Here is a 57671-nt window from a genome sequence, read left to right on the forward strand (position 1 = left end):
TTACTTGCAGCGTCTCGTGCCATTGGTGAAACCATGATTGTGGTACTGGCTGCGGGAAACAGTCCAATCTTGCATGCCAACCCGCTTGAAGCGGTCTCTACCGTCACCATGACTATTGTTAATCAGCTAACAGGGGATACAGATTTCGCCAGTCCACAGGCATTGGTAGCCTTTGCACTCGGTCTAACCCTATTTGTGATTACTTTAGGTTTAAACATCATTGCACTGATCATTGTGCGCAAATATCGTGAGCAATACGACTGATGAGTACTTCAAATACCACGCCGTTGGATCAGGATCTGGATCCTGTAAGCGCAGCAGCACAACGGGAAAAGCGCAAGCAGATCATTCAGGATTCCTTGGCCAAGCGTCATCGCAGGGAAAAATCATTTCGCAGGTTTGGTCAGTCTGCAGTACTGGCGGGTCTGTTCTTTGTGGTGTTGCTATTTGGCAGCATCCTGGCCAAAGGATTACCTGCATTCTGGCAGAGCAGCATGAGCCTACCGATTTACTTTGACCCAGCTATTGTTAATGTAGAGCCGAAGCCAGTGCAGTCTGACAAAGAATCGCCAGCACAATATCAGGAACGTTTGTTAGCTTGGCAAATGGAAATGGGTATGGTGGATTGGGATGCACTGATTATCAATGGCATGTTGGCACGGGATCCAAAGCTGGAAGCTCAGCAAGACGAACTGGGCGCTTTATACGCCAGTTCTGAAGCCTACCGTTTGCGGGATATGGTGATGAATGACCCATCACTGATCGGTCAGACAGAGCAGGTAAAAATTCTGGCAGATGCTAATGTTGATGTCTGGCTAAAAGGCAATATTGACCGTGATCTGTCAGATGAACAACAACAGCTGAGTCCAGAAATACGCAAACTGGCGGACAGTATGAAAACTTCAGGGCTCATCAAAAGCAGTTTTAATACCCAGATCTTTACTAGTCCAGATTCACGTAGTTCACCCGCGGCTTCTGGTTTGGCAGGTGCCTTTATGGGGTCGCTATTCATGATGCTGATTGTAATTCTGATCTCGATTCCCATTGGTGTAGCATCTGCAATCTATCTGGAAGAGTTTGCACCAAAGAACTGGATCACGGATGTGATTGAGGTGAATATCAACAATCTCGCAGCAGTACCTTCCATTGTCTTTGGTCTACTGGGTGCAGCGATCTTTATTGGCTGGATGCATTTACCGTTATCTGCGCCATTAGTAGGTGGTTTAGTTTTAAGCCTGATGACATTACCTACTGTAATTATTACTACTCGAGTTTCATTAAAAGCAGTTCCTCCATCAATTCGGCAAGCTGCCTTAGGCTTGGGTGCCTCACGCTTACAAACAACTTTCCATCACGTGTTGCCACTGGCACTGCCGGGTATTTTAACCGGTGCAATCATTGGTGTAGCACAAGCATTAGGTGAAACCGCACCACTTTTATTAATTGGGATGAGTGCCTTCGTTGCCAGTGTGCCAGCCACTCCACTAGATCAATCAACCGCTTTACCCGTACAAATTTTCCTGTGGCAGGGCAATGAACTGCGTAACTTCTTCGAAGGACGTACTGCCGCAGCCATTATTGTTCTTCTTGCGCTCATGATTGGATTAAACAGTTTAGCCATCTGGTTGCGCAAGAAATTTGAAGTCCGTTGGTAATAAGGAAAAAGAATGATGAACACGACAGAAATTTTAAAATCTATCATGCAGGATCCAGAATTGAATTCACAAGCATTATTATTTAATTCAGCAGATGCAGCAGCTAAATCCATCCCTACATTGACTCCACAATCAGCCGCTAAAATTGAAAGTAAGCAAGCTGACAAAAGTCATCAGATCAAAATCAGTACCCAGGATGCGCATGTTTACTATGGCGAATCTGAAGCCATTAAAGGAATTGATCTGGACATTTATGAAAATGAAGTCATTGCCTTTATTGGTCCATCTGGATGTGGGAAATCAACTTTCTTGCGTATGCTCAACCGTATGAATGACAGTATTGATGGTTGTCGTATGACAGGAAAAGTGTTGCTGGATAATCAGAATATTTATGATCCAACTCTGGATGTGGTAATGTTACGCGCCCAAGTCGGCATGGTGTTCCAAAAACCGAATCCGTTTCCAAAATCAATTTTTGAAAATGTGGCTTATGGCCCAAAATTGCATGGACTGGCCCGAGATCGATATGATCTTGAAGAAATTGTTGAGAACAGTTTACGTAAGGCGGGGTTATGGGCTGAGGTAAAAGATCGACTGAATCAACCAGGAACAAGCCTGTCAGGTGGACAGCAGCAGCGTTTATGTATTGCACGTACCATTGCAGTTTCGCCTGAGGTGATTTTAATGGATGAACCCTGTTCAGCACTTGATCCGATAGCAACCGCCAAAGTTGAAGAACTGATGAGTGAATTAGCGCAGCAGTACACGATTGCAATCGTCACACACTCGATGCAACAGGCAGCACGTGTATCCAACCGCACAGCATATTTCCACTTGGGCCATTTAATTGAAGTCAATGCAACAGAGAAAGTCTTTTCTCAACCTGATCATGAGTTGACTGAGGCTTATATTACTGGACGTTTTGGGTAATACGACCAGTAGAAGGCTTAAAAGTTAAAAAATTTAACTAAAAAATAGAGCAATTGAAGTGTTTAATGCTGGTTTTGACATGGACTGCATAATATAGATTAAATCATATAATAGCTTTTATGTCTAATATTATACATATAAAGTATTTTATTGTTTAAGAAGTGATCTGTATGATTCTCGCCCAGATACTAAGGCTGTAGTTTCTGATTTATTTCTTATTTTTGTTTTTCTAAGCTCATCCGTCCCGCGGATGAGCTTTTTTTTGTCTAGTCTTTAGATTAAATATAAGCTTTTTTCTCCAGATAAGCTTCGCAAACCAGTAGCTCTTCTTGCTGCAATTCCTCAGTAATAATGTCATCGTTTTTGATCATTATAGGATTTATATTATCTTTCACAGGGATTATTTTTGGCCTTATGTTGCATAATAAAGTCAAAGATCATATGGATGCAAAAGCTGCTGGGTTCTTGTGTATGCTGCCTAGGGTATCACTACTTGGTATAGGGAGTTATCTGAAGTAAAAACTTACCGTTGGGGTGGGCTGTTTGGGGCGAAAAGAATTATGATGAGGGAATGCTACTTGTGGGCATGATGCTTGCCATATTTACCAATATTTTGGCTTCACGCTTAAAATAATCTCTATTAACGCTATCCTCGAGAATAATCTGAAACTTCGCATATAGCGGCGCTTTCTATTAATTATTAATAGTAGATTTGATTAAGACTTTATCGTGATACATCTTTTCATCAGCTTCTACGATAGCCGCGGACAACCCATATGCTGGATTTCGCATTGCAAGGCCCATTGCAGCACTAAGATTAGCTTCTGCAAACCCAGTCTGAATTCTTAAAACAAGTTTTTTAGCATTCTCTAAGTTAGTTTCTATACTCATTACAGCAAACTCATCGCCACCCAAGCGAGCGACAATATCATTGCTACGTACAATGTCTTTTAAAGTTAGGGCTGCTTTCTGAATTAGCTCATCACCTGCCGCATGTCCTAAGGTATCATTTGTGATTTTTAAGTCATTAAGATCAATCATGATTAAAGCAGTGGGGTGACCATAACGTTTGCACCGCTCTTCTTCTAAGTTAATTAATCGATCCCATGCACGACGGTTAAAGAGACCAGTCATTGAGTCTGACAAGGCTTCCATTTCAAAACGTTCAGCTTTACGTACATGTTCAGCTGCTCTTAATTCAGCTTGGATAGTATAACTAAGGACCTTTGCTATAAGATCAAATAATGGAGCATCTTCAATAAGAACTTTAGTTTGAGGTTCAGGGTCAATTGCACAGAGAGTACCGAAAAGAGATCCATCTTCTCTTAAAAGAGGTTGTCCAATATAGGCTTTAATAGTGACAAGTTTATTTATTGGTGCATCTGTATAAATTTGAACATCAGGGGAGTGGGGAGCAATACGAGGCGCGTTATTTTGTACCATGTGCGAACAGAAGGAGTCTGCCCAACGAAACACTTGCCCAGGCTTGACATCATAGCCATTATCTTCACTTAGTAGCACGATCCAGTCATCACCCTCCGTACGGGTAATCATCCATAACTTAAACCCGAAACGTTGAGATAAGAATTTTAAAATAGCTTGGCCTGCTTCTTCAAAATTCTTAAAGTTAAGATTATCCATTCAGTTAATCCACGCTGATATAAAGAGAGATGTGACAGAATTACAACTTTCAAATCACTGTTATGTGTATCGTAATTTAAGGGGTCATCTGTTCTAGACAATTAGGCTGAAATAGATAGTTAGCTTCCTCAAGTCATCACAATACATATTATTTATTGTTGAACTTTCCAACAACTATATATTGGCATATCAATGTAAATATTGTCTAAGAGTTCATTGAATCATAGACTTGCCGGTGGAGCGCATTTTGTCTATCTAAATAGATGGCAAAATCTTTAAGCCTAACCATCAACGGCACTTTTGCAGATTGCTCAATTTTGAGTGCTGGAAATGGGAGATGATTAAAGGTTTTTTTGAATGGATACACATTAATTTACTTTTTATATAGAAATGTATTACAAATGACTTTAGAAGGCTACAGATATAGGTGGTAATTATATAGGCTGTCATCCTGATTGGTGGAGGTGAAATATGAAATTATTAACTTTGATTGGTGCAGGGATGTTAGCTGGATATTGTTATAAGAAAGTTAAAGGCAAAAACACTTTGAAAAATAACGGTTCTTATGATGCACAGCAAGATCTTAATGCCCCACAAGATCCTAAGGTGCAACCCCCGGCAGATTAATTTACTAAAAAACCTCACGCATTAGTGGGGTTTTTACTTTTCAAAGAAAACTTAACAGATTGTCTAGCTCGAATTTAAAAAATTAACTTAAAGAATACGGATTAAAATTAGTTCTCAATATTTTCTATACTTTCTTAAGCTCCTTAAAGTGCTATTTTGAAATCACTCCACAAAGTGATGATCCAACTAAAAAATATAATGAAGTATTAAATCCTACCCGCTTAATTATCCCCGGTTAAGTGGGCTTTTTTTTATTTACATGCAAATTAAATTAAAAATCACCTTCTTATATCTATTATGTGCTATTACAAGAGTTCGATATCTATTCTAAGTAATTCATAAAATGACGAAAAATGATATTGAAGCTGGAATGGAGTGGAGTGAGTCTATATATGAGGCGGCACTGAAGCTACATAAGCCTAAAAAATATAGAACCATTAATAAAGTAGAATTCTTCGCGCTTATATTGGAATTGTTTTCTGAAATACGACACGAAGAGGCGATTATTCAAATAGAAGCAGTAGCGGTAAGATTTAAATTTAGAACTAAGGGTAGGACCTACTGGATATTTGATATGCCTGAAATAAGCGATAAGCGGCTGTATATTGAATACATATTAGATCAGCTGGACGAATTTAACTAATATGTAACCCTTTATTAACTCAGGATTTTTCCCCTAAATAGCAGGTGATCTTTGTCTAACAATAACTTAAACAAGCATAAAACCAACAAGTAAGAACGATTTAACCGTATTTACCATACTTACATCAAACTATTTAAAGGGTATCTTTAAATGGTTCTAAGAGAAAATATTTAGCTAAAAACCATAAAAGTTAATCACTGGCCCGCTTAATTTCCAATAGTTAAGTGGGCCTTTTGTTTTCTAATGATAATCCCCTCATATCCCGAAGCAGGGGCAACAAAGTGAGGAGATGTATATGCTCCAGTTCCTGCCTTGCTTATTTGGCCTACATGGTGCGACTGAGTTCGAATACACGGCTGATGGTGAAGAAATCAAGTTATGTCGTAATTGTTTAAAAGAGGTTAAATAGCTGGTAGCCGGACGTATTACGGGCCATAGCTCCACCGGACTGAAGTGCTGGTGGGGCTTTTTTTTTAAACTTAAACCTACGTCTCATGGTAAGGCGTTTCGTTGTATGGCATGACAGCAAGAATCGCATACATTGGATGCTGTATGCTGTCTTTCTTTTTATAACGCCGTAGGGGAGCTGACAATGTACAAGCTAAACAAGATCTACAGTTCTGCTGTGCTGAGCTATCCTAAATATCAAAATCTCAGCAGATCAGGCCTAAACCGTCATCAAATGATTGCAATTGATGAAATTATGATTGAGCTTATAGATCGAATCTGAAATCTTAGAAATATGCTGTAATAAAAAGATTGTTCAAGATATTTAAAATGATTACTTTTGATATTGTTCTATTTGTGCTTTAGCTTTACACCTATTAAGGGTAAACATGAAGCCAAGGCATTCTCTAATGACCAGGATTGAAATCTTGATAACCCTATTGGCTATCATAATTATTAGTTCAACTATTTACTTATTAGCGCATATATAAAAATAAAACCTCCTTAGAGAGGTTTTTTAATGGTTGAAAAATATATAATTTCAGCTATAAATTAAATATTTTAAACAAAAATAGAGACATAACGAAAAAATTTATAATACTGGCATTAATCACCTAGTTTGCTACAACCGTATATTCTCATGGTGGGCGCACTGAAAAAATGGTTGTCATAATGAGACAAAGACAGGGACTAGACACTGTCACTAGGGGGGAATATGGGCTTCAATTTTCTTGATTACGTATAATTTAAATATAGGCTTTTTTCTCCAGATAAGCTTCGCAAACCAGTAGCGCTTCTTGCTGCAATTCCTCAGTAATATAGCCATAACGATAAAAACTATGCTTCATCAACGAGAAAATTAATTCAATCATGATGGTTATATCATCGGTTTTTTTTAGCGTTAAAGGATTTTCCTTTTGGGTAAAAATTTTGACGAACTCTTTGGATATCTCTTCGATCACAGCTTCTTGAAGGCTAAATCCTTCGATGTTTACCGGACCACCCAGAATCAGTATGCTGGCTGGCTTATTCTGGTTATAAAAAGCAGAGGCGTTACTCAAGGCATCTTGAATGATGTCCAGCACTGACCATGTCTTGTAGATCTGAGCATTATGGGTCAAGTAACTTTGCAGTTTTTGGAAATATCGATTTACGATTAAGCTAAACAGATGATCTATCGTAGGAAAATACTGATAGATATGATTTCGTGGCACACCTGAAATTTGTGAAATTTCCTGGATGTTGCATTCAGCTAAGGTCTTGGTTTCTAAAAGATCTATGGTGGTTTGAATCACTTTTTCCAGACGCTCGATACTTCTTTTCTGAACTGGCATCTTCACTTCATTCATCAGCATCTTACATCCCCTCATTGATTTCCTAAAAAAACTACCATATATTCTAAAAACCGACACGTGACGGATTTTAGATTAAAATATTTTCATGGAGCTGAAAATGAATAAAACTGTCTGCATTATTGGCGCAGGCCCTTCAGGCATTGCCGCAGCAAAAAACTGTAAAGAATATAATATAGCGTTTGATCTATTTGAAAAGAATGACAAAGTTGGCGGAAACTGGGTATTTAACTCAAAAACAGGTCATTCATCTGTTTATGAGAACACGCATATCATCAGTTCCAAAAAACTTTCAGAGTATGAAGATTACCCGATGCCGGATCATTATCCAGATTACCCACGGCATGATCAGCTACAACAATATTTCGAGAACTATAGTAAACACTTCCAGGTGTATGACCAGATCAAGTTTAACCATACCGTAGATCATGTTGAACGTATGGCTGACGGTCAGTGGCAAGTGGATTACACCGATGCAGAAGAGCAGAAGCACCAAAAAATTTATCAGTATCTGATGGTGTGTAATGGCCATCACTGGGCACCAAAGTATCCAAAATATGAAGGTGAATTTACCGGCAAATGGATGCACTCCCACGATTTTAAAGGCGTGAATGAAGAGTGGCGTAATAAAAGGATTCTGGTAATTGGTGCTGGAAATTCAGGCTGCGATGTCGCCGTAGAAGCTGCACGCGTCAGTAAAGATGTGTACTTATCTATGCGTAGCCCACAATGGTTTTTACCTAAATTCTTGCTAGGCTTACCAAGTGATATAGTAGCAAAATCATTAGAAAGTTTGCGTCCTAAAATGCGCCAGGGCATATTAACTAAAACCATAAAAATTCTAACGGGCGATTATGCGAGTTATGGATTGCCTGTAAATACAAAACCAATCCTGAGCCAACACCCAACACTGAATTCTGATCTCATTGATTATGTACGCCATGGCAAAGTCAAACCAAAGCCAGGCATTAAGAGATTAGATGGCAAGACTGTTGAATTTACAGATGGTACAAAGCAAGAGTTTGACATCATTTGTTGCTGTACTGGATTCTGGACTGTATTTCCATTCTTTGATCCTGAATTTATCAATTTCCAACATGCTGAGAAAGTACCGCTTTATCGTAAGATGATGCATGCGGATTATAAAAATTTATATTTTATAGGTTTGTTCCAGCCGATTGGTTGTATCTGGCCGTTAGCAGACTTCCAGGCACGTATCGCATGTCAGGAAATATTAGGTAAGTATAAGCGTCCGAAAGATATGAAAGCAGCCATTCAGTATGAGCTGGATCATCCTCACTATAACTTTGAGGGTGGGCAACGTCATGCTGTAGAAGTGGATTACAACACGTTCCGTGAGGAACTCGTCTCTGATCTCGCTTCAGCTGGCGTGAAAATCCCTCCACGTGATTATAATATTTCAACACTCAAATTAATTTCTAAATTATTTGCTGCTTAGTTAGATAATAAGTTACGTAATAAGTGTTTTTTGCACTTATTACGTTCTCATATTAAAAAAATGTATTACAAGGAATGCGTAATGCAGATAAAAAATGTTTTTATTCCTGTCGAGTCTTTTCAAATTCAAGCTGATTTATATTTAAATCATAATGGCTTGCCCTTTGTCATTATGGCACATGGCTTGGGTGGTGATAAAAGTTGTGCTCTAGATCGATATATTAAATCTTATCTGGAACATGGTTATAACGTTTGCTGTTTTGATCATCGAGGATTTGGCAAGAGTAGTGGAAAATATAAAAATCTAGTTGATAAAAACAGTCAATTGAAGGACTGGAAAGCAGTCATTCAATATCTTAAAGATGAGTTCAATCTGACTGAACAAGACCTCATTTTATGGGGATATTCCTTTAGCGGTGGACATGTCTTAACACTTGCCAGTGAGCAGAATTACCGTGCCATCATTGCCAATTTCCCCCATGTCGACGGATTGGCAAGCCTTTTCAAATATCCGCTCCAATACCTTTTGCCTGCAGCTTTTTTAGCGCTTACAGATATGTGCTATCGTCTCTTTGGAAAAGCTAAAAATATGAGCGTCGTTTCCAAAAAACGGTTTGCAGTACTTTCAGGTAAAGATTGTTACGATGGCTATTATTCACTGATTTCAGAAAATCAAGATTGGGATAATCAGATCCCTGCAAGAATTATATTAACTATTCCATTTTATCGACCGATAGCCATAAGCCATAGAATAAAAACGCCAACGTTGATTGTTGGAGCTAAGCAAGATTCTTTAATTCCTATTTCAAGAACACGTAAAACAGCACAACAATCAGAATATATAAAGTATTTTGAAGAAGATTGTGGGCATTTTGATCTCTTTCATCTGCCTTTTATCAATCGTATTCAATCAGAACATTCGACATTTCTTCAACAGCTTTGATGAATTCAGAGACAGAAATAATTCTACAAGTTCAGATACACCCTATGAAAACAGCCTAATTGATTATTAGGCTGTTTTCATTGAAGGCATTAGATCGATATCACCCATGTATTAGCTTTTTATGCATTTAATCTTTTTAAAAAGTCTAATTGATAACGTACATTTTTTGAGAAATAAGGTTCAAAGTACGGATCAAAATGATCTGCTTCCATTTCCACTACTTGAAGAAATGGATTCTTAACCTTTTCTATTTTTTTAGAAACGAAGGGAGCGACCGTATCTTGTGTTGCGCCAACAATCAACATAGGTACTTCCACTTGCTTTAAACGTTTCCAAGGACGATAAAAACCCATGGTGAGCAGGGAACGTGCAGTTACACGATTATCATATTCGATATTCAGTTTTTCTTTGGCAAGTTCCATGGCGTTCCAGGCCTGATCTCGATCCATTGCCCCTAATTGACCTGGTTGAGAAACAGTTGGAATACAAATGCGTTCACCAGGTTTAATTCTGTCTGCCAGACCATACCCTAAGAATTTAAACATTTGTGGGAGGGGAACAGAGCGAACAGTTTTGATGCCATCAAGCATAGGAACCTGGATAATCGCGCCTTTTAATTCAGGATGCTTTGCTGCCAAGTCCACTACGTGTCCGCCACCAAATGACGTCCCCCAAACAATGATGTTATCGGCATCCACCTGCGGCAAGGATTTCAGATGTGCTAATGCCTGGTGAGCAGTTTTTACGCGTTTCCACGGATTGATATCTTGTCGTGGTAAGCCAGCACTGCGTCCCCAGCCTGGATAGTCGAACTCCATTACCGCATAACCTTGGGCAACAAAGTGATTGATAAAAGAGTCGGTTAATGCACCTTGAATACTTCCCCAACCACCAACCATAAGAACTGCTGGAAGTTTTTGATTTTTACACTCATTTGGAACATGTAATGTTGCCGAGCAAAGGGTGCCATCGGTTAAAAATGTAGATTCAAGGACAGATTTTTTGATATGTGAGGTATCAGGATATTTGCGGTCTGACATATATGTTTGCCTGCTCTTAGATTTTTCGATGGCTACCTTCCATCTCATTTTTATTGAAGAATGCACCAGAAAATTAAACTTATTTTGATCAATTCATAGTGCACTATTATTCTTCTACGTTATCTTGAATGATAATCAAGATAATTAAATTTAACTATATTCTTGAATACTATTCAAGAAATATTTACGATGCTGTTTTGATTAGTTTTATGCGATAGCACTTTAATTTTTAGAAGAGTGAGAAATCTGAATGGCCCGTAATAAACGTGTACAAGATCGGGAAGAAAAACAACAAGAGATTATCGATGCTGCACGTTCGTTGTTTCTAAGTGAAGGGTATGATGTGACTTCAATGAGTCGTATTGCAGTTGAAGCCAACGTTGCCCCAAATACAATTTATTGGTATTTCAAAAATAAAGATGAATTATTGGTTAGCATCCTGAATGCTGAGTTAACCAAGCATGTAAATGAATACATGTTACAAACCTCGCAGGATCTTTCTGAACGTTTAATCTGGGTAGTAGATCAACTTCAATTAGTGGATCGCTTAGTAAGTACTGTGCATGCCAGATTGAAATTTTCAACAGAACTAAAGGAGTGGCATGAGAGATTTCATGTCATGGTGGAGGCATTGTTTCGTTTAGAGCTAAAGAAGATAGGGGTGGCCGCTGATCAAATTGAGCCTAGAGTAAAAATAGCTGTATTCACCATTGAAGGTCTTTTAGCTCATCCGATATCTGAACAAGAGAAACGGGCTATTTGTGCAGCATTAGTTGCCTGTTCTTAACAGTTCAAATCCTATATTAGGATTTGAACAAGTTCGGTCTATGATTTAATTTAAAATATTCATAAAAACATATAGTTATAATTTTAGTTCAATTGATGCCATCAGCATAAGCTTTTTTCTTATGATGGGGGGCATATACATCAAAAAATTATTAATTAAGTGGCTTAGCGTTTCACAAATTGACTCGGATTTTTCTGAGTCACCCGCTGGAATGCACGGGTAAATGCGGCAACTGATTGGTAGCCAACTTTTTCAGCACAATCTGCAATAGATATTCCTTGTGACAAATATTGTTGTGCCAATTGAATGCGGTAATATAAAACAAATTGTGTGGCTGAAAATCCTGCAATATCAGAGAAATACTTGGAAAAATTAGCACGCGATATACCACAGACTGCTGCCATAGACTGCAAAGTCCAATCTGCTTCAGGCTTAGCAACAATTTCTAAAATCAAAGGATAGAGTGTCGGGTCATTAAATAATATCCAAAGAGGAAACTTTTTATGGTTTTTTTGACTAAAAGTATGGCGAATCAAGTAGTAAAACAAAATGCTAGTCAGGCGCTCGATTAAACTGATTGAAGCATCATGATCCAAGCTTGCTTCATGACGTATTAATTCAAATATGTTTAAACATTCAGTTAATGCTTGATCATCCTTTCTTAATACTAAATAGGGTGGTAAGGCTGCGATAAACAATTCAGAGAGTTTTGAGCGAAATGTAAAATAACCACATGCTAAATGTGTAGAACATGACAAGATATTGGAATCGTCACTGTTGACTAAGTTACGTTGTAATTGAGTCAAAGACGGAGCAACCCGTTGAGAAGTATCGGTAATAATAAAAGGGATATCTTTTAAGAGAAAAATGGCATCTCCTTGATAGAGATGAATAAAGTTCTGCTCTTCAAGTATATGAAAATGGCAATCTTGTTGAAGAACCAAATGGAAACTTGCTTGACCTTGTCCTTGAATGGAAGTCGACCATTGTTGGTGATATCGGCTTAAATGCTGGAGAGATGTCTCGATTTCTAAGCGGTCGATCAACCAACTTAGCATTTTTTGAGAATTATTAAGCATAAAAACTTCCAATAGTTTAGACGATAAAGCATTTATTAATACTAATGAACATTGAGAGAATACTATAAATTTTCAACACTAAGTACTCTTAACGGAGTACATACCATGACGACTTATTTCCAACCTTTAACTAGTGAACAAGCACCTGAAGAAGCAAAACAACGCCTGATCAATGCCGAAAAAGCGAATGGTTTTAGTTCCAACCTTTTAGGTGTTTTAGCATACGCACCGACTGCGTTAGAAATGTACCAAACCGTTTCTGAAATCAATAGCCGTAGCAGCTTAAATGTACAAGAACGTGAAGTCGTGCAACTGGTTGCGGCAACAGATAATGGTTGCACCTTCTGTGTTGCTGGGCATACAGCATTGGCAAAGAATAAAGCGAAACTAACACCTGAAATTGTGCAAGCCTTACGTGATCAAGCAGAGTTACCTGATGCCCGTTTAAATGCTTTGTCTACTTTTGCACGTCAAGCATTATTGACCAAAGGTGCTGTGGATGAGCAAACAACTCAAGCATTCTTTGATGCCGGTTTTACTGAACAAAATGCTCTGGATGTATTATTAGGTTTGAGCCTCGCGACTTTATGTAACTATGCGAATAGCCTGGCTCGTACCGAACTGAATAGCCAACTTGCTGCACACAAATGGGAACCGAAAAATGCTTAATGCCGCTTTAGCTGTTTGGTTAGAACAGCATGCAGAGGCGTTAAATGCGGGCGAAGCAGACGTCAGTCTTGCTTTGCTTCAGCAATTAGGTCAAGCCGATGTATTTAGACAAGGTATACCTAAGCACTTAGGTGGTCTTGGCAATACCTTAAAAGATGCAATTGAAACCGTTGCAAAAGTTGCAGAGTATTCAGTCACAGCTGCGTTTGTCAGTTGGAGTCAGCGTACCTATATTGAATATTTACTCACTGCGAAAGCTGATGTTTTAGATGAATTTCGTTTCGATGAACTGCTTACTGGCGAATATGCAGGAGCGACAGGTTTATCCAATGCGATGAAATTCCTCTCAGGCCTAGAGCCTCTGCAAATTCGGGCTGAAGCAGTAGCGGGCGGCTGGAAACTGAATGGTAAATTACCATGGGTGACCAATTTTCATCCTGCTGGATTTACTGTAGCTGTTGCCGCTGATAGCGCTCAAGGTCCTTTATTATTTTTAGTGCCATCTGATCGAGCTGGCTTTGATCGTCGACCAAACCTGGAATTGATTGGATTGAAAGGCAGTTCTACCGCTGCTGCCACGCTTACAGATGTGATTGTTTCACCTACAGAACTGTTGAGTGATAAAGCTACCCAATATCTTCCAGCCATTCGTCCAGCATTTCTAGGATTACAGTGTGCGTTATCTATTGGCTTGATTAAACGCAATCTGCAGCAAGTCATTGCCAAAAAACACTCGAATGTAGTCAATGATCAAGTTGCCTATATTCAGCAGCAGCTAGAAGAAAACTTAGCAGTACTCTTTTCTGGATTGGAATCAGGACAATTTGTCACTCAAGCTCGACGCCTATTTGAGATCCGAATTGCACTAAGTGAACTGACTCAACATGCGATTCAGCTGGAACTATGCAGTACAGGTGGCAAGTGCTATTTGACACCGTATGAAGATGGCTTTACCAGACGTTTAAAAGAATCTGCCTTTATTCCAATTGTGACACCGAGTGTCTTGCAATTAAAAACCGAACTGTCACGTTTAAGTGCCTAAGACATGAAGAATAGACAAGCGTTACTCACTGCAAAGCAACTTACCATCAGTCATGCGGGTAAAACCCAGGCCGTGATTGATGGTGTGGATTTCGACATTCAACAGGGCGAAATCATTACCATTTTGGGACCAAGTGGTGTAGGTAAATCGACATTATTGTCTACACTTTCAGGCTTACATGCTCCTGAAAAAGGACAAGTAGAGTTATTAGGGAAACCAATTGCTCAGCAAAAGTCTGAAATGGCATTTATGTTTCAATCTGCAGTGTTATTGCCTTGGCTGGACATTTCAGAAAATGTTGCATTTGGACAAAATTTTAAAAATCAGCCTAAACAAAATGAGGCAGAAATCCAAACGCGGGTGAATAATGCGTTGAAACGGGTGAAGCTAGAGCATATTCCCCATGCGAAACCAAACACTTTATCAGGTGGTATGGCGCAGCGAGTGGCATTGGCACGTGCTTTAGCCAAATCTCCACGTCTATTATTGCTTGATGAACCCTTTAGTGCACTAGATGAATTGAATCGTGCCCAATTACAAAGGCTGTTGGTTGATTTAGTACAAAGCCAGGAAATTGGTGCTGCAGTGATGATCACACACGATATTGATGAAGCCTTACTCATCTCAGACCGTATTTTCTTTTTATCAGGCCAACCTGCCAACATCAGTCAAATATGGTCATTAATGCAAAATCATCCACGTGATATCTGGGAAAATGAATTCTCAATGATTCGCAATGATATTTTGAAATTACTACATCAACATCAAGCCAAGATGCTGGAAAATATTTAAGGAAACAGACATGTGTGATGACGATATCAATCATTCTCGTCGAGATTTTCTTAAATTGATGGGACTTTTTGCCGGAACTGCCGCCTTGCCAATGCAAGCCAGTCTGGCCCAAACCAAGCCTGAAAATACAACAACCAAACGAGTCAGAATTGGTTATATTCCAATTACTGATGCAACCCCTTTATTGGTTGCCTATCAAAATAAGTTATTTGAAAAACAGGGCTTACAAGTTGACCCACCCATTTTATTTCGGAGTTGGGCGCAACTGGTGGAAGCTTTTCTATCTGGTAGTGTGAATGTCATTCACCTGTTATCACCGATGGCAGTATGGACACGTTTCGGTAGTCATTTTCCTGCAAAAATTGTGGCATGGAACCATGTCGGTGGTTCAGCACTGACAGTCGCTCGACATATCAATAGCCTAAAGGATCTTGGTGGTAAGCAAGTTGCGATTCCTTTTTGGTACTCAGTGCACAACGTGGTATTGCAGGAAATGCTGCGTAATGCAGGTCTGAAGGTCATCACCAAACAAAAGGGAAAATTGGCGGCCAATGAAGTAGGAGTCATCGTATTACCGCCCTCAGATATGCCACCCGCGTTACTCAGTAAGCAAATCTCAGGTTATCTTGTTGCCGAACCGTTTAATGCCATTGCTGAACATCTGAAGATCGGAAAAATATTGCGATTTACGGGCGATGTCTGGAAAAAGCATGCCTGTTGCGTCGTGTACATGCATGAGAAAGATTTACAGCAACATCCTGAATGGTCACAAAAAGTGGTGAATGGTATTGTGGAAGCCCAGCTTTGGTGTCGTAGCCATCGTGCTGAAGTCGCGAAATTGATTTCACGCGAGCATAAACCACGATTAACACCACATATTCATGCTGTGATTTCTCAGGTGGTTAACCCCAATCCATCCCGGCAGAAGTTTTATTTAAGCACTGGGGCAATAAAACATGCTGCATGGCAAGACCATCGTATCGATTTTCAGCCTTATCCTTTTGAAAGTTATACAGTCGAGCTGATCAAACGTATGCGTCATACCCAGGTTGAAGGCAATTCTGCATTTTTAAAACAACTGAATCCAACTTTAGCGGCACGCCAATTGGTCGATGATCGTTTTGTTAAAAAAGCCATTCAAAAATTAGGCGGCATGAAAGCATTTGGTCTCACTGAGTCCTTTACCCGTCAGGAGATTTTTCAATTATGAATAATATCATGATGCCAAATTTGAAATATCATAGTTATGGATTATTTGGGCTCATCGGCTTTTTCTGCCTCTGGCTTGTTGGGGGAACATTTATTCCTGAAGGATTTTTTCAGCAATTTACTTTAAACGCGACATTGACGAAGTTTTTAATGTTAATCCAAGATAGTGAAACCTATACCCATATATGGATGAGCCTCAAGCGTGTATTAGTGGGACTAGGTATTGCCTTGCTGATTGGGATTCCTGTGGGACTGTTGATTGGACAAAATCAAAAAGCAGATGCATTGACCTCACAAATTTTCCAGTTTTTACGCATGATTTCCCCTTTGTCCTGGATGCCGATTGCAGTGATGATTTTAGGTGTGGGTGATAAACCTATTTACTTTTTACTCGCGTTTGCTGCAATCTGGCCTATTATTCTCAATACAGCGACAGGTGTAAAAAAAGTTGATCCTCAATTGTTAAAGCTTGCGCACAGTTTAGATGCAACACCTGGTGAAATCTTGCAAAAAATTATTTGGCCAAGTGTACTTGGACAAGTATTGGTGGGCTTACGTTTGGCGATTGGTATTGTCTGGATCGTACTCGTGCCGAGTGAAATGCTGGGTGTAACTTCAGGACTTGGGTATTTTATTTTAGATGCACGTGACCGTTTGGATTATACTGAGTTGCTTTCCATCATTTTAATTATTGGTTTTATTGGTTTTGTCCTTGATCGTTTGGTCATTACCTTACAAAAGCGCATCACAGTTTAATCGTAGATAAAACAAAAAAGCCCAAGTTCATCGGGCTTTTTTATATCTGAGTCCATCGCTTTATCTAGTTGAATATTCTGTTTGATGTGGAAGAAATTTTCCTGCAAATAGACCCAATTCAAACAACCCCCACATCGGTACGGCAAGTAATAACATGCTGAGTAAATCTGGTGGGGTGATAAACATTGATACAAAAAAGCAGCCCACAATAATAAATTTTCTCTTACGCATAAGTTGTTCCAAAGTTACCAATTTTGAAAGCAATAACACGATAATGAGCACGGGAATTTCAAAACACAGACCAAAAGTAAAAAACAGCTTTAAACAAAAGCTTAAATAACTGCTGATGTCTGTCATGGGTAAGACAGCATCAGGAGCGATATGCATAAAAAAGTACAGTACAGAAGGCAATACGATATAACGGGAAAAACTGATGCCAAGGTAAAATAAAATTAAGCTTGAACTAGACAGTGTAATGATCAGTTTCTTTTCTTGCAGATACAGCGCAGGCACAATAAAACGCCATATATGCCAAAGAAAAAATGGTAAACAAATTAAAAAAGCAATAAATAGGGTTAATTTAAAAGGTGCAGTAAATGTCGCAGTAATATCGGTTGCGATCATTTGACTGTTCGCAGGTAAGGCTTGTAAGAGCGGTTGTGCAAATACTTGATATAACCTTTGAGCAAAAGGCAATAAACATAAAAAGACAACGGCCAGCATTAAGATGATCTGAATCAGACATTTTCTCAGTATTGCCAAGTGACCAAGTAAATGTACAACAGTTGATGATTGATCTGGAGATATCATGAATGCATATGTCTACTTAAATATGAGGGGGTAATGATGTGCTCATTCAAAGTTGTGTAACTCAACGGATATAGATTGAGATGTCCCGCTTGTTCCATGGGAACAATTGCTTCGATCTTTCCTAGACTGCTGTAGGGCAAGCCAATATAAATAGGCTCATCAGAATGTAGCTCAGCATAAATTTTCTGACTGAGTATTTTTTCCAAATCTCTTACGTTGTTGATTTCAGATTCGAGCGTTTGTTGTAGCTCATTGAGCTTGATTTCACGTTCTACATCAGTTTGAAAATTTTGTAGCAGGTTCTTAATCTTTTGATACAACTGGTATGCAGTTTTTAATAGCTCTAATAGTTTCTCAGGACCTAAGAATATCAATGCGAAACTAATAAAGAAGATAAGTTCAAACAAGCCAACATTTAGCATAGGGTAAGGCGGGTCAGTAAATTAGGATTGAAGGTTTTTATTTTTTGGCTGTGATGAAGTGGTAGTTTCATCTTTCGGAGATTCGTCTTGAATTGATGTTTTAAAATCTTTAAAAACACCGCCTAAATCTTTACCTAAATTTTTTAATTTTGATGTACCAAATAATAAAATCAGAACCAAGGCAAATAGGGCAATGTGTCCAAGTGATAAACCTAACATGAAGTATCTCTAGATTGTTTGTTGATTCGACTATTTTAAACGATGCATATTTTTTCTTATTCATATTAAATGATTAGTTATTTACTCCCATTCAATAGGATTTAGAAATGTGCCCAATTTTGCTTTATGGATTTATTATGCATTTATTGAATACCAAGGTGGTTATAAGGCTATATTAATTCAAATATTATTTATAAACTCCTCACTCTAAGTAAAAAACTAATAGCTAATCCCAAATTTTTTCAATCTTGAAATTAAGGTCGTCGGGTTAATTCCCAGCAATTTGGCAGCGCCGTCTTCACCAAATATTTTCCCTTCACAATGCTCAACGGCGCGTTTCAGGTTATCTATTTCCAGCTGTTTCAGATCCTCAGTAGTTAGAATCTCTGGAAGGTTTTGTTGTAATGGGGTATTAGGCTGTTTTGCCTGATGCACAACCGGCTGTCCATCCTGCTCCAATAAATACTGAAATGACACAGCCCCGTGCCGAGCGGTAATCATGGCACGTTCCAGCACATTCTGTAATTCACGGATATTGCCGGGCCAGTTATAACGTTGCAATTCTTGGATATGTTTCTGGCTAAAAGAAAGGTAGGGCACTTTACGCTGTTCACAGATCAGCTTACTAAAATGACTAACTAAAAGCGGAATATCTTCTTTGCGTTCACGTAATGCTGGTGAAAAAATAGGAAATACATTTAAACGGAAATAGAGATCTTCACGGAAACGTTTCTGTCTGACTTCCAGTTTGAGATTACGGTTGGTTGCAGCAATAATTCGGACATTAACTTTACGTGTGCGTTCTTCACCAACCCGTTCAAAGGTACCTTCCTGCAAGACACGAAGCAGTTTGCTTTGCAACTCGAGTGGAATTTCACCGATTTCATCCAAGAAGAGTGTGCCTTGATCCGCCAGTTCAAAACGTCCAGCACGATCCCGGACAGCGCCGGTAAAAGCACCTTTGGCATGACCGAAAAACTCACTTTCAAAAAGTTCAGCAGGAATTGCGGCACAGTTAACCCGGATTAGAGGCTGCTGCTTGCGATGACTAGACTGGTGAATCGCACGGGCAATCAATTCCTTGCCCGTACCCGACTCGCCATAGATCATCACGTTGGCATCGGTTTGTGCAACGACCTTGATCTTTTCGATAATTTCCCGGATCGAACTACTATTCCCAACAATATCATGGTATTGATTATCTTGCAGGATTTCTTCTTGCAGATATTCATTTTGCTGTTCCAGACGGCTTTTCAGGTTTTGCAGTTCATTCAGCGCCTGGGTAAGCTTAGCCTCGGTATTTAAGCGTTCAGAAATGTCACGGAAGACCACGACTGCACCAATAATCTCACCGTCACGGATTACCGGGGTACTGGTGAATTCAACCGGGAAATAGCTGCCATCCACCCGCCAAAATACTTCCTGAATACCTTCATGCACCACGCCGTCGTGAACTGCTGCATAAATCGGACATTCTTCTACAGGATAATGCCGGCCATCTTCATGGGTATGATGATGAATCTGGTGAATATTCTTGCCGATGACATCTTCAGGTTTCAGCCCCAGCATTTTGGCACCTACCGGGTTAATAAAGGTACACAGTCCCTGATGATTAATACTATAAATTCCGTCACCCACGGCGCTCAGCAGTAAATGTTTACCAGTATCGGAATCAATAAAAAGTTCCTGTAATGCTTGCCATTCCAGTAGACCTGCACGTATGGCCTTGTCAGCATTTTTATTAAATTGGCGCAGCTCCAGATCTTTCACATCCACCAGCGACCAGATCATGTAGTCATGCTGTTGATACGGTAAATGGATTGAATGCACATCCAGCTGGATTTTCTCGCCATTGCGGTCAAAGGCATAAATCTCATTATTCCAGGCCTGACCTTTATTTAGCGTTTCCTCAGTAAAGGCAATCAGATAGGGCAGCTGGGTAAAATGACCAAAAAGAGAAGTAACTGATTTATTCAACAAGTCATGCCGTTCATAACGCAGCAGGCGAGCAGCAGCAATATTAAAATCAATAAAACGGTTCTCTTTCGGATCAATCACCATCAATGCCTGTGCGGCATGCTCGAAAGCCAAAGGCCGTAAAGAGTCCTCAGATTGTGCCCAACCTGAAATAAAGTCTGCTACCATGATATGAAATTTCGTAGTTGTAGCTATGAAAAATCATAATAATACGAAATTTCATAATTGTAAAAGACTTTTATTTAATCACTAAAAAATGAATGAAAAATTAATTATTAAATAAAAACAATAATTTAAAAAATATATTTAGCAATTTTCTGAATCTGGCACGGCTTTGGCAATCACTAAGACAAACCAATCAAGGTTGTTTAACTCATCTTATCGGAGCGCATTATGCCAAAAGTAGATATCGAACAATATAAAGATGGCGACTTCCTGGTCGACTATGAAGAAAAGGTATTTGAGGATGTTAAAGCCCAGCCAGGTGAAAAAGCACTGGTGACATTCCATACCGTGGCATTTGAAGGTTCGATTGGTTTAGTCAATGTATTGCAGGCTAAACGACTTTTACGTAAAGGCTTTGAAACCAAAATCCTGCTATACGGTCCAGGCGTACAACTTGGCGTACAACGTGGTTTCCCAACATTAGGTGCCGAAGCTTTCCCGGGGCATCTGGCAGTCAACAACCAGCTGAAAGCCTTTATGGAAGAAGGTGGTGAAGTCTATGCCTGCCGCTTCGCACTTCAGGCACTGTATGGCCAGACTGAAAAAGCGCTCATTCCAGGTATTCGTGCCATCAACCCACTGGATGTGATGGATCTGAAACTGCTGATGCGTCGTGACAATGCATTAATCATCGATACTTGGACTGTGTAATTCAAAGATTAGGAAAAATAGGGGAGTAAAACCATGAGTCGAATCGTAAAAGCTGCAGCCGTACAGTGTAGTCCAGTGCTTTATAGCCAAGCAGGAACCGTGAAAAAGGTCTGTGAGCTGATTGCTGAGCTTGGACAGCAAGGTGTGCAATTTGCAGTTTTTCCTGAGACTGTGGTGCCGTATTACCCTTATTTTTCCTTTGTCCAGCCACCGTTTGCGATGGGTAAAGAACATCTCAAACTGCTCAATGAATCTGTGGTGGTGCCTTCAGAAGCCACGGATCTCATTGGCGCTGCATGTCGTGCTGCGCAAATGGTGGTCTCCATTGGAATTAATGAACGTGCAGGTGGGACAATTTATAACGCCCAGCTGTTATTTGATACGGATGGCAGCATCATCCAGCATCGTCGCAAAATCACCCCGACTTACCATGAACGTATGGTGTGGGGACAGGGCGATGGCAGTGGTTTGCGTGCCATTGATTCCGCCGTCGGAAGAATTGGTTCATTGGCATGCTGGGAACACTACAACCCATTGGCGCGTTTCGCTTTGATGGCAGATGGTGAACAAATTCATGCTGCAATGTTTCCTGGTTCTTTAGTCGGACAGGTTTTTGCCGATCAAATCTCTGCAACCATTCAGCATCATGCCCTGGAATCCGGTTGTTTTGTAGTGAATGCCACAGCATGGCTAACACCAGAACAACAGCAACAAATTATGCAGGATACCGGTTGTGAAAAAGGTCCGATTTCCGGTGGTTGCTTTACTGTCATTGTGTCGCCAGAGGGTAAATTTTTAACGGCACCGTTAACCGAAGGTGAAGGTTATGTGATTGCCGATCTGGACTTTAGCCTGATCGATAAACGCAAACGCATGATGGACTCTGTGGGGCATTACAGCCGCCCTGAATTGCTGAGCCTGCTAATCGATCGTCGCAAGACCCAGATTTTACATGAATATCAAGAATCTAATCCATCAACAAACCAAGAAAAACTGAGCAACTTTACCGCACCAACAGAAGAGTTGCTAAGTAAAGCATAGCCATCAAATTTGAAAATGAATTAAGTATTACGTGTAAGGAGTGTCGCCATGTCAGCAGTTGAATTACTCAGTGACCTGCAATGCAATGGCCTGAAATGGGAAGGTGAAGTCGGTTTGGCCCGTAAAGGTGGTGCCGGCCCAAGCGACCATAAAGCCCTGAGTCTGAATGGAAAGACCATGATGATTCCCGTGCTGAATCTTGCCTCTCAGGATTCTCCTTATACCGCACAGCAGGACAAAGAAACCGATAATGTCATTGTCTTCAAAAACAAGATCCCGGTTGCTACGCTAACTGCACCGAAACGTCCAAAGTTTTATGACCTGAAAACCGCAGATGGCATTCCTTATGAACAGATTGCCACCTTGCATAGTCATGACGTACTGGCGACTACGGTGTTGCAGCACTGTATTCGCATGAATGACAAGGCAACTGCATGCCAGTTTTGTTCAATTGATCAATCTCTTAAAGATGGCCGGACCTTAATCCGTAAACGTCCTGAACAACTGGCGGAAGTGGCGAAAGCAGCTGTCGAGTTAAATGGGATCACTCAGATGATTCTGACCACAGGAACACCGAATACACCGGATCGCGGTGCCGAGATTTTATTTAATTCAGTCACTGCTATTCGTGCAACGGTTGATTTACCTATTCAGGTGCAATGTGAACCACCGGATGATTTTAGCTGGTTTACCAAGTTAAAAAATGCAGGCGCCGTATCTATTGGCATGCACTTAGAAGCTGTGAGTGATCGGGTACGACACAAGATCATGCCGGGTAAAGCGGAAGTCTCACTGGATAAATATTTTGCGGCATTTAAGGCGGCAGTTGAAGTCTTTGGCCGGGGTCAGGTCAGTACCTATATTCTGGCTGGGCTTGGCGATACCCAAGAAGAAATTCTGGAGATGACAGCCAAACTGACTGAAATTGGTGTCTATCCATTTGTGGTGCCATTCGTCCCGATTCAAGGTACGCCACTTGAGCATCATCCAAAACCTGAACCAGAGTTTATGCAGGCACTCTATCCGGAAATTGGTGCTCAGTTGAAACAGCATCAATTGAAGTCTGAAGACACCCAGGCGGGTTGTGCCAAATGTGGTGCCTGCTCATCCCTCAAAGCTTATGAATAGGAGAGATCGCGATGTATTTAGATGATGATCTTTCACAAAACCCATGGCTGCAGGCAGTTAACCAGCAACTCAAACATTATCTGGCTGATGAATTTATTAGTGCAGATATCGTGATCAAAATCGTCAGCGAAGATTGGGAGCGACGTCAATATTATCGCCTGCGTGAAGCAACCTTTCGCGATGAACAGCAGATATTGAAAGAAGATCGGGATGAATACGATTTTAAAGCATTCGGTATTGTGGCGATTGGTCAGATGTTTGGTGAACCAGATCGTGTCATTGGTGCAGTCCGGATCTTTCCTGAAGGTAAAAAGACCTGGTGGGGTGGCCGGCTTTGTGTCGATCCCTTATATCGCCACCACCGAGCCATTGGGAAAGCCCTAATCAATGCGGCTGTTTCTACTGCAAAAAATCTGGGATGCCGACGTTTTCTTGCGACTGTACAGCAACAGAATGAAAGGTATTTCCAAAAGCTGCATTGGCATAGCGAACAGAATATTCAGGTTGCCAATATTCCTCATGTACTGATGCAGGCGGATCTAGCACATTATCCATTGAGCAATATTAGTCAGGCTTACATGCAGCATTCCTATGCAATGCAGGAGGTAGTGTAAATGAACCAGTCAGAACTTGAACGGCTGCTCGGCTACCTCAGACAGACGCCAGCAATGCAAGCGAAAATGAATATTGGTCAAGGGATCAAAATAGCCCAACCCAACATTGAAAAGCTGGCTGATCTGTATGCCTTACCGGGAGATGATACCGCTGCGATTGCCACAGAACATGGCTATATGCTGCATGCCTGCGAAGGCATGATTCCCAGCTTTGTTGAGCATCATCCCTATTTTGCAGGCTGGTCAGCGGTGATGGCGAATATCAGTGATATTGCAGCGATGGGAGGCCGGGCGACATCTGTTGTGAATAGCTTCTGGCATCGCAGCACTGATCAAGCACAAGCTTTAGTTCAGGGGATGCAGGATGCCTGTCAGTGCTACGGCGTGCCATTAGTCGGTGGACATACTCATATAGATCCTAATTTTCAGCCAGCACTTTCCGTAGCAATCCAAGGGGAGGCTAAGCGGCTGTTATCAGTCATGCATGTACAACCGCAACAAAATATTTTGCTGGCACTCAATATGAAAGGCCAGTTCCATCCAAACACCACCTACTGGAAATGCTTTGAAAATATAGATGAAGCCAAGTTACAGGCAGAACTGGAAATCCTCCCACAACTGGCAGAACAGGGCTTAGCTTATTCAGCACGAGATATCAGCAATGCTGGAATTCTTGGCAGCCTGCTGATGTTGCTGGAAGCCTCTGGCTGTGGTGCAAATATTCAGCTGGATCAGATTGTTAAACCGCAAGATGTCGACTGGCAGCACTGGCTACAAATCTTTCCAAGCTATGGCTTCTTGCTGACTGCTGACGATGCAGAGTGTGAAGAGATTATTGAACTCTTTGCTTCACAGGATCTGCATTGTGCCGTGATTGGGCAAGTAAAAGATTCAGGCAAAGTCACTGTTATTAATAAAGATTCAAAAGCTGAATTCTGGGACTTCCAGCAAACATTTACCGGTCTGTGCTACGCAAAACAGATCCAAGATTTTCAAAGATATCAACATGATTTTAGACAAGAAGAGCTCAGCGTATGCCAAGCGTAAATTTCACGGTGAAATGGCCGAATGGTCAAAGCAGCAATTTCTATTCACCAAGCACCATTGTCTATGAATATTTTCAGAAAGGTCAGCAATGGGCCGGTCAGGAATTTTTAAAACAGGCTGAACAGGCCCTGCATGCCGCTTCCGAACGGGTACGTGCGCGTTACGGCTTTGCCTGCAGTTCAGCCATGGATACGCTCAACCGTATTCAGGAACAGGCAACATCATTCTCAGTCAAGCCTGAAGACACCATTGAAATCACTGACATTTATAACATCGATTAGAGGAAAATCATTATGTTTCAATCAACAAGCTTAAAATCACATTATGATGTCGTTATTGTCGGTGGTGGGCAGGCTGGACTTTCAGTGAGCCATTATCTTAAACAGGCCAATATCGATCATGTCGTTTTAGAAAAAGAAGATTGTCTAACCCATAGCTGGCGTAATAAACGCTGGGACAATTTCACTTTGGTAACGCCAAACTGGCAGTGTTTATTGCCGAACCATCCATATCATGGCAATGATCCAGAAGGTTTTATGAAACGGGATGAAATTGTCGACTATCTGGATAGATTTATTGAAAAGCTAAATCCACCTGCATTATTAAATGTCGCCGTTGAACAAGTCACTAAAATTGCCGAGCAGCATTTTCACATTCAAACCAGCATTGGTGAAACGACTGCAAATCAGGTGGTGATTGCAGCAGGGGGCTATCATACGCCAATTTATCCAAAACTCAGCTCTGAATTACCAGAACATGTTTATACCATTCATTCCGAGCAGTACTTTAATGCTGAGCAATTACCGGAAGGGAATGTCTTGGTTGTCGGTTCTGGCCAGTCTGGTGCGCAGATCGCAGAGGATCTGCATTTAGCTGGCAAGAAAGTCTATCTGTCTATTGGTGATGCACCGCGCTGTGCACGTTTTTATCGTGGCAAAGATGTCGTGAAATGGCTGTTTGAGATGGGCTATTACGAAACCACGGTGAAAGATCACCGCTATAGTGAAGAAGTTCGTAACAGTACCAACCATTATGTAACCGGTCGTGATGGTGGTCGGGACATCGATCTGCGTAAGTTTGCGCTCGAAGGTATGCAGTTATTTGGCCGTTTTGCTGACTACCAAAATGGTTCACTTAAATTCCAGTCAAATCTGGTACAGAATCTGGATAATGCAGATGCTACCTATAACCGTATTAATGCTTCCATTGATGCCTATATTGCACAGAATGGAATTGAAACGGCTGAGCCTGTCAGTGTCTATACACCAGTTTGGCAACCAGAAACAGAGCGGACAGAAATCAATTTAGCTGAAGAAAATATTACTTCAATTATCTGGTGTATCGGCTTTAAACCGGATTACTCATGGATTGATCTGGATATTTTTGAAAACAGTGGCTATCCAAAACATGATCGTGGGATCACAGTGGATCAAGACGTCAGCTTTATCGGCTTACCATGGTTATATACTTGGGGATCAGGGCGTTTCCTCGGTATTGATCAGGATTCACAATATTTGTCTAAGCATATTATTCAACGCCATCATGCCTTTAAGGAAAAATATGCAGAGATGATTATTGCATAAAGAGCATCAGTTTAATCTCTAGAATTTTGACCGCATGATTTCATGCGGTCATTTTTATAAATTATGTTTAATGTTTAAATTGGAATTAGGTAGTCATCGCAATAGTAGAGGCTAAGGTAAATATGAAGTTATTGTTTAGTATACTTCGTTTAACATAATATACATTATACGAAATTCTATTGTAAGCCCAAAATAGAAATGTCCGGTTTCTCCAAAGTAAAAATGTCCGCTTTTAGAATATGCACTTTTGCAATTTCCTTAGCGGACGGTTTGATATGTTGGTGTCTATGTCGGATAAAGAACTTAAAAGATTGTCGGTCTTGCAAGAAATCTGTGATCAACGCATAACTCAGTCCCAAGCTGCTCAGCTACTTCATATTTCAGAACGTCAGATCAGACGTTTATTGCAAAAATATAAAACTCAAGGTGCAACTGCATTAGCACATGCTGCACGTGGCCAAATCAGCAATTCCAGGCTTCCTGAAGAGCTCAGACTCAAGTGCCTCAATCTGGTCGCTGAGCAATTCCATGGTTTTGGACCCACTCTAGCGCATGAAAAGCTGACGACCATTCATGGATTCAATATTTCAGTGGAAACACTGCGTTCCTGGATGATTGCAGCCGATTTATGGATTCCTCGCGCCAAGCGCCTGAAACGGCCGTATCAGCCTCGTTATAACCGGGACTGTTATGGTGAACTGATCCAGATTGATGGCTCACATCATGACTGGTTTGAAGGACGAGCCCCTAAATGCTGTCTGCTAGTATTTATCGACGATGCTACAGGAAAATTGCAGCATTTACGCTTCTGTGAGTCAGAATCAGCCTTTGACTATATGATTTCAACACGTTTATATATCGAACAGCACGGTAAGCCTTTAGCATTTTATAGCGACAAACATTCAGTCTTTAGGGTAAATCAAAGTAGTAAGAAAGACTCCAAGATCACGCAATTCGGACGCGTGCTCAGCACTCTGAATATCGATATCATCTTCGCCAATTCACCACAGGCCAAAGGCCGTGTAGAACGAGTCAATAGAACTCTTCAGGATCGTCTGATTAAAGAAATGCGTCTGGCAGGCATCGGTTCGATTGAGGAAGCGAATGGATGGTTACCCTGCTTTATTGAGCAATTTAATCGTAAATTTGCCAAGATGGCCTTTAATCCCAAGGATCTACACCGGACTGTCAGCGAAACTGCTGAGCAGTTAGATGATATTTTTACCTGGCGTGAACCCCGCAGAGTCACGAATAGTCTGACGATTACTTATGATAAATGCGTATATCTTCTGGAAAACACGGAAGAAAATCAAAGGCTGATCGGCAAGTATCTTGAGTTTCTAGAATACCCGGATGGTACAGTTGCAATTGAATATGAAGGTCGAAAAATCAATTACAACATCTTCGATAAGTTAAGCCCACTCAATCAGCGAGAGATTGTTGAAAATAAACGTTTAGGTGCTGTTCTGAACCATATTCAACAACAGCATGAAGAATTAGAATTAGAACAACGAAACAAACGTAATCGTTCTCAAAAGATGCCACGTAGACGAGCACAGAAAACAGCAGTTCAACAACGATATCTGAATCCTGTGCTTGACTTGGAAATGTCTGTATAGGACATTTCTACTTGGGAATAACATCTATTAATATCCTTATATAAGTACATTTACCATGTACGTATATTTGTTGCTTAAGCTATTTTACTTTAAAGCACTTCAAATTCAATCCTACGATTCTTCTTACGACCTTCAGCTGTTGCGTTGTCCGCTACAGGTTTACTTGCACCTAAACCTTCAGTACTCAGTAAATGCGCTGGAATATTTTTTGCGATTAAATAAGCTTTCACAGCTTCTGCACGTTGCTGGCTCAACACAAAATTTTTATTGGTATCACCTGAACTGTCGGTATGTCCAATAATTCGTACTTTCTTGCCACCAACTTTATTTAAGGCAATTACCATTTCATCCAAAATCTGTGCACTTGAAGCTGCTAAAACTGCACTGCCAGATTCAAATTCAATGATTCGATTCTTTAATGCGGCATCTATAATCTGTTGCTCAGCCTGATTGACTGAAAGCTGCGCATTTAAACGATAATTTACTGGCATTAGTCCCTGAAATTTTACGGTAGTTTCCTGAATTTGCTCAGGATTTGATACTTTCCCTGTCAATTGAATATCAGATCCTTTTACCGTCAGTTTACCTTGTTTCACTTTTTTCAGGTCTTCATTAATCACATTGTTGACCGTATTTGACCAGCCTGCTGGTGCGGTTACCTGACGGATCTGGATACGATCCACCACATTTTCCTGACCATAAATTGCATATAATTTACTCAATATTTCCTGTTTGGTGTTTTCATTAGGTACAGCACCTTCAGTAATAATCGGTTGTGCCCATACAGAAAAACTTAACAATAAAGTTGTTAATATATTGATTTTTAGAACATTTTTTAAATTTAAGTGCTTGATTTTATTCTTCATTTTATACTTCTACAAATGTCTGTTTAAATAATCTGATACCTTGAGTTAGACTCATTTGGCGTTCACTTAGGGACTGTTCCAAGGCTGCCAAACCGGCATTATTTTCCAGATACTGATCAATCCAGGCTGCATTGATTAGCGATACCCAATGCTGGCTATCCAGATTTTCTGTAAAAATATCACTTAAGGCCTGTATATCTGCACCTTTAAAACCAAATAATAAAATTGGCTGTTCTTTGTGCAATATGCCAATCAAAAGTTCCGTATGGTGATGCTGTACAAACTGGCTAATTAAACTGACCCAAAATGCTGCAATTTCATAGCAATAATTGATGTTATGAATGGGTAAAATCAGCACCTTATTCAAGCGACTGGTACCCTGTTGAATAATCGGCTGTAGCAATAACCCCAATCCAATCAGGCTTTGTGCCAGCTGATAAGCGCTGAGATTCATGAGTTTGGCAAAAGAATGAATCGTATGATGCTCGTAAAATGCCTGTGCTTCCTCATGACTGGACACCATAATCTGATTACTTAGCATATTCAGTTTATCTAACAGAATATCGGTATCACGAATAGAACGCATCACCCGATTGTGTTGACACAGCTCAACCAGCGCTGATTTATAGCGCAATGGCGAATACACGATATTTTCAAAAGGCTGTTCGTGTTCAATTAAATGACTGAGTACCATGGGGAACTGCCGGCCTGAGCTATCTTTACTAGCAATCAGGTTCGCCACCAGAAACAGTTTTTCTTTCGGATTGGCAATAAAAAAATCCAGCGATGGCAATTGTGCATACGCCTGCTTGAACTCAGTCTTTTGCATGGCAAATTCTAATGCTTCAGTAATCCACTGATCTATCAGTTGGATCAGCTGATATTGTCCACGTGACTTAAGAAAATCGCCTCGTGCTGGACATTTACCATAATACAGAGGTGTGGTTTTTAACTCGTACATCAGCACACCTCCACCGCATTTTTGAATTTGTATTGGATCTTCATCATGGCACAGCCGCTCCTGTATTCGCCAATGCCGTAGTCGGATTGGCTTGAGCCAAGTTATGTTGTACCAATACAGGAACACTTTGCGCAGCGACAACACGCACCGATTTATTGGAAACCACCTGATCCACCAGCTGCAGGTTGGCATAGTTTGGCTGCTCACCAATGGAGTTGGCATTCTGACCACTCACCAGACGGAAGTTCACTTTTACCGAAAGTTCTGGATTTTCCTTGCTCTTCCAGACCATCTCAAAGTTATTGCCTTTCTGGGTACGTTGTGCACTTTCAATCAGGCGGTTAATACCATATTCACCTGGTTCATCAAAAATGGTGTAGGTCTTCCCTTCTAAGTCCACCACGGTAATGCGTGCACCTGGAATTGCACCCGGATTTGGCCAGACAAAGTTCACCCATTGCTGTACACCATTTTCAAACAGCATACGCTGACCATCAATATCAAAGGTATAGGCTAAAAGTTTAGGATTTTCTAATGGATAGAACTGGAAATTAGACTGGTTTGCAACCGGCACTGTATTCTGGCTCTGATTTAGCTCACCCGTTGCTACGCCATGACTCGGTGCCACATAAGTCTGGAAATTAGTAACAAATGCTGGATTCAGACTAATTCCCAGATCCTGCCAGGTTTTAGAAGTCAAGGTATAACCACGACAAATCACGAGTGGATCCAGATGCTCTTTGACAAAGCGCGCAATACTGCCGCTTTCACCAAAAATCTGGTTAATTTCGTTAGAAGTGGCCTGTAAGGTTGCCTGACTGCTAAATGGATATTTTTGTGCCAGATTCTGGGTAAATGGCTGATAAGACTGCATCGTCCAGAGCTTGTTGATTTCTGCCTGGGCAGGAATAATCAAGCTTTCAAACGACTGGGTTAATGGTGCTACCAGTAGTTTTTGCAGCAGTTGCTGATCAAGCTCAGCGGTTCCCGCCGCCATTTTCTCTGCCACAAATTTATGTGTGCTGTTGAAAATCGAATTCTGCTCATGAATAGTCTGTTTGACCAAAGCCATACTGGCCGGGCCGATATCACCTGAGCTTTTCAGATCATTGAACTGACTACGGATTTTGGCCACCGACTGCATATAGCCATCCAGTAAGGACTGATTCTGCAGGTCATCACGCTGACGCACCATCTGGTAGAATACCTGGAATTCACGAGCAATCACGCCATGACCCAACTGGCTACTTGCCTGTTGCGCTTGTTTTGCCTCATCACGATTCAGCACTTTACGTTTAAACCAGGCAATAAAGCCTTTTTGTGGCACTGCCAGTTCTGCCTGAACCACTGGATTATCCCAGCTAGTTTCTTTGGCAACACGCTGGATCAAGGTACGGATCGGTGAATTTTCAGGTTCGCCCAAGATATCAATTTGCTTGATCTGCTGGTTAAAATCAGCTGCTTTGGCATAATGAATCGCATTCAGGAATTTACGCCATTCCGCAATATATTCCTTTTTATACAGTTCAGTCAGCTGACGACGGATCTGTTCAGGGCTACCACTAAAGCTGAGATCATCGGACTGTGTAGTATTCAGTACCCAGTCACGACTATCGGTTGAACTGGTCGCTGCCTGTTCGATCGCTTGTTGTACATAGTCTTTCCAGGCCTGATAGGTATAAATACCTGGCAAAGCATAGCTGCCGAGCATGGCATTCTGGTTATTTTCACCCAGAATCTGCTTGATTGTAATCGCTGGGAAACGTACAGCAGCACGCATCTTGATTTCATTATAGACACGGTCACGTGCAGAAATACCAGTGGTAATCGCTGTCAGAATCTGACGACTCTGATCAACCAGTACTGCATCAGAATTCAGTTGAGGGAAACTGTGTCGTCCTGACAATGTAATGGCATAGCTCAGAATCTGCTCGGCTTTCTGAATCATCTCGGCACGTGGCATTTCACCACGGTTTTGCTCCAGCCATGTGCGCCAGAAACGCGTCACCTGATCACTTAAGTGACTCGAATCCATATACTGGCGGTTACTTAGCATCAGGTAAGTTTTCAGTGCATTATAGGCATCCTGAGGATTCTGGTCTGAAGGCTCAGAAGCAATCTGACGCCCTTGTATCACATGGTTAATTTTAACCTGAATATGATTTACTTTCAGAACTGCTTCATTGGCCTTGACGCGTTGCAGATACTGGGCAATCTGTTGCTGCGTTGGTTGCAGAACAAGCTGTTCAATACCTTTCAGATACTCGGTTTCCAGCTTTTCCCGGATCTGGTTGCCCTGATATAAGCCAAAGCTGTATTTCAGTGGACGATCCTGATCAAACTGGTCCAACTGTTGCAGATGGCCCTGTAAAATCAGCAGAGCATCCAGCTGATGACTCAACGAACGATTGGCTTGCCCCTGCATTTGTACCACTTTATTCAGATCTGTCTGAACTTCAGCAATCAGTTGCTGGTTATTACGGTATGACCACAGCCATAAACTAAGGACAATAGATACGCCTAAAATCGCACAAATAAAAGCCATAAAACGCTGGCGTTTTTTCGCCGGGTTAATATGCTGACGTACCAGATGCTTGTCTTTCAGGATGACATCGGAAAATAGTCCTTTCAGAAAGTAGCCATGATTCTGGGAAACAGATCGTTTTGGCAGGCCGATTTCACTGTCATTACTATGGATCAGGTGGAAGTCATCGGCAATCTGTTCCGTCATCGGGCTTTCAATTACGCCGTCTTGCAAAGCACTGGTGAAGTAGAAGCCACGGAAAATCGGTTTAAACTGGTATGGATTTTCCTGAAATAGTGTAGAAATAAAGGTTTTTAGAGCCGGTTTCAGGCTCTTAAACTCTAGTGGGAAGGTCATCACACTTGGAGAAATGTGCTGTGAATGGCGGCGACTCAAATGTGTGGTACTGACACTTTTCAGACCATCATACAAAATGCTGTATTGCTTCTCGAACAGCTCCACCGCCTGCTCGCTGGAATTCGCTGCATACGGTAAGGTTGCACCCCAAACTTGATCAAATTCCTGTGTATCATAGCAATCAAAGAATTCTGTGAATCCGGCGATCAGATCCATTTTGGAAAAGACCAAATATACTGGTGTAAAGACTTCCAAACGTTCGGTTAAGTCCTGAATACGGGCACGTAGGTTTTTTGCCAGTTTGATCGATTTTTCTGGACTTTGACTGACCAACTCAGCAATACTGACAATTACGATCAAGCCGTTCACTGGTGCTTTAGTACGGTTTTTCTTGAGAATATTCAGAAAACCGAGCCATTCAGAATGGTCTTCACTATAGACAGAATAACGTCCAGCAGTATCCAGTAGCACGCCTTCAGTCGAGAAAAACCAGTCACAGTTACGGGTTCCGCTTAAACCCGAAGACACCATTTTCTGATGATGTTCTTCAAACGGAAAACGTAAACCTGAATGATAAATAGCCGAACTTTTCCCGGCTGCCGGGTTGCCAATCACCATATACCAAGGCAGTTCATACAGTGCTGCATTGCCCTTACGATCTCCGAGTCTGGACTTGCGGATCAGCTGAATTGATTCTTTCATCTGCTGCTGAATCAGCTGCAGTTCTTCCTTGTTCTTATGCTTGTTCTGTTCAGCTTCAGTCGTGCTGGCAATTGCCTCAGAAAGTTCTTCACCTTTTTTAGCATGACGATAATGCTGAATTAGTGCATAAATTCCCCAGACCATCAGTATCAAACTATAGATAACAACCAGAGTCCAGAACACACGGTCGGACATGGTATTTTTCATAGAAATAATCACCACAAAAAATGACAGTGCCATAATCGCTTTTGGATTGGTCACATACTGCCAGACATATCCCAAGATCGTATAAAATAATGTATTCACTGTAAGCTCTTATATTTCTTCATTTTCTTTAAATTTAATAAATTTTATCAGGCTGCACTCTGTTCAAAATGCTCAAGCCTATTTATAGGTTCATAGACAAAATATGTCTGAGGATGTTGTACTGAATAAGCCAATGTAATGACATCTTCATTCATTTGCATACACAATAGTATGCCAAATAGTACTTTCATCTCTGCTGTACTGCCCAGATAAGAATGGCAATACAGGCCGTGATGCAGTTCTATACCTGCTGTACCCAGATATTGTTGAACCTTTTTTGCAGTATTAATCTGTAAAGGATCATCTAGTAGCAGTACAAATGGCTCTTCCTGCTCTATCTGATCTGCAAAGCTTAGACTTTGTTTCTGTAAATATTTACCAATATTTTTGACATGTTTTAAGGTCTTAATTGTTCTGATTTCTATCAAATCTTCCATGCTTAACTGTGGTGAAGCCAGACAAACACTCGCTGCATACTCTCCCGGTAAATATTGCTCCGACTGCCAGAGTTGCTCTTCCAGCCATTCCTGATCAATTTCAGATTGTACAGCCATGACCAGACTGATCTGTTCGCTCTGTTGATGAATATCGTTCAGCAGGTTTATCCAGACTACATGAGCATTACCATGATCAACATAGTGGAATTCGACATGAATCTGGCTCTGCACAATTTCATATTGTTGCTCTAGCTGTTCAAGCAGTTCCTGCTGTGCTTCATCGGGCCAGAAGTGAATCAATGATGCTGGCAGCAGAATATGTAGATTTAACTTGTTTAATCGCGCGACCTGTTGAACTGAGGGTTCTGGCTCATTTTCTTCATTATTCAACTGTTCATTGATCCAGCCGGGATGCATACGATATTCATAAGCCGTTTCAGCATCATAGAACAGTGCAGATTTCCGAAGATGTGCTGCAATGTGATATAGGCTTTCACTATGCTGCTCCAACTGCTGTTGAATCAGAGCATTTATTCGCTGTACTCGCATGCTATGCAGGATGTCATCTTCTTCAATTTCAGGTAATAGATCGTCTAGTCTTTTAATTCGATAAGACAGTATAGGCAGGCCATAGTGATTAACTAAATGTTCATCCAGTTCCGGGCTTTTGAACGCCTGCATGCCTTCAATAATTTCCTGATTTTCACCAAAGTTATGGATGACTGCAGATGAATAGATTTTTAAAGTCAGTTCTTCAACTGGTTTGTCCTTATTTTTCTCTAGTTCACTTTGTTGTTGCTGACGCTTTTCTTCGTTTTCAGCTGCTTCTAACTTTTGTGCTTTACGTGTTTGGTAAGCTTTTACTGATTTATAAATCAGCCAGGGAGAAAGCAATAACAGTGCTGCACATACCGGTAACAGAATAAAGAATTGCAGCATATCTATGCCAGTTGGATCGTACTGCACATCCCGCCAGTAGTAAATTACCAGTCCACTGGTAATAAAGATCAATGCGAGAATGGTAGAGATAATTATCTTGATCATGCTGCTCTCCCCATCAGGCTGTAACAGGTTTCCTGATTATCTACATAAGCTTGTGGCATTAAGAAAGCGCCCTGTCCTAGCCCTGTAGTTCCATCACCGAGCCTGATTGGACGGATTTCTTCTCTGCTTAGAATCAGTCGGAGATCCACCATTAAAGTTGGGCTACACCAGGTTGAAATAATCTGCTTAAGTTTTTCGCTATGCTTTTTCTGTGGCAGAAATTCCAGATAATCCTGACGATTTAATGGACCAATCACGATTTCAATTTTTTCATCGATCTGGGTCAGTACCTCACCACAGAAGGTATTAATGCCCAATAAAGCCGGATTTGATCCACCCAGTGATGCTTTTTGCGAATCTTCCAGCTTAAATTGTTCTGGTAAATATTCTTTGATTTGAACTCGATGCTTGAACATGCAACCCAGCGTAGTTTTCAGCACATAGGCACTATTATTCTGTCCCTGCATCAGGCCAGAAAATTCTGCAAAATAATCATCCAAATGATGTTGTTGATGCTGTTCACGCACATAACCATTTAGTGCATGCAGAATTTCAAGATAATGATTTTCCTGTTCGATTTCATATCGTATTGGCAGATGATAATTAATCGAAGCTTCAATATATTGTGCGGTCAATTTATGGTTAAAGAGACCGAGAAAATGTAGGGTTTCCTCACGCTGCTGACGCGGACTTTGCTTGATGCGATAGGTATAGGTATAAGGTAATACCCCCTGCGTCCCTGTCAGACCAATCATTGGGCTGGTCAGCTGAATTTTCTGATCTTTCCAAGCCAGATATTCAATCTCTGATTTTGGAAAATTGAGTTTCAGTGAACTACTAAAACTAAAACTCTTGCTCCAGTCTTGGGATTGTTTCTGCTCTGGATAGTGCCGTAATAAACGTGTTGCCTGTATCAGTTCAAAACGGGTTGGCTGCTGATATAGCTGTTCAACTACAGAAGTCTTTTCCCACCAACGTTCTGCACGCATTGGTATACCTCCTGTTCTGTTGCTGCATCAATCACAATCATTTCCACATAACTGTTCATTTGCACTTTCAGGTTAAAAATATGGTTAAGCAGCTGAGCAAAGACAACTAGACTTGAACCTCGAAATACTTCGCTATCAATCTTGACCTGTGCACGAACGCCACGAACAAATAGTGGAAATGGTTTATGGTCTAGTAATTTCTGACTCAGTGAAAAATCAATCGATTGAATCGCTTCAATCATCAGCTGGTTTCCTTTAGATGCTGGAAGGTTATACAGTTCCAGCAGTTCCTTGAGATGTGTAACAGCATCACCTCTCATTAAAGACAGATTGTTTAGAGAAAGATGGGAAATAATACGCCACTGTTCTTTCTGGCTCTGTTTAAAGGAATAAGGTAAAGATGGCCGTTTCAATAAAAAGCCACGTCGTGCTAGCTGACTGTCATTTAAGGTCAGTGCATTCTGCTCCTTGTTATAACTTTCATAAGGCAGATCATGGTTACAGCACAGCAGTTGGGTACTGATAAAATCAGAAGATGTATTCTGCGGTTCCAGACTTCGGGAAACCAAAGTAAATTTCAGATCATTCTTTTGTGTGCTGGCAGTTTCGGGTTGCAAGTGATAATAAAATTGCGCGCCGTCGTGCCGATAATGGCTCATGGCAAAGAATGGCAAGACCTGATGGGCAACCTGTTCTTTATCACTCTTTTCACGAATCAGGTTCATCTCGGAGACTGCATATACCTGATAATATTCAGGATGATGTGCATCTGAAATCAGTGGATATTCCAGTCGCTGATGATTGATTTTCTGTGGTTCGGCCTGTTTCTCGAACAGATTAATGACTGGGGTAGTGAACATCTTGAAATTGGCGAGATCCAGTTCTGAATAATTGCGAATCGCGGCCTGATCATTCAGGTTCATTTTAAAGTGAACATGCAACTCAAAATTCGACGTAACGGGTTCGACCTGATTGAGAAAATCCAGATTCAGGTTCAGGAAACTGAACTTATCCGGGAAGCAGAAATATTCTAATAGCAGTCGATAAGCATGATGAGTATGCTGATCTACCGGCAGTACACTCTCCTCCTCACTGAAGCCTAAAAGTTCAAAAGGATTAGGAATTTCAACTTCCTGATGATTCGCTTTGATTGAGAATTGGGTTTCAGACTTAAATATCTGATCAAGTATTTGCAAAGGAAAGCTGGAAATCGCATCCAGATAAATCGGTAGCTTATGCTGTTTTAACAATCTCAACTGGTTATTGAAAATATCAAAACCTAAAACTAGAGTGGCATTGCGGTTTAAGTGAATATGTGCTGAAGGATGCGTTTTAAAATTGACTGATTTCAATGCTATCGGCAGTAAAGCTACATTTCTAACCGTGCGATATTCACATTGTACGCCACGTACACTTTTAGATTTGAGTGAAGTATGTTTAGGAATCAGATGTTCATCACTCAGCTGTTTGATTTTATTAACATCTTCAAAACTGACAATTGAACATGCTGGAAATGGCTGCAAATACTGGGGAAACATCACCTCAAAAATCGAACGGGTAAATGTTTCATAGCTATCATTCAGCTTTTTATCAATACGTGCCGAGATCAATGAGAATGCCTGAATCAGACGTTCAATATGTGGATCATCGATCTGTTCCTGATTTAGGGACAGGCGCTTGGCAATTTTAGGGTATTTATTGGTAAATTCACGGGACTGCTGGCTAAATTCCTGCAGCTGTTTTTCGTAATAAGGTAATAATTCTTCAATCGCGCTCATTATAATTATGATCTTGGCAAAATAACATATTGTTGTGTGGTCGGCTTTAATAAAGCATCAAAAACGACAGGCTCATATAAAGGATGGATATTTAAATAGGCCTGAATACTTAAGCACAGGCTTCCCATATTGTTTTCATCCAGCAGCATTTCTACCCGTACCTGCTTAAGTCGTGGTTCATGTGCTAAAATAGAAGCCTCAATCGAGCGACAAATTTCGTCGCGGTCCATTGGATTAGCTGTCGATAATCCAACGAAATCAATTATGCCAAATTGCAGAATGGACTGTTTCACTAAAGTATAATCATCAATAATATGATCCAGCTTGGCCATACGGCTATTTAACAAATCTTCCAGATCTGCCGCAACGACTTCACGTAACTGCTGAATTGACATACCCTGCTCACGGGTTTCATCTTGTGGCAGTAATCGGTCAAACAAGGTTGAACGGAATCCATAAGGATAAAGCTGATCCAGATTCATGTGTGTCCATCATCCATTTGGGACATTAAAATTCAGGTAAAGGCCTGCCAGTGCAAGCCTCTACATTCAGAAAAATTAAGCTGCGTAAGATGCTGTATTATTTGATAACGACCATTTCTTGGTCACAGCACCTTTCTGCGTACCGTTAATATCTTGCTGGTTATACGTCCACTCAACCGCAGCATATTTCAGGCCAAACGCTTCGGTCGGTACGCCTTCTTCATTCACGGTTGGTGTTACCTGAGAAACCAGAACGTGTTTCAGTTTGATCTGAAGGTATTTGATACGCTTGTCGCCGTTGGCACGGTAGAAATCAATTTGCACTTCATCAAAGGTATAACCTGCAGAACATGCTTCCCACAGTTTAGGGCTGGTAGCATCCAGGTCTTTGACAAAAATCATGTCAGAATGTTCTACACGCTCAGCAGTATGACCACCTACGCTAGAAGAGGTTGCCGATTTTGGCTGGCGAATATTGTGTGACCAGGAATTTACTTCAAGCCAACTTTTATGTTCAGAATCTCGTGATTCACCATCTACTTTATATTTGCCGCGAAATTGGATGTATATATCTTTCATTGTTATTTTTTAACCTGATTTATTTTAAATTATTGAAAATGCAACCGGCTTAATTGCTCGATTGTGGCAATTCAGTGACAAGTCGCAGGGATACCGATAACTCATCAAGCTGAAAATGTGGTCTCAAAAAAACCACCGATTTGTAGTGACCAGGTTCAGCTGGATTTTCTACAACTTTGATTGATGCTTCACGCAATGGATACTGAGCCTTCGATTCCTGAGAAGCACCGTCATCCAGTAACACATACTGGGATAACCAGTCATTCAGGAAGGCTTCAACATTTCCCGCTGAAGCAAAACTACCCACTTTGTCACGCATCATCGCTTTTAAATAGTGTGCGATACGCGAAACCGCCATAATATATTGGATCTGACTAGATAAAGCAGAGTTAGCATTGGCAGCATCATTGTCATATTTTTTTGGCTTCTGGGTCGATTGAGCCCCAAAGAACGCTGCATAATCGGTGTTTTTGCAATGTACCAATGGAATAAAGCCTAGATCGCTCAATTCTTTTTCACGTCGATCAGTAATCGCAATTTCGGTTGGACATTTGAATACCACATCGCCATCATTGGTTTTAAATGTATGTACAGGCAAACCTTCAACCAGACCACCACCTTCTATACCACGGATCGCTGCACACCAGCCATGCATGTCAAAGGCATTGGTCAAACGGGTACCGAAAGCATAAGCTGCATTCATCCATAGATATTCGTTATGGTCTTCACCAGAAACTTCTTCAACGTAGTTAAAACCTTCAGTCGCCGTACCTTCTTTCGGATGATATGGTAGACGACCCAATACGCGTGGCATGGTCAGTGCAACATAACGAGCATCATCGCTTTCACGGAATGAACGCCATTGTACATATTCAGCGGTTTCAAAAATCTTGGAAACATCACGTGGGCGGTCAATATCAGTAAATGATTCCAGACCAAAGATGCTTGGGCTAGCAGCCGAGATAAATGGTGCATGTGCTGCGGCTGCTACATGTGAAATCTGTTCTAACAGATACATGTCTGATGGTGTACGATCAAACTCGAAATCACCAATTAAAGTCGCGTAAGGCGCGCCACCAAAAGATCCATACTCTTCTTCATAGATTTTCCTGAATAATGTGCTTTGATCAAAATCAGTCGCACTTTGGAAATCCTTGATTAATTCTTTTTTGGTCGTATTTAACATACGGATTTTGATCAAGGAATTAGAGGGCGTTTCCTGACAAAAGTAATATAAGCCACGCCAGGTTGATTCAATTTTCTGGAATTCTTCATGGTGCATGATTTTACTCAATTGAGTAGAAATCAGCGCATCGATTTCAGCAATACGTTTATCCAGTGCCAGCGTCATGTTATCGGATACAGTAATTGTTCCTGCCATCACTTCACGCGCCAGTTCACCAATCAAACTTTTGGCACGGTCATGCTCCTCATTAGTACGGGCAATACGACTGCGCTCAACGACAGAATCAAGCAATGAGTATTCTTCTACACTGATATTTTCAGCAGTTGCTGCATTGAAATTACTCATTTTCAGCCTCCACGCTCATCTTGCGAATCTGGTCCGTACTTTTCAATACCTCATCCAGCAAATCTTCTAGACGCTCATTATTGGAAATTTTGTTACGCAAATCCGTTAAACGTTCACGTGCTTGAACCAGTCGACGTAATGGGTCAACCTGCCGTACCACCTGCTCTGGTTTAAAGTCATCCATAGAGTTGAAGGTCAGGTCCACAGACATCTTGCCACCCTCTTCAGTCAACGTGTTTTCAACCTGAAAGTTGGCGCGTGGTGCAAGTGATTCCATGACTTCATCAATATTATCTAGATCAACATTGATAAATTTTTTGTCTTTGAGTTTGGTTTTTTCCAGTTCAGATGCTGCTGAAAAATCTCCAAGTACTCCCACCACAAATGGCAATTCTTTGACTTCACGTGCATCACCGACTTCTACATCGTAAGTCAATTGCACACGCGGTGGACGTATCCGCTGTAATTTCTTTTGAACGCTTTCACGCTTAGCCATGATGCTGATTCCTATTAATTATTTTTTTATTAATTATTACGCAGTGCGCCAAATGGGTTGGAGGTAGGCTGAATAATACGGGTAACAACTGGTTCGGTTTTCTTCGCTACTACATTACTGGTAGTCATTTCTTTAGCTTTAGTCGGTACTGGAGCACTTGAACGTGTTTTGGTCGAACTTGTTTTTTTACTCGCTGTCGTAACAGTGGTTTTTTTGCTACTTGAGCTATTCTCTGCACGTAGAGGCATGACAGTCACCGGCTGAGATAGACGCACATTATCGTTGAAGACTTTGGTGATGGCATAGGTTTCTTCAGTCAGTGGGCGGATTTCAGTGCTGCGCATATAGTTCACAGCTTTATTTGAAATGGCCACACCGGCAAGAAATGTGATATCTGTTAACTGACGTGTCGTGTAATTTTCACGGCTTAACTGGTCTACAGCTTGCAGTGCCTTCAGATGCAGCCCACGATCTAGATAAAGTTTGGCAATATTGGCTTTAATTTCACGCTGCAAATTGAGATCTTTTTTAGCTGATTTAGCACAAAGCTGTTCATACTGCTGCAGGATTTCTAGGTCAGTATCTCCTTCAGCCAGTGGATACACTTTAAGACATGATTTTTTCAGGGGAGCAGCATGCGCTTGCATGAAACTCATCGTGCAGACTGCCATCATCAGCACGAGTACGGAACTCATATTTTTTTTCAAAATAAGCCTCAATTTTATTCTTTTTATGGTTGTGTGTTTTTTATTGGAATGATTTCTTATTTTTATTGTTTAAAAATCATCTTGCGGATTTAACAAAAAATGATCACACTAAGTCAACAACAAAATTTGATTTTTGTAAAATATTTTTTAATAATCTTGCAAAAATGTCGACGGTTATATGATTTCGACTATTTAATTCTATTAAAAAAGTATGCAACAATAAGATAATAATAGATCCGTAAAACTGATTAAATTGCAGTCATGCAAATGAAAATAATAAAAACAGCACATTGATATTTTTTAATTCTTAAAGACATTGTGCATTATAAAAAACGATGAGAAACACATGAATAATTTAAAGATTTTAATTACCAAATTATCTGATCACGCACGTCTATGTCTTGAGAAATCTGCCAATACTTGTATCAATCATCAAAATTATGAAATCGAAATTGAACATTTGTTTCTGGAATTGCTGTCGCATGAACAGCTAAATGATGTTCAATTACTACTTAAAAACTATAAGCTCTCCAAAGATGCCCTGTTGGATGATCTGAAGGAAAGTATACTTCAGCTTAACAAAGGCAATTCACGTACCCCTATTTTTGCCAAGTCAATCATCCGACTACTTGAGCAAGCATGGCTACTGGCATCTGCTGAAAAAGAGCCTTTGATCCGTAGTGGTCACTTGCTTGTGGCTTTATTAACAGCCTCTGATCTGTACCAGATCGCGATGCGTTCATCTTCAATTTTTGAACTGATTCCAATTGATACGATGAAACATCGTTTTCTAGATGTATGTCAGGATAGTATTGAAAATGCGTCACCTCAATCGTTAATTTCCCAGCCAGTAGATAATCAAAATTCTGAAACTACGCCAAAGAAAACACCTGCATTAGATCAGTACACAATCAATCTGACCCAGAAAGCCAGTGAAGGAAACATTGATCCAGTGATTGGGCGCGAATTTGAAATTCGTCTGATGCTGGATATTTTGATGCGCCGTCGTCAGAACAATCCAATTTTAACGGGTGAACCTGGAGTTGGTAAAACTGCAGTAGTTGAAGGATTAGCGCTAAAAATTGCTCAACAACAGGTGCCAGATACCTTGAAAAATGTGCAATTACATGTACTGGACATGGGTTTATTACAAGCAGGTGCGAGTGTCAAAGGTGAATTTGAAAACCGGTTAAAACAAGTGATTCAGGAAGTACAAAGTTCTTCCCATCCCATTATCCTGTTTATTGATGAAGCGCATACCTTGATTGGGGCTGGTGGTCAGGCAGGTCAGAATGATGCGGCAAATTTACTTAAGCCAGCCTTGGCGCGTGGTGAATTACGTACTATTGCTGCAACCACGTGGGCTGAATATAAACAATATTTTGAAAAAGATGCAGCGCTCAGCCGCCGTTTTCAGGTTGTCAAAGTTGAGGAGCCGACTGAACCGGTCGCGATCGACATGCTTCGTGGCATGATTCCAGTGATGGCTCAACATTTTAATTTACAGATTGATGATGAAGCGATTGTGGCTGCGGTACACAGTTCGCATCGTTACATCAGTGGACGTCAGTTACCAGATAAAGCTATTAGTGTCCTAGATACCGCAGCAGCTCGCGTTGCACTGACCCAAAATGCACAACCGGCACAGCTCAATCATTTGCAGGCACAACTGCATAATCTGGAACTGGAACATAAGCTACTGGCCCAGGAAAACCAGAACCTGCCCATTCATCATGAAAGACTCAATGATCTCTCAGTCAAAATTTCTAATTTGAGACAGGACATTCTGTGCCTTGAAGATCGATGGCAACATGAATTGCAGATTGTTCAACAGATCCGAAAAATTCAAGCTAGAGATCAAAACGAGGGATCTAGCCAACAGATTTCAGCCTTACGTACAAAGCTCGCTGAAATACAGCAAAAGAATCCACTCGTTTTTGAACGTGTGAATGCCAACATCATTCATGAAATCATTTCGGACTGGACGGGTATTCCAGTCGGTAAGATGGTTAATGATGAAATCAAGCAGGTATTACAGCTAGAAGAGCGTCTGGCACAGCGTGTGATGGGACAGGATTACGCCCTGCAGCAACTGGTACAAGGCATCAAAACCTCTAAAGCCAAACTGGAAGATCCAAATAAACCTCAAGGCGTTTTCCTGTTGGTAGGTCCAAGCGGTGTTGGTAAAACTGAAACGGCCCTCAGCTTGGCGAATGAGCTGTATGGTGGTGAATCGCATTTAATCACAATTAATATGTCGGAATATCAGGAAGCACATACGGTTTCTTCTTTAAAGGGTGCTCCTCCTGGTTATGTTGGTTATGGTCAAGGTGGTGTTTTGACTGAAGCTGTCCGCCGCAATCCATATAGCGTGGTGCTGCTAGATGAAATTGAAAAAGCGCATATCGATGTGCAGGAGTGTTCTATCAGGTCTTTGACAAAGGCATGCTGGAAGATGGTGAAGGTCGTCTGATTGATTTTAAAAATACCACGATTTTACTGACTTCAAATGTTGGTTCATCTGCAATTATGCAGGCCTGTCTGAATCAGGAGCCAGAACAATGGCCACAACCAAATGAGCTACTTGAACAGCTCAAGCCAAGTTTATATAAGCAGTTCAAACCAGCGTTCTTGGGACGTATGCAGATCGTGCCTTACTTCCCTTTACATGATGATCTGCTACTCAAAGTTATTAAGCATAAGCTTGGTAAGATTATTCAGCGTGTTCAAGCACAATATAAAACCGAAGTCACCTATAGCGATGATCTGTTAGAACTGATCTTAAGTCGTTGTACCGAAGTCGATAGTGGTGCACGCAATGTTGACCATATTCTGAATGCTAGCGTATTACCAGCGTTGGCGACTGAAATTCTGATGGCACTAAGTGAGGAAAAAGTTCCTGAAAAAATTCATATTGATATCGAAAATGATGAAATTATTTATCTTCTAGACCCACAGCAAGCTAAAGCGAAAACTAAAAACAGCCGGAAAAAGAAAACGGATGCTGCATAAAATTATATTTAGAAATTAAAAATTTAATAAAAAAATAATTTTCAGGTGAAGAATGACTTTAGATATTGAACCACTGCTTGCCCCGATTTCTGATCATCAACCATGTGGTGAGGATTGCTCGTTTTCAAATGACTTTCATGCCATTAAAAAGGCCAAAACTCAGGATGATCCTTTGCTAGATCAAGGTGACTGGATTTCTGAACCTCGACAGGCGGACTGGCAGTTTGTACTGAATAAGTCAGTTGAACTATTAAGCAATAAAACTAAGGATTTGCGTCTCTATACCTGGTTGACTGAAGCCTGGACACATACCCAAGGCTTTAAAGGCATTGCCCGCGGGCTTGAACTTAGTCATCTCAGTATTCAGCAATATTGGCAGGACTTACATCCTTTAATTGAGGATGAGGATCTGGATCAGCGTCTAGGTTTGTTGCAAGGACTGATTAATCAGATTCCAGCCTTGATGAAACAGGTTCCTATAGTTAGTCAGGCGCCGTTTTATCATTTGGGAAATTATGAGACATTTTTACATCAACAGAATGTCCGGCTTCGTCAAAGTCAGGATGAAGATAGTGAATCGCTAAATAGCAATGAGGGATTGCAAAACTTCGAGCAATTGCTACAGGCAACTTCCCGTTCTGTTCAATTAAAAAATTACCAGCAGGTTTTGGATATTCAACAGCACTGGCAACAACTCAAAACTATCTTAGATGAGTTACTCAGTCTGGATGCACCGAGCTTTTCCGCAATTGATGAACAAATCGATTCAATCGTTTCTCAGATAAAACGTCTATATAAAGTAGAACAAGTATCAAATCAGAATATTGAAAGCTTAATCCAGCCGAAAGAATCAGTAATTCAGATAGCTTATGCAGATACAGCATCTCCTGTTGCTCAGACTCAATTCAGGTTACAGCCACAGAATCATCTAGCTAATCGTGAACAGGCATTAAAAGTCTTAAATGAAATTGCTGATTATTTCCAAACACATGAACCGCATAGTCCGGTGAGTTATATGCTGCAAAAAACCATTCGCTGGAGTCAGATGCCATTACACGAATGGCTAGCACAAGTGATTAAAAATGAAAATCCCCTGGAACAGGTGCAAGAGTTACTGGGTGTACATGATATGAATAATTCTACTAGTGAGTGGTAAGACTGAATGTTTAAAGCAGAAAAAGTTCTTTGGGGTGAAGGCTTATTTTTAAGACCTCAGCATTTTCAGTTACAGGATGCCTATCATGAACAACGTCTGAACCATATGATTCAGGCAAGCTTCCCTTTTGCTTATGGAATTCAGTCGATTGAATTCGATGACACTCAGTTTAGTATGAATATACTGGCTCTCAGTCGAATTGAAATGGTCTGGCAAGATGGGGAAATTTATCGAGCTCCTGCACAGGATTTATTACCTGAACCCGTACAACTCGATACACTGAATCTGCGTACAGAAATGGCCATTTATCTTGCTTTACCGATGGTTCAGGCGAGTAAACAAAATCTTAATCATGAAGCTAATTCTCAGTCCAGTCGCTATCATTCACATTTAAGCTCAACCCATGATCTATTTACCAATGCGGCTACAGCAGAAATTACCTTGTTGCGCCGTCGAGCAGAATTCAAAATTTTTGAAATAAGTCAGCAGCCTCAACAGGCACTAGATGGTTATTTCTATTTGCCAGTTGGAACGATGAAACGACAAAGTTCCGGGCATTTTGTGCTAGATCACAAGTTTATTCCACCAATTCTACATATCGAAGCATCAGAAAATCTATTAAATAATCTGAAGCGTACTTTGAATATTATTCGTGCCAAGATCAAAACCATTCAAACCAATAATCGAGAAAATGAACAGAAACTGATTGAATTCCGGTCTGGCGATATCGTGTCTTTCTGGTTAGTGAATGCGCTCAATACTGCACATGCAACTCTGAATCATATCCTGCAATACCCACGTATTCATCCAGAACGGCTCTATTCTGAATTATTACGTCTGACCGGGTCATTACTGACTTTCTCAACTGCTTATGAAGTCGATCATTTACCTCAATATCAGCATCTTCATTTACAGGAAAGTTTTGGGCAACTTGATGTCATATTACGTGAATTGTTAGATACGATTATTTCAAACCGTTATATCAGCATTGCTTTAAAAGAAACCCGCTCATCTTACTGGGTTGGCAGTTTGGAAACAGATAAAATTTCCCGCGATACCCGTTTGTATCTTGCAGTATCAAGCAGTGTCATGCCAGCCCATGATCTGATTGCCTATGTACCGATCCGCTTTAAGGTCGGCAGTACGATCGATGTTGAACAACGGGTTATTGCAGCATTACCAGCAGTGCCAGTTCAGCATCTGATGCAGGTTCCAACAGCAATTCCGGTGCGTTCAGGGGTGAGCTATTTTGAAATCGAACCGAATAATGAATTGTATCAGCGCATGATTGAATCCGAGACCATCTGTATCTATATCCCAAGCGGATTCCAAGACATTTCAGCTGAGTTGATTGCTGTTTTAAATGGATAAAAATAATGAATAGTATAAATAATGCGCCGTCACTATTTGACGATGGACAAATTGGTACAGGTTTTCAGGTCAATTCAAATATAGGTACATATCGACACTCAGCGGCTGCCAGCCTGGTCGATCTATTACATGATGGATTCTATGTAGTTTTCCTGATCCGTAATCAGTATGTACCTTCCAACCCGGAATCCTTCCGCCAGAAAGTGCTAGATATGTTGTCACGCTTTGAAACTCAGGCGCGTAAATTGCAATTTTCTGCTGAAGATATTAATGATGTCAAATATGCCTATTGTGCTTTGCTGGACGAAACCATTGTAACCCAGCAGGATTCCCGCTTTTTTGACTTGCAAAATTTCTGGATGATAAGCCCTCTACAACTTAGCCTGTTTGGATCACAACTGGCAGGTTACCGTTTCTTTGAATATCTGGAAGAAATCCGTAATAGAGACAAAGAACGTCTCGCCGTCCTTGAAGTCTATCATTACTGTTTATTATTAGGCTTTCATGGTAAATACCGGATTGAATCAATGAGTCAGTTGAATAGTTTAATTAGTCGTGTTGGTGAACAAATTGATTATCTCAAAGGGAAAAAAGCTTTTTCTCCTTTTGCTGCAATTCCGGATCAGATTAAACACATCATTCACCGTGAATTGCCATTTTTCTGGATTTTAATTTTCTGGCTGTTATTTGCCTTGGCAAGCTTTATTGGTTTGCACTATGTATTGTCTAAAGACCGTAATGCAGCATTTGCCCAATATCAGAATGTGATTAGTGTTCTTGCAGAACAGGCTTATATCACCATCCATTTACCATAAATATTACATCGACTATGGCATACGAAAATAATAAACATATTAGTATCTTGCAATCTGTTAAGCCTGCTACTCATCGTTCACCACAGTTTTACCTGTTGAGCGGTTTTGTACTTGGGGTTTTATCGGTAGGTTCTGTATTACTGGGATATAGCTATTATCAGGACCATAAAGAAATAATTACTGCACAGGTAAAAAAAGAAAATCATCAAGTAGCAGACTCAAACCATGCTGTAGAAAACGAGCAGCTTATTCAAAAAACTAACACGCCGTTGGGTCAGGAAAATAAACAGAATTCTGAAGATGGTTTTGATCAAAATATTGAAAATATGTTTAAGATAGCAAAGCCAAAAAGTAGTTCTGAATCTAAAAATCGTACTTCACCTTTTGAATCAACCTTTGGTTCTCAAGATCAAAAGCCTCTAATTGAGGTAAACGATGGAATCAAATCACCTAAACCTGAAGTTCACACGTTTCAATCTTCAACTGCAAAATCTAAAGAAACCAAAGGATCTGAAAAGAATCTTATGAAAGTAAAGTCTGCTACTCAACCAGCAGTACAAATAGAAGGACCTTTAAAGCTAAAAACTGCAAGTACGTCATCACAGGATCAATCTCCAGCGGTTACTTCATGGGAAAGTGCTGAAATAGCACAGTCATAGACAGTATGATCTATTTCATTTTATCCAGTTTCATTTTGCTTAGCATAGGCATGTTAGTACTGGTTTTCCATGAATTTAGAACCCACCTAATGAACCTGTTCACACAAATTTTGCCTTATAGCAAGAACAGAATCTTAGCCGCTAAACATGTTTCCTGGGAATTTAATCTGGCTGCTTCATCAGAGAAAATTCAGTCCCATTGGCATATTCAGCAATGGTGGATTTTACTGGCTGCTTTGTTGCTATTCAGCAGTATCGTAATTTTTACTTTAACCCGTCCCATTACCGCCAGTACGTTTGAAGCAAATTATCTCCGTAAAGTTGATCCGCAAATTTATACTTTGCTGGATGGTCAGGTATTAGCACCGCCGCCAGAAGTAGAAGAATATCTTATTGAAGAAGCCTTACAGGCAGAAGCAAATTACTATGCCAATGTCATTTCTGCTCAAGTGATAAATCCCTTACCGAATCCAGCTGAAGACGTTCATCTGCCTGCGGGTCATAGTCATAGTGATATCAGTAGTGCAGATCGGAAATGGAATAAAATTAATCCACGTTATAAACAGCGTTTGTTAATGGTTTTCAAAATCATGCGTGAACAGCATGGTTATGAACTAGTTTTATTAGAAGGCTATCGCAGTCCGGAACGACAGAATTCTCTTTCCGTCAATCCGAACACTACCAGAGCCAAAGGTTATCAAAGTTATCATCAGTTTGGTTTAGCAGCTGACGTTGCCTTTAAACGTAATGGCAAAGTCGTAATTAGCGAACGTGATCCATGGGCAATGCGTGGTTATGAACTGTATGGTCAGATCGCGGAATCGGTCGGACTCACTTGGGGTGGACGCTGGAAATCAATTAAAGATTATGGGCATACTGAATATCGTATGCCGGGTCTGAGAAAGACAGCTGAAATGGCGAATCAATTGATTAATGAAGGCCAGCTACAGGCATCTGCAAACTAACCTTCGATTCAAACTTAATCTTATTATTTATACTGCATCTAAAAAAGCCTGCATATGTTCCAACACTTGTGCAGGCTTTTCACCATGTAACCAATGCCCTGCACCTTCAATCAGTTCAATTTTGGCATTCGGGAATTGACGCTCGATAGCAGCGAAATGTTCTGGTTTAGAAATATAAAATGAATTTCCACCTCTCAAGAACAACGCTGGTGTATTCACAGGTGCCAGATCTTCCCAAACCAAAATATCCTGATAGTGATTGTATAAAGCTTGAACATTAAACAGCCACTTACCTTTATTAAAGGATTTTAACAGGAACTGGATTACCATTTCTTCATTTAAATATTCACGCATGATTTTTGTCGCCTCCAAGCGTGAATTTACATTTGCATGCTCTACAGCGAATAAAGCTTCAAAAATTTCTGCATGATGATTTTCGTGATATTGAATTGGAGTCATATCAAGAACTACAAGTTGCTCGACCTGATCTCGGGCAATATCTGCTAGGTTCATGGCAACCTTTCCACCCATTGAATGCCCTATCACAATAAATTTTGTAATATTTAGACTATCCAAGGTTTCAAGCACATCTTTTGACATCAGGTTGTAATTATGCTCATCACTATGACCAGATAAGCCATGATTGCGTAGATCTATTTGAATGATCGTACGTTGATTTGCAAAATTTCGCGCTAACATTCCTAAATTACTCAAACTTCCGAATAAACCATGAATGAAGACCATTGGTATAAGTTTTGAGTCATCATGAGTGGTGATTTGGTAGTTGAGGATCATTTGAGAATTCCAGTTTACTCTATATTAAGTTATTGGTAAAAAGCATATTAATATACATCAATTGTTCAGGAACAGAATTTCTTGATACTTCTGGATGTGCTGTAATCATATCATCCTTTAAATTTATAATATTAACTTTATTATTTAATCTCATGACTTGATTATAATTAAATACAACATTTTCAGAACAAATAATATATTTTATTGAATTTCCACATACTTTAAGTTGCTTATTAATTTGTTCTACGACATCCTCTTTTCTTAAATCTTTAAGAAAGTGTAAGTCATTTTTAGCATTATATTCTCCTAAATGAAGAATAGGATCTACAGCCAAAGTTTTATAATCTAAAGCAGATCCATGTAACAAAGCTCCTGTTCCACCTTTTGATGCCCCATATAGAACAACATCTCTTTTATTTATTGTTAATTTTTCCACCACATTATCTATCTCTTTTTGTATATTTTTTTCGAAGTTTGAATAATTAATAGTATTCGTATAATGAGATCCATGAGAACAATTAATATCCATTATTCGCATTATATATACGTTTTTAACTAGACTTTTTTGAATGCCATCAAAAAATTTAGGAAACATTCTATTTGAAATAATATGATTATCAAAATTTTCTTTATTAGGCATACAGGTAAACAAAACTAATAATCTTTTAGGTACATGATTATTAATCTTTCTACCCTGCGGTGTTTCTAAAGTATAAATGATACCATTAGAATAAATTAAATCTTTCCTTTTAAATAATTCAATAGCATTTTCCCTTTTATAAAATCTAGAAATTCCATTTTCATGAAAATAATGGATATAGTCATTTTTCAATAATTTTTTATATTTCTTTATCTCTCCTAGCCAATTGAATAAAATTCAAAGTTGATTTAGTTTCAATTAAAATTTTTTTTTGGTTGTCCAAATTAATATCATCATTAATATTGAAAACTTTCATCAACCTTCCTTTAATTAAAATAATATAAATTATAAATTATTTTTAAAAAAAATAAATATTTATTTTATTATAGTTTAAGATTTACAAAATACTGTTAGGTTCATACCGGAACTGTTCATGCTCTGATTTTGACGATCTAAATAGGTCTGGGCAATCATCGCCATCATGGAAGCCATATTCAATTGGCTATTTTCCTGAGAGGCTTTCAAAATATTCTGATAGGCCTGAATCCGATCACATAATGCCTGATGCTCAGTGCTGATACTTGGCTTATCTTGTGCAGTATGTGGTTCATCCAAAATGGCTTTGGTTTTATTCACAACACTTGTTTGCTCAGCAATAAACTGATCATATTGCTCTTGGGTCATCGTCTCGGCCACGGCATAATTTGAGATAAATACACCGTTGAGTCCAAGCAAGATAGCAAAAGCTAAGCGGTTCATTCCTGACCTTCTTTCCATACATCTTCATAATCATCAGCATCAATCATAAAGCGATAGCCTTGATCCAATGCCAGATATGGAAGAACGTCTGGAGCAATATCCTGTAATTCACGTACAGTCATAATTTCAAAGTCAGCATCGCTTGAAACTTCTTCGCCACCATAGATATACCAGCTCACTTTTGTTGCTACATCTGGAGTTTTACGAATGCCAACAATCGGATCTTGATTCAGGGTATGGACTGCTACGGCAATGACATCATCCCCACTCACCTCTACATATGCAGAACCGACTTCTTCACATAACAATTTCTGTTCGGCAATCAGCTCTTGAAGGGGTGAAAGTTTCTGGGTGTTCTTTGACATGGCGCCATTTCTCTTAGATTTAATGCGCCCTAAGTGTAGCCTAATTTTTATTATTAGGAATGTGCTTTTATCGCCTATTGCATGACATCTGCCTATAAGAATTTAGACAGATGTCGGTTTTTCAAATTATTGAAATACTTTGAAACGCTCTTGATCCGCAATAAAGTCTTTGGCACGCGCCTCGCCTTCAACTGAACCAAATACCAGTTGTGCTCTTAGTTTCCAGTTAGCGGGAATGTCCCATTCTGCATGAACCTGTTCATCTACAATCGGGTTGTAATGCTGCAAAGATGCACCTAAACCTTCTGTATGCAGTGCTGTCCATGTCGCAAACTGTGCCATAGCAGTAGAATGCTCTGCCCAGATCGGGAAGTTTTCTGTATAAGATGGGAACTGATCTTGTAGACCTTTTACTACATTTTGGTCTTCGAAGAATAAAACTGTACCTAAACCTGCAGCAAAGGTACCCATTTTCGCTGTGGTTTTTGCAGCACCTTCTTCATCTTTGGCATAACTTTTTAATTTGTCTGCCACAAAACCCCAAAATTTCTCATGTTCACCATTGAACAGGATTACAGCGCGGGAAGATTGTGAGTTAAATGATGATGGGCTTTGTTTAACAGCAGTTTGAATCAAATCAGTTAAGAATTCAGGAGATTGTGTGACATTCTTGCCAATCGCGTAGATCGTACGGCGTTTTGTAATTAAATCTAAAAACTGATTCGACATTCTTGAAAATCCTTTGATATATCTTCGGGAAAATTGGAACCTTCACTTATTTTTATGAAGGAAATCTAATGAATAATAATTCTATGATTCATTTACTCATCAGTACTGATAGCTTAAGAAAATATAGCCAGAATAGCTATATTATTAAATTAATATCTTTATATATTCTTATGATAAAGAATAGATTTTTAATTTATTTTTTATCAGATGATAAAATACATGCCCTTTTACGAGCCATTTTCTGTTTTAAAATAAGTCATCTTGTTCAATGATGTAGCAGAATTATTTTTGAATGAAAAATAGAAGGATTTGCTTAGGCTATTTATAGTAATTGAACGAAATAAAAAGGTTTTTGGAAACTAAATAAATTCATCCCCCAAATATGGAGGATGATATTGAAGGAATCAGTTCAAATTTGCTTAAAATTTGGAATTTAGGACTTGAGCAGAGACTTTATTTTTCCAAAGCTCACGTAATACTGGCAGATAGAACTTCTCACCCAGTTCTACCAGTTCAGCATCAATCAGACCATGGATATCATGCATGAACAGATAATCTAGCTCTACAGTAGTGAGCTTCATATGCTTTTTCTGATATTCCTTACGCTTCTGTTGTGCCTGTTTAACAAGCTGATCTGCGAAGGCTTTATCTTTGAACTGGCTAATTGCATTAAGACGCAGTTCAATGATTCCCCAACCCGCCAAGAACATCTGGAACGTTTCAAAATCATTGGTAGTGGATTCCCATGACATTTCATCCAGATTTTCATTTTCAGGCAAAACTGGTAATAGTAGTTCCATCACGCTTGGGAAAATCTTCTTGAAGTTCAGAATAAATTTAACAGGATGCTCACCTGGATAATCCTTGAATTGCACCTTCTTTTGAACATCTGTTAAATAAATATCGAGCATTGAAAATTTTCCTAAATAGGTTACTGTTTTACATAGACTTATTTTCATCTAGCAAAACTTTTGCAATAGAAATGCAAAACGGTCTTAAAAAGCGAAATGCATTTTAGCAATTATAACGTCTTATTCAATGCTATGCAGGCAATGAATCAACCTGCGAAAGGCTTTAGGTTTAAAAATCTTCAATTAGGAATGTCTAACTTTATGACATTAACGCGAATTGATTTAAGTGGTCATAAAAACTGCGTAATAAAAAAGCCCACTCATCGAGCAGGCTCTATAAAATTATATAAGTTAATCAATCTCACCAGCTTTGCCAGATCCTAAACATTCTGCACACTGTTTGCCATCTCCAGAATCATAGCCAGTGCCACTACAAGTGGTACAATTTTTCGCTTCAGAATCTGGATAAAGATCATTATCTTGATATGGTTCTTCTAGATCAAAATCATCATCAAAATCGGCCATTGCCCTTACCTCATTCTTCTAGTTATCAGGGAATTTATATTAGTAATCTGACCCTCGGTATGTGTCAAAACTTGGACGATAGATGGTATATGCCATCTCATAAATAATTAATCTATGAACATCATATTTTTTATAAAAACATAGAATTAGAAGTATTGTTTAAATTTGTATGAATCGCACTTAGATAAAAGATAAAGCCCTCATATGAGGGCTTTTAGATTCCAAGTATTAGAAGGCTTATTTCACATTCGGTGAAACCATATTTTCAGGTCGTACCACTTCATCAAACTGCTCTGCTGTTACTAAGCCTAGTTCAACTGCAACCTGTTTCAACGTCTTATTTTCCTTATATGCTGTCTTGGCAACTTTGGCTGCATTCTCATAACCAATGACCGGATTCAATGCAGTCACGAGCATTAATGAATCATGCAGGAAATGTTCGATCTTGTCGCGGTTAGGTTCAATACCGACGGCACAGTTATCGTTAAAGCTGTTACATGCATCTCCAAGCAGCTGGATTGATTGCAACAAATTAAAAGCAATCACTGGCATAAACACATTCAACTCAAAGTTACCTGAAGCACCCGCAACATTGATTGTCGTGTCATTACCCAGAACTTGTGCTACGACCATGGTCATCGCTTCACTCTGCGTTGGATTGACCTTACCTGGCATGATGCTTGAACCTGGTTCATTTTCAGGAATACGTAGCTCTCCGAAACCACAACGTGGGCCGCTAGCTAACCAGCGAATATCATTGGCAATCTTATTCAGGCTCACTGCCAAAGTTTTTAATGCGCCAGAGGCAAATACTGCTGCATCACGCCCTGCCAAGGCTTCAAACTTGTTTGGTGCAGTGACAAAAGGAAGTCCTGTTAATTTTGCCAAAGTTTGTGCTGCGTTTACTGCATAGTCTGGATGCGCATTTAAACCTGTACCTACGGCGGTACCACCTAAAGGTAGTTCATATAAGCCATGGAGTGCCTGTTCGAGTCTTAATAAGCCATGATCTAGTTGCGACACATAGCCACTAAATTCTTGCCCCAATGTCAACGGCGTAGCATCCTGTAAATGGGTTCGGCCAATTTTGACAATATCGGAGAATTCCTGAGATTTGGCATGTAAGGTGTCACGCAGTTTTTTTACTGCGGGAATTAGCAATTCACTAATTTGCAGACTTGCCGCTACATGAATTGCAGTTGGAAATGAATCATTTGTCGATTGAGCACGATTAACATGATCATTCGGATGCACCGGTTTTTGCGAACCCAAAGGATTTCCTAAATTTTGGTTGGCAATATTGGCAATCACTTCATTACAGTTCATATTGCTCTGTGTACCAGAACCTGTTTGCCATACCACCAGTGGGAACTGGCTATCCCATTTCCCTGCAATCACTTCTTCTGCTGCTGAAACGATATAACCTGAAAGTTCATGTGGAATCTGATTCAATTCAGCATTGGTGAGCGCTGCTGCCTTTTTTACTAGCCCCATGGCACGAATCATTGGACGTGGCAGGCGTTCATTGCCAATTTTAAAGTTTTGCAAACTACGCTGAGTTTGTGCTCCCCATAGTGCTTCACTCGGTACAGCTACTTCCCCCATGGTATCGTGTTCAATACGTGTTTGCATATCTAGCCTCTTTATAAAGTCTTGGTATTTCCTTGTTTCATCTTAAGTAAAATGAAACACCATGTAAATGATAATTATTATCAATAATTAAGTTGATGCTAATCGGTACTATTGCCCGCGTAAAGTGTTCTGGTAAAAACGCCACTCATCTTCAAGCATTTGCCGAATCGAGCGCTGTGGTTGCCAGTTCAAAGTATTTTTGGCCTTTTCGGCATTAGAGCCGACCTGATCTAATTCCGGATTGGTGTTATATAAGGCTTCTTCCGTCTTGATCGTGATTTGTGCCACTTCACCAATTTCATCCAGTAATTTCTGAATTGAAATCAATTCACCGGCAATATTAAAGGCTTCACAGGCAAAACTTTGCGTACTTAGCCATTGCAGGCTTTTAATAACCGCATCACAACAATCTAGTACATGCAGAAAACTGCGTTCTACAGTTTTATCTTCAGTATTCGCCTGTTTACGCAGTTCAATACTTTCCCGTTGTAAGGCCCCAACTTGCATGGCCAAAGGCACAATATTTTTTGGCAACGGCGGAACAAACTCCCCCAGTACACCATGCTCAAAAGCACCAGAGATATTACATAGCCTTAAAATGGCAATTTTCCATTCATTATCAGTACGTGCAGTATCACGGATGATTTCTTCTACCATCTGCTGCGACTTAATATATGGATTTGGATAACTGAAATTAAAAGGCGTGTCTTCGGTAAGATCTGGACTAGATTGCCCATATACCGCCAAGCTAGATAGATGCACCAGAGTACGAACGCCAGTCCGCTGCATGGCACGTAACAGGCTCATAATACAGCTGACATTATCATTGTAATATTCCAGCGGTTTTAGCACCGATTCTTCTAAGGATTTAAAGCTCGCAGTATGCACGACGGCGTCAATCGAATGCTGCTCAAAAACTTTGTTTAAAGCCGGTGTATTACGAATATCAATTTTGACAAAAGGCACAAACATGCCAGAAATAAATTCTAGACGTTCTAAAGTTTGCAGGCTGGCATTGGCCAAATTATCGACCACAATGACCTCTTGCCCTTGTGCGAGCAGACTTAAAGCAATATGAGAGCCTATAAAGCCTAAACCACCGGTTACCAAAATCATTGTATACTACCTTTTTATTATGTAGCCCAGATCAACTGCTTAGGTTGATCAAGCCTGTAGTGAATTTCATGAGCACCTTAATTCTTATTACCTCCACACCGACATCGATACATGCC

The 57671-nt window shown here is 40.2% G+C and carries 56 protein-coding genes and 1 pseudogene (2 of these 57 cut by a window edge); 28 read left to right on the forward strand and 29 right to left on the reverse strand.

The features are described 5' to 3' along the window. The 3 genes in view from pstC to pstB are tightly spaced (at most 12 nt apart) and all read left to right on the forward strand, a layout consistent with a single transcriptional unit that may run on beyond the window. Nucleotides 1-264: the 3' end of a phosphate ABC transporter permease subunit PstC gene (gene pstC / locus BS636_RS13080; protein ID WP_099339170.1), read on the forward strand. Its footprint begins 1116 nt before the window's first position; 264 of the gene's 1380 nt are visible here — the last part of the coding sequence; its start codon lies beyond the left edge, outside the window; it ends in the stop codon at nucleotides 262-264. After that, complete coding sequence (gene pstA, locus BS636_RS13085) at nucleotides 264-1655, forward strand: phosphate ABC transporter permease PstA (RefSeq protein WP_099339171.1); 1392 nt, start codon at nucleotides 264-266, stop codon at nucleotides 1653-1655. The genes pstC and pstA overlap by 1 nt, the downstream gene beginning before the upstream one ends. Nucleotides 1656-1667: 12 nt before the next feature. Next, nucleotides 1668-2585 (forward strand): phosphate ABC transporter ATP-binding protein PstB, encoded by a 918-nt coding sequence (pstB, locus tag BS636_RS13090; protein ID WP_416202897.1) that lies wholly within the window; start codon nucleotides 1668-1670, stop codon nucleotides 2583-2585. 693 nt (nucleotides 2586-3278) lie between these two features. On the opposite strand, the gene BS636_RS13095 is transcribed toward pstB, so the two are convergent. Together BS636_RS13095 and BS636_RS16645 are read right to left on the reverse strand one after the other, a co-directional pair. Further along, complete coding sequence (locus BS636_RS13095) at nucleotides 3279-4226, reverse strand: sensor domain-containing diguanylate cyclase (protein WP_099339172.1); 948 nt, start codon at nucleotides 4224-4226, stop codon at nucleotides 3279-3281. Between the two features lie 205 nt (nucleotides 4227-4431). Beyond that, nucleotides 4432-4593: a pyocin activator PrtN family protein gene (locus BS636_RS16645; protein WP_228206906.1), complete on the reverse strand. Its 162-nt coding sequence runs from the start codon at nucleotides 4591-4593 to the stop codon at nucleotides 4432-4434. Nucleotides 4594-4697: 104 nt separating this feature from the next. Between BS636_RS16645 and BS636_RS16330 the strand changes: the two genes are divergently transcribed. After that, nucleotides 4698-4853 carry a hypothetical protein gene (locus tag BS636_RS16330; protein WP_171265967.1) on the forward strand — a complete coding sequence of 52 codons (156 nt, stop codon included), beginning with the start codon at nucleotides 4698-4700 and terminating at the stop codon, nucleotides 4851-4853. 343 nt (nucleotides 4854-5196) lie between these two features. After that, entirely contained in the window at nucleotides 5197-5496 is a 300-nt protein-coding gene (locus BS636_RS13100) for a hypothetical protein (RefSeq protein WP_099339173.1), read from the forward strand. 1193 nt (nucleotides 5497-6689) lie between these two features. On the opposite strand, the gene BS636_RS13105 is transcribed toward BS636_RS13100, so the two are convergent. Beyond that, nucleotides 6690-7298, reverse strand: a complete 609-nt coding sequence (locus BS636_RS13105) for a TetR/AcrR family transcriptional regulator (protein WP_099339174.1) — start codon at nucleotides 7296-7298, stop codon at nucleotides 6690-6692. Nucleotides 7299-7395: 97 nt separating this feature from the next. On the opposite strand from BS636_RS13105, the gene BS636_RS13110 reads away from it, so the two are divergent. Continuing rightward, nucleotides 7396-8754, forward strand: coding sequence for a flavin-containing monooxygenase (locus BS636_RS13110; protein WP_213064224.1), 1359 nt, complete (start codon nucleotides 7396-7398; stop codon nucleotides 8752-8754). 81 nt (nucleotides 8755-8835) lie between these two features. Further along, a complete protein-coding gene (locus BS636_RS13115) occupies nucleotides 8836-9696 on the forward strand; it encodes an alpha/beta hydrolase (RefSeq protein ID WP_171266024.1) in 861 nt (286 codons plus the stop codon). Between the two features lie 119 nt (nucleotides 9697-9815). Here BS636_RS13115 and BS636_RS13120 read toward each other — a convergent pair whose 3' ends face one another. Beyond that, the gene (locus tag BS636_RS13120; RefSeq protein ID WP_099339176.1) at nucleotides 9816-10736 is read right to left on the reverse strand and encodes an alpha/beta hydrolase; all 921 of its coding nucleotides are present in this window, start codon (nucleotides 10734-10736) and stop codon (nucleotides 9816-9818) included. A 250-nt stretch (nucleotides 10737-10986) separates the two neighbouring features. Between BS636_RS13120 and BS636_RS13125 the strand changes: the two genes are divergently transcribed. Next, entirely contained in the window at nucleotides 10987-11523 is a 537-nt protein-coding gene (locus BS636_RS13125; RefSeq protein ID WP_099339177.1) for a TetR/AcrR family transcriptional regulator, read from the forward strand. 164 nt (nucleotides 11524-11687) lie between these two features. On the opposite strand, the gene BS636_RS13130 is transcribed toward BS636_RS13125, so the two are convergent. Then, a complete protein-coding gene (locus BS636_RS13130; protein WP_099339178.1) occupies nucleotides 11688-12602 on the reverse strand; it encodes an AraC family transcriptional regulator in 915 nt (304 codons plus the stop codon). A gap of 105 nt (nucleotides 12603-12707) precedes the next feature. Here BS636_RS13130 and BS636_RS13135 point away from each other — a divergent pair, with 105 nt between their 5' ends. The 5 genes from BS636_RS13135 (at nucleotide 12708) to BS636_RS13155 (ending at nucleotide 17070) form a co-directional block, all read left to right on the forward strand. Then, nucleotides 12708-13271, forward strand: coding sequence for a carboxymuconolactone decarboxylase family protein (locus BS636_RS13135; protein WP_099339179.1), 564 nt, complete (start codon nucleotides 12708-12710; stop codon nucleotides 13269-13271). Continuing rightward, nucleotides 13264-14313 (forward strand): acyl-CoA dehydrogenase family protein, encoded by a 1050-nt coding sequence (locus BS636_RS13140; RefSeq protein ID WP_099339180.1) that lies wholly within the window; start codon nucleotides 13264-13266, stop codon nucleotides 14311-14313. The genes BS636_RS13135 and BS636_RS13140 overlap by 8 nt, the downstream gene beginning before the upstream one ends. Before the next feature lie 3 nt (nucleotides 14314-14316). Continuing rightward, nucleotides 14317-15105 (forward strand): ABC transporter ATP-binding protein, encoded by a 789-nt coding sequence (locus tag BS636_RS13145; protein ID WP_099339181.1) that lies wholly within the window; start codon nucleotides 14317-14319, stop codon nucleotides 15103-15105. 10 nt (nucleotides 15106-15115) lie between these two features. Next, entirely contained in the window at nucleotides 15116-16315 is a 1200-nt protein-coding gene (locus tag BS636_RS13150; RefSeq protein ID WP_099339182.1) for an ABC transporter substrate-binding protein, read from the forward strand. A 149-nt stretch (nucleotides 16316-16464) separates the two neighbouring features. Further along, a complete protein-coding gene (locus BS636_RS13155; protein WP_228206907.1) occupies nucleotides 16465-17070 on the forward strand; it encodes an ABC transporter permease in 606 nt (201 codons plus the stop codon). 60 nt (nucleotides 17071-17130) lie between these two features. Here the strand turns inward: BS636_RS13155 and tatC are convergent, their stop codons facing one another. The 4 genes from tatC to BS636_RS13175 all read right to left on the reverse strand — a co-directional run bounded on the left by tatC (nucleotide 17131) and on the right by BS636_RS13175 (nucleotide 20666). Continuing rightward, nucleotides 17131-17880, reverse strand: a complete 750-nt coding sequence (gene tatC, locus BS636_RS13160) for a twin-arginine translocase subunit TatC (RefSeq protein WP_099339183.1) — start codon at nucleotides 17878-17880, stop codon at nucleotides 17131-17133. After that, nucleotides 17877-18302, reverse strand: coding sequence for a Sec-independent protein translocase subunit TatA/TatB (locus tag BS636_RS13165; RefSeq protein WP_099339184.1), 426 nt, complete (start codon nucleotides 18300-18302; stop codon nucleotides 17877-17879). The genes tatC and BS636_RS13165 overlap by 4 nt, the downstream gene beginning before the upstream one ends. A 21-nt stretch (nucleotides 18303-18323) precedes the next feature. Next, nucleotides 18324-18521, reverse strand: a complete 198-nt coding sequence (locus BS636_RS13170; protein ID WP_099339185.1) for a twin-arginine translocase TatA/TatE family subunit — start codon at nucleotides 18519-18521, stop codon at nucleotides 18324-18326. Nucleotides 18522-18740: 219 nt separating this feature from the next. Further along, a complete protein-coding gene (locus BS636_RS13175; protein WP_099339186.1) occupies nucleotides 18741-20666 on the reverse strand; it encodes a sigma 54-interacting transcriptional regulator in 1926 nt (641 codons plus the stop codon). Nucleotides 20667-20891: 225 nt separating this feature from the next. Between BS636_RS13175 and BS636_RS13180 the strand changes: the two genes are divergently transcribed. The 8 genes from BS636_RS13180 to BS636_RS13215 all read left to right on the forward strand — a co-directional run bounded on the left by BS636_RS13180 (nucleotide 20892) and on the right by BS636_RS13215 (nucleotide 28406). Beyond that, on the forward strand, nucleotides 20892-21374 hold the full coding sequence (locus tag BS636_RS13180; RefSeq protein ID WP_034585141.1) for an MSMEG_0572/Sll0783 family nitrogen starvation response protein: 483 nt from the start codon (nucleotides 20892-20894) through the stop codon (nucleotides 21372-21374). A gap of 33 nt (nucleotides 21375-21407) precedes the next feature. Next, entirely contained in the window at nucleotides 21408-22415 is a 1008-nt protein-coding gene (locus BS636_RS13185) for a Nit6803 family nitrilase (RefSeq protein ID WP_099339187.1), read from the forward strand. 48 nt (nucleotides 22416-22463) lie between these two features. After that, complete coding sequence (locus tag BS636_RS13190; RefSeq protein ID WP_099339188.1) at nucleotides 22464-23543, forward strand: MSMEG_0568 family radical SAM protein; 1080 nt, start codon at nucleotides 22464-22466, stop codon at nucleotides 23541-23543. 11 nt (nucleotides 23544-23554) lie between these two features. After that, nucleotides 23555-24157 (forward strand): MSMEG_0567/Sll0786 family nitrogen starvation N-acetyltransferase, encoded by a 603-nt coding sequence (locus BS636_RS13195; RefSeq protein WP_087090707.1) that lies wholly within the window; start codon nucleotides 23555-23557, stop codon nucleotides 24155-24157. Continuing rightward, on the forward strand, nucleotides 24158-25204 hold the full coding sequence (locus tag BS636_RS13200) for a sll0787 family AIR synthase-like protein (RefSeq protein ID WP_099339189.1): 1047 nt from the start codon (nucleotides 24158-24160) through the stop codon (nucleotides 25202-25204). It abuts the gene before it with no gap. Continuing rightward, a complete protein-coding gene (locus BS636_RS13205; protein ID WP_099339190.1) occupies nucleotides 25192-25485 on the forward strand; it encodes an MSMEG_0570 family nitrogen starvation response protein in 294 nt (97 codons plus the stop codon). Before BS636_RS13200 ends, BS636_RS13205 begins: the two co-directional genes overlap by 13 nt. A gap of 12 nt (nucleotides 25486-25497) precedes the next feature. Further along, nucleotides 25498-26787 carry an MSMEG_0569 family flavin-dependent oxidoreductase gene (locus BS636_RS13210; RefSeq protein WP_099339191.1) on the forward strand — a complete coding sequence of 430 codons (1290 nt, stop codon included), beginning with the start codon at nucleotides 25498-25500 and terminating at the stop codon, nucleotides 26785-26787. Nucleotides 26788-27074: 287 nt separating this feature from the next. Further along, nucleotides 27075-28406, forward strand: coding sequence for an ISNCY family transposase (locus tag BS636_RS13215; RefSeq protein ID WP_099339675.1), 1332 nt, complete (start codon nucleotides 27075-27077; stop codon nucleotides 28404-28406). An 89-nt stretch (nucleotides 28407-28495) separates the two neighbouring features. Here the strand turns inward: BS636_RS13215 and BS636_RS13220 are convergent, their stop codons facing one another. The 11 genes from BS636_RS13220 to BS636_RS13270 all read right to left on the reverse strand — a co-directional run bounded on the left by BS636_RS13220 (nucleotide 28496) and on the right by BS636_RS13270 (nucleotide 42153). Beyond that, nucleotides 28496-29272, reverse strand: a complete 777-nt coding sequence (locus tag BS636_RS13220; protein WP_099339192.1) for an OmpA family protein — start codon at nucleotides 29270-29272, stop codon at nucleotides 28496-28498. A gap of 1 nt (nucleotide 29273) precedes the next feature. Beyond that, complete coding sequence (gene tagF, locus BS636_RS13225; RefSeq protein WP_099339193.1) at nucleotides 29274-30233, reverse strand: type VI secretion system-associated protein TagF; 960 nt, start codon at nucleotides 30231-30233, stop codon at nucleotides 29274-29276. A gap of 43 nt (nucleotides 30234-30276) precedes the next feature. Beyond that, nucleotides 30277-34122, reverse strand: coding sequence for a type VI secretion system membrane subunit TssM (tssM, locus tag BS636_RS13230; protein ID WP_099339194.1), 3846 nt, complete (start codon nucleotides 34120-34122; stop codon nucleotides 30277-30279). Nucleotides 34123-34169: 47 nt separating this feature from the next. Continuing rightward, on the reverse strand, nucleotides 34170-35603 hold the full coding sequence (locus BS636_RS13235) for a hypothetical protein (protein ID WP_099339195.1): 1434 nt from the start codon (nucleotides 35601-35603) through the stop codon (nucleotides 34170-34172). Then, nucleotides 35600-36592, reverse strand: coding sequence for a type VI secretion system baseplate subunit TssG (gene tssG, locus BS636_RS13240; RefSeq protein WP_099339196.1), 993 nt, complete (start codon nucleotides 36590-36592; stop codon nucleotides 35600-35602). The genes BS636_RS13235 and tssG overlap by 4 nt, the downstream gene beginning before the upstream one ends. Further along, on the reverse strand, nucleotides 36556-38370 hold the full coding sequence (gene tssF, locus BS636_RS13245) for a type VI secretion system baseplate subunit TssF (RefSeq protein ID WP_099339197.1): 1815 nt from the start codon (nucleotides 38368-38370) through the stop codon (nucleotides 36556-36558). Before tssF ends, tssG begins: the two co-directional genes overlap by 37 nt. Before the next feature lie 5 nt (nucleotides 38371-38375). Then, the gene (tssE, locus tag BS636_RS13250; RefSeq protein WP_099339198.1) at nucleotides 38376-38852 is read right to left on the reverse strand and encodes a type VI secretion system baseplate subunit TssE; all 477 of its coding nucleotides are present in this window, start codon (nucleotides 38850-38852) and stop codon (nucleotides 38376-38378) included. 75 nt (nucleotides 38853-38927) lie between these two features. Beyond that, on the reverse strand, nucleotides 38928-39431 hold the full coding sequence (locus tag BS636_RS13255) for an Hcp family type VI secretion system effector (RefSeq protein WP_099339199.1): 504 nt from the start codon (nucleotides 39429-39431) through the stop codon (nucleotides 38928-38930). Nucleotides 39432-39480: 49 nt separating this feature from the next. Continuing rightward, nucleotides 39481-40962 carry a type VI secretion system contractile sheath large subunit gene (tssC, locus tag BS636_RS13260; protein ID WP_099339200.1) on the reverse strand — a complete coding sequence of 494 codons (1482 nt, stop codon included), beginning with the start codon at nucleotides 40960-40962 and terminating at the stop codon, nucleotides 39481-39483. Next, nucleotides 40955-41458: a type VI secretion system contractile sheath small subunit gene (gene tssB, locus BS636_RS13265; RefSeq protein ID WP_099339201.1), complete on the reverse strand. Its 504-nt coding sequence runs from the start codon at nucleotides 41456-41458 to the stop codon at nucleotides 40955-40957. The genes tssC and tssB overlap by 8 nt, the downstream gene beginning before the upstream one ends. Before the next feature lie 29 nt (nucleotides 41459-41487). Continuing rightward, nucleotides 41488-42153, reverse strand: coding sequence for a hypothetical protein (locus tag BS636_RS13270; RefSeq protein ID WP_228206908.1), 666 nt, complete (start codon nucleotides 42151-42153; stop codon nucleotides 41488-41490). Nucleotides 42154-42511: 358 nt separating this feature from the next. Between BS636_RS13270 and tssH the strand changes: the two are divergent. The 6 genes and pseudogenes from tssH to BS636_RS13300 all read left to right on the forward strand — a co-directional run bounded on the left by tssH (nucleotide 42512) and on the right by BS636_RS13300 (nucleotide 50143). Next, a pseudogene (gene tssH / locus BS636_RS13275) lies at nucleotides 42512-45177 on the forward strand (type VI secretion system ATPase TssH). A 52-nt stretch (nucleotides 45178-45229) separates the two neighbouring features. Beyond that, complete coding sequence (gene tssA, locus BS636_RS13280; RefSeq protein ID WP_099339203.1) at nucleotides 45230-46333, forward strand: type VI secretion system protein TssA; 1104 nt, start codon at nucleotides 45230-45232, stop codon at nucleotides 46331-46333. A gap of 6 nt (nucleotides 46334-46339) precedes the next feature. Next, a complete protein-coding gene (gene tssK / locus BS636_RS13285) occupies nucleotides 46340-47704 on the forward strand; it encodes a type VI secretion system baseplate subunit TssK (RefSeq protein WP_099339204.1) in 1365 nt (454 codons plus the stop codon). Between the two features lie 5 nt (nucleotides 47705-47709). Further along, the gene (gene icmH, locus BS636_RS13290) at nucleotides 47710-48519 is read left to right on the forward strand and encodes a type IVB secretion system protein IcmH/DotU (protein WP_099339205.1); all 810 of its coding nucleotides are present in this window, start codon (nucleotides 47710-47712) and stop codon (nucleotides 48517-48519) included. A gap of 14 nt (nucleotides 48520-48533) precedes the next feature. Continuing rightward, a complete protein-coding gene (locus tag BS636_RS13295; RefSeq protein WP_099339206.1) occupies nucleotides 48534-49178 on the forward strand; it encodes a hypothetical protein in 645 nt (214 codons plus the stop codon). Nucleotides 49179-49183: 5 nt separating this feature from the next. Next, nucleotides 49184-50143, forward strand: coding sequence for a M15 family metallopeptidase (locus BS636_RS13300; protein WP_171266025.1), 960 nt, complete (start codon nucleotides 49184-49186; stop codon nucleotides 50141-50143). Nucleotides 50144-50170: 27 nt separating this feature from the next. On the opposite strand, the gene BS636_RS13305 is transcribed toward BS636_RS13300, so the two are convergent. The 9 genes from BS636_RS13305 to BS636_RS13340 all read right to left on the reverse strand — a co-directional run bounded on the left by BS636_RS13305 (nucleotide 50171) and on the right by BS636_RS13340 (nucleotide 57555). Beyond that, nucleotides 50171-50938, reverse strand: coding sequence for an alpha/beta fold hydrolase (locus BS636_RS13305; RefSeq protein ID WP_099339208.1), 768 nt, complete (start codon nucleotides 50936-50938; stop codon nucleotides 50171-50173). Nucleotides 50939-50957: 19 nt separating this feature from the next. Beyond that, entirely contained in the window at nucleotides 50958-51770 is an 813-nt protein-coding gene (locus BS636_RS13310; protein ID WP_213064225.1) for an accessory Sec system protein Asp2, read from the reverse strand. A gap of 198 nt (nucleotides 51771-51968) precedes the next feature. Continuing rightward, nucleotides 51969-52337, reverse strand: coding sequence for a hypothetical protein (locus BS636_RS13315; RefSeq protein WP_099339209.1), 369 nt, complete (start codon nucleotides 52335-52337; stop codon nucleotides 51969-51971). Then, the gene (locus tag BS636_RS13320) at nucleotides 52334-52702 is read right to left on the reverse strand and encodes a hypothetical protein (protein ID WP_099339210.1); all 369 of its coding nucleotides are present in this window, start codon (nucleotides 52700-52702) and stop codon (nucleotides 52334-52336) included. The genes BS636_RS13315 and BS636_RS13320 overlap by 4 nt, the downstream gene beginning before the upstream one ends. Before the next feature lie 126 nt (nucleotides 52703-52828). Then, on the reverse strand, nucleotides 52829-53431 hold the full coding sequence (locus BS636_RS13325) for a nitroreductase family protein (RefSeq protein WP_099339211.1): 603 nt from the start codon (nucleotides 53429-53431) through the stop codon (nucleotides 52829-52831). Between the two features lie 419 nt (nucleotides 53432-53850). Next, nucleotides 53851-54342 carry a hypothetical protein gene (locus tag BS636_RS13330; RefSeq protein WP_099339212.1) on the reverse strand — a complete coding sequence of 164 codons (492 nt, stop codon included), beginning with the start codon at nucleotides 54340-54342 and terminating at the stop codon, nucleotides 53851-53853. A gap of 291 nt (nucleotides 54343-54633) precedes the next feature. Beyond that, nucleotides 54634-54807 carry a hypothetical protein gene (locus BS636_RS16335; RefSeq protein WP_171266026.1) on the reverse strand — a complete coding sequence of 58 codons (174 nt, stop codon included), beginning with the start codon at nucleotides 54805-54807 and terminating at the stop codon, nucleotides 54634-54636. A gap of 237 nt (nucleotides 54808-55044) precedes the next feature. Beyond that, a complete protein-coding gene (gene fumC / locus BS636_RS13335) occupies nucleotides 55045-56439 on the reverse strand; it encodes a class II fumarate hydratase (protein WP_099339213.1) in 1395 nt (464 codons plus the stop codon). A gap of 108 nt (nucleotides 56440-56547) precedes the next feature. Continuing rightward, entirely contained in the window at nucleotides 56548-57555 is a 1008-nt protein-coding gene (locus tag BS636_RS13340) for an SDR family NAD(P)-dependent oxidoreductase (protein WP_099339214.1), read from the reverse strand. Between the two features lie 68 nt (nucleotides 57556-57623). Here BS636_RS13340 and tusD point away from each other — a divergent pair, with 68 nt between their 5' ends. Further along, on the forward strand, nucleotides 57624-57671 hold the 5' portion of the coding sequence (gene tusD / locus BS636_RS13345; RefSeq protein ID WP_099339215.1) for a sulfurtransferase complex subunit TusD. The gene runs 321 nt beyond the window's last position; the window shows 48 of its 369 coding nt (coding positions 1-48); the start codon lies at nucleotides 57624-57626; its stop codon lies off the right edge, out of view.

The sequence above is a fragment of the Acinetobacter sp. LoGeW2-3 genome, assembly GCF_002688565.1.
In the GTDB taxonomy this organism is placed as follows: Bacteria; Pseudomonadota; Gammaproteobacteria; order Pseudomonadales; family Moraxellaceae; genus Acinetobacter.

What these genes read in the sequence shown, in the direction of transcription:
- pstA (WP_099339171.1), top strand. Translation starts at nt 264, where the DNA reads ATGAGTACTTCAAATACCACGCCGTTGGATCAGGATCTGGATCCTGTA.
- pstB (WP_416202897.1), top strand. Translation starts at nt 1,668, where the DNA reads ATGATGAACACGACAGAAATTTTAAAATCTATCATGCAGGATCCAGAA.
- BS636_RS13095 (WP_099339172.1), bottom strand. Translation starts at nt 4,226, where the DNA reads ATGGATAATCTTAACTTTAAGAATTTTGAAGAAGCAGGCCAAGCTATT.
- BS636_RS16330 (WP_171265967.1), top strand. Translation starts at nt 4,698, where the DNA reads ATGAAATTATTAACTTTGATTGGTGCAGGGATGTTAGCTGGATATTGT.
- BS636_RS13100 (WP_099339173.1), top strand. Translation starts at nt 5,197, where the DNA reads ATGACGAAAAATGATATTGAAGCTGGAATGGAGTGGAGTGAGTCTATA.
- BS636_RS13105 (WP_099339174.1), bottom strand. Translation starts at nt 7,298, where the DNA reads ATGCTGATGAATGAAGTGAAGATGCCAGTTCAGAAAAGAAGTATCGAG.
- BS636_RS13110 (WP_213064224.1), top strand. Translation starts at nt 7,396, where the DNA reads ATGAATAAAACTGTCTGCATTATTGGCGCAGGCCCTTCAGGCATTGCC.
- BS636_RS13115 (WP_171266024.1), top strand. Translation starts at nt 8,836, where the DNA reads ATGCAGATAAAAAATGTTTTTATTCCTGTCGAGTCTTTTCAAATTCAA.
- BS636_RS13120 (WP_099339176.1), bottom strand. Translation starts at nt 10,736, where the DNA reads ATGTCAGACCGCAAATATCCTGATACCTCACATATCAAAAAATCTGTC.
- BS636_RS13125 (WP_099339177.1), top strand. Translation starts at nt 10,987, where the DNA reads ATGGCCCGTAATAAACGTGTACAAGATCGGGAAGAAAAACAACAAGAG.
- BS636_RS13130 (WP_099339178.1), bottom strand. Translation starts at nt 12,602, where the DNA reads ATGCTTAATAATTCTCAAAAAATGCTAAGTTGGTTGATCGACCGCTTA.
- BS636_RS13135 (WP_099339179.1), top strand. Translation starts at nt 12,708, where the DNA reads ATGACGACTTATTTCCAACCTTTAACTAGTGAACAAGCACCTGAAGAA.
- BS636_RS13140 (WP_099339180.1), top strand. Translation starts at nt 13,264, where the DNA reads ATGCTTAATGCCGCTTTAGCTGTTTGGTTAGAACAGCATGCAGAGGCG.
- BS636_RS13145 (WP_099339181.1), top strand. Translation starts at nt 14,317, where the DNA reads ATGAAGAATAGACAAGCGTTACTCACTGCAAAGCAACTTACCATCAGT.
- BS636_RS13150 (WP_099339182.1), top strand. Translation starts at nt 15,116, where the DNA reads ATGTGTGATGACGATATCAATCATTCTCGTCGAGATTTTCTTAAATTG.
- BS636_RS13155 (WP_228206907.1), top strand. Translation starts at nt 16,465, where the DNA reads ATGTTAATCCAAGATAGTGAAACCTATACCCATATATGGATGAGCCTC.
- tatC (WP_099339183.1), bottom strand. Translation starts at nt 17,880, where the DNA reads ATGATATCTCCAGATCAATCATCAACTGTTGTACATTTACTTGGTCAC.
- BS636_RS13165 (WP_099339184.1), bottom strand. Translation starts at nt 18,302, where the DNA reads ATGCTAAATGTTGGCTTGTTTGAACTTATCTTCTTTATTAGTTTCGCA.
- BS636_RS13170 (WP_099339185.1), bottom strand. Translation starts at nt 18,521, where the DNA reads ATGTTAGGTTTATCACTTGGACACATTGCCCTATTTGCCTTGGTTCTG.
- BS636_RS13175 (WP_099339186.1), bottom strand. Translation starts at nt 20,666, where the DNA reads ATGGTAGCAGACTTTATTTCAGGTTGGGCACAATCTGAGGACTCTTTA.
- BS636_RS13180 (WP_034585141.1), top strand. Translation starts at nt 20,892, where the DNA reads ATGCCAAAAGTAGATATCGAACAATATAAAGATGGCGACTTCCTGGTC.
- BS636_RS13185 (WP_099339187.1), top strand. Translation starts at nt 21,408, where the DNA reads ATGAGTCGAATCGTAAAAGCTGCAGCCGTACAGTGTAGTCCAGTGCTT.
- BS636_RS13190 (WP_099339188.1), top strand. Translation starts at nt 22,464, where the DNA reads ATGTCAGCAGTTGAATTACTCAGTGACCTGCAATGCAATGGCCTGAAA.
- BS636_RS13195 (WP_087090707.1), top strand. Translation starts at nt 23,555, where the DNA reads ATGTATTTAGATGATGATCTTTCACAAAACCCATGGCTGCAGGCAGTT.
- BS636_RS13200 (WP_099339189.1), top strand. Translation starts at nt 24,158, where the DNA reads ATGAACCAGTCAGAACTTGAACGGCTGCTCGGCTACCTCAGACAGACG.
- BS636_RS13205 (WP_099339190.1), top strand. Translation starts at nt 25,192, where the DNA reads ATGCCAAGCGTAAATTTCACGGTGAAATGGCCGAATGGTCAAAGCAGC.
- BS636_RS13210 (WP_099339191.1), top strand. Translation starts at nt 25,498, where the DNA reads ATGTTTCAATCAACAAGCTTAAAATCACATTATGATGTCGTTATTGTC.
- BS636_RS13215 (WP_099339675.1), top strand. Translation starts at nt 27,075, where the DNA reads ATGTCGGATAAAGAACTTAAAAGATTGTCGGTCTTGCAAGAAATCTGT.
- BS636_RS13220 (WP_099339192.1), bottom strand. Translation starts at nt 29,272, where the DNA reads ATGAAGAATAAAATCAAGCACTTAAATTTAAAAAATGTTCTAAAAATC.
- tagF (WP_099339193.1), bottom strand. Translation starts at nt 30,233, where the DNA reads ATGTACGAGTTAAAAACCACACCTCTGTATTATGGTAAATGTCCAGCA.
- BS636_RS13235 (WP_099339195.1), bottom strand. Translation starts at nt 35,603, where the DNA reads ATGATCAAGATAATTATCTCTACCATTCTCGCATTGATCTTTATTACC.
- tssG (WP_099339196.1), bottom strand. Translation starts at nt 36,592, where the DNA reads ATGCGTGCAGAACGTTGGTGGGAAAAGACTTCTGTAGTTGAACAGCTA.
- tssF (WP_099339197.1), bottom strand. Translation starts at nt 38,370, where the DNA reads ATGAGCGCGATTGAAGAATTATTACCTTATTACGAAAAACAGCTGCAG.
- tssE (WP_099339198.1), bottom strand. Translation starts at nt 38,852, where the DNA reads ATGAATCTGGATCAGCTTTATCCTTATGGATTCCGTTCAACCTTGTTT.
- BS636_RS13255 (WP_099339199.1), bottom strand. Translation starts at nt 39,431, where the DNA reads ATGAAAGATATATACATCCAATTTCGCGGCAAATATAAAGTAGATGGT.
- tssC (WP_099339200.1), bottom strand. Translation starts at nt 40,962, where the DNA reads ATGAGTAATTTCAATGCAGCAACTGCTGAAAATATCAGTGTAGAAGAA.
- tssB (WP_099339201.1), bottom strand. Translation starts at nt 41,458, where the DNA reads ATGGCTAAGCGTGAAAGCGTTCAAAAGAAATTACAGCGGATACGTCCA.
- BS636_RS13270 (WP_228206908.1), bottom strand. Translation starts at nt 42,153, where the DNA reads ATGAGTTCCGTACTCGTGCTGATGATGGCAGTCTGCACGATGAGTTTC.
- tssA (WP_099339203.1), top strand. Translation starts at nt 45,230, where the DNA reads ATGACTTTAGATATTGAACCACTGCTTGCCCCGATTTCTGATCATCAA.
- tssK (WP_099339204.1), top strand. Translation starts at nt 46,340, where the DNA reads ATGTTTAAAGCAGAAAAAGTTCTTTGGGGTGAAGGCTTATTTTTAAGA.
- icmH (WP_099339205.1), top strand. Translation starts at nt 47,710, where the DNA reads ATGAATAGTATAAATAATGCGCCGTCACTATTTGACGATGGACAAATT.
- BS636_RS13295 (WP_099339206.1), top strand. Translation starts at nt 48,534, where the DNA reads ATGGCATACGAAAATAATAAACATATTAGTATCTTGCAATCTGTTAAG.
- BS636_RS13300 (WP_171266025.1), top strand. Translation starts at nt 49,184, where the DNA reads ATGATCTATTTCATTTTATCCAGTTTCATTTTGCTTAGCATAGGCATG.
- BS636_RS13305 (WP_099339208.1), bottom strand. Translation starts at nt 50,938, where the DNA reads ATGATCCTCAACTACCAAATCACCACTCATGATGACTCAAAACTTATA.
- BS636_RS13315 (WP_099339209.1), bottom strand. Translation starts at nt 52,337, where the DNA reads ATGAACCGCTTAGCTTTTGCTATCTTGCTTGGACTCAACGGTGTATTT.
- BS636_RS13320 (WP_099339210.1), bottom strand. Translation starts at nt 52,702, where the DNA reads ATGTCAAAGAACACCCAGAAACTTTCACCCCTTCAAGAGCTGATTGCC.
- BS636_RS13325 (WP_099339211.1), bottom strand. Translation starts at nt 53,431, where the DNA reads ATGTCGAATCAGTTTTTAGATTTAATTACAAAACGCCGTACGATCTAC.
- BS636_RS13330 (WP_099339212.1), bottom strand. Translation starts at nt 54,342, where the DNA reads ATGCTCGATATTTATTTAACAGATGTTCAAAAGAAGGTGCAATTCAAG.
- BS636_RS16335 (WP_171266026.1), bottom strand. Translation starts at nt 54,807, where the DNA reads ATGGCCGATTTTGATGATGATTTTGATCTAGAAGAACCATATCAAGAT.
- fumC (WP_099339213.1), bottom strand. Translation starts at nt 56,439, where the DNA reads ATGCAAACACGTATTGAACACGATACCATGGGGGAAGTAGCTGTACCG.
- BS636_RS13340 (WP_099339214.1), bottom strand. Translation starts at nt 57,555, where the DNA reads ATGATTTTGGTAACCGGTGGTTTAGGCTTTATAGGCTCTCATATTGCT.